Raw genomic sequence first — 57,671 nt, forward strand, 5'->3', positions numbered from 1 at the left:
TTCTGCCACTATTCAATAGTTCATGTGTTCTAGCAAAGTTGACATGCTCCCCTAAACAATTGATGATATTTCCGTAATCAACCTTCCCCAATGTTTCAAAAGCAGTGTTTTCGTGGTTAGTTACCTTTTTTAACACGCTTTGTTGAATTTCGCAGGACACTTCCTTTAAACGGTTGCCTCTATCGGCAAGTCTCCAAAAGTTCACATCCGTCATTTCAAGCACTTCGAGGATATAACTAACTTGGGCATTGCTGCAAGTCATCAGCAACTCACACTAACTTCTATTTACAGAGGTTCCATCTGTAGTATTGACTTTTTATAACTAATATCAATTCAGTGTCCGAGATTTTGTATGGATTACCAATCTTCCAAGTCAGAGATATTGTTGAATTATCATTTTTGGGAATTTGCACCAAAATGATACAGAATAGATGTTATTTTTGCTGAGATTCGACTGGTGATTTTTTGAAAAATCAAAAATTAATAAATAATTTAGAAAGTGCCTACCCTATAACAATAGTGTTATTGAGATTGGGGGGCACTGCAAAGGATGAAAAACTTTTAAATAATCCTATGCCTCAGCATTAATAGCACTCAACTGCATAGGCCCCAAATATTTGGTTAAATAAGGCGAAAAAACTTCATAAATTAATGTCAATGGTTGTCCATGATGCCAAAACAAGTAGTGGCGACCCCAAAAAGGCCCAGTTACACCAAAACCTGACTCTAGTGCCGATGAGTCACCATAGTAAATCCCTCGCACATCCCGATACAACTCTGTGCGAAGACGAGCTAAACTCGCCCAAATTGGTAATGAACGGTTTTGCAAATACTCATCTACATGACTGGCTTCCCACCACGAAGTAGCATAGGCTAATCGCTGACCAGAAGCAGTCCGCAGCCACACTTGTCGCCGTAGCCGTGGTTCAGGAACAGCTTGAATTAACTCAGGAGCACTATCCAAGTCGATGCCAATCAATGACATATCAATAACATCTACTTCTACAGGCTCACCTGTGAGCAATTCTAAGTGACGTGTTGGGGAGCCATCACCCAAGAGCATTAGCTGCCAAGCCGGTGCTAGTTGAGTATGAGGTAAACTTTGTTGAATTATTTCCTCTCCTCCTTGCCAAATCGGAGTGAGGCGATGCCAAGCTGGTGGCAGTGTTAGGTTGTTTGTCGGCGTAAAAGTAATAGTCAATGCTTTTTACAAAACTTCACCTATCTCTATAAAAGCATAAAAAACTAGTACTTTGGCAAGGCAACTTTGTCTAGTATGTAGTTAGCACTTCAGTGTTTCAAACAAGGACTAAAGTCCTCACTACAAACTTAATATTTAAGGGTCAATAGTCTAAGGTTTTTTGACCCGTGACTATTGACCCTATGCTTAAACAAGCAAAAATGCGGATGGCGAGACTCGAACTCGCAAGGCAAAGCCACACGCACCTCAAGCGTGCGCGTATACCAATTCCGCCACATCCGCATGGTTTGTCTAAACATAGACTATAGCATAAGAAAATAATTATAGTAAGGTGATATCTAAATTCAGTTGCTCAAAAATATAAATTTTCTCAAGGCGGTATCAGACTGACAGAAATTTAGCAGATGTACAAGTGATATTGAAAAGGTTAGAGCTACTGTGTTCGGCGGGATGCGATGGCCTATCTGCCTGCTGTAGGCGATGTCTACAACGGGCTACACCTACGCAAAAGCCCAACTTGCTAGGCTAGCCAAGACTTACAGCAGCAATGTTGTTAGTGTAGTAAGACCCGTAGAGGCAGCAAGCCTGCAATATGCAATGTTTGCTTAGAATCAGGGTGGCGAATCTCCTGTGATAATTTGAAAGGATGCAGAAGCGTTGTTTCAAGTTGGATCAGAGAAAATGTCAATCTACTGGTAATGATATCGAAACTAAAAAATGAAGTTTGACAAAATATTAATTGCCAATCGGGGAGAAATCGCCCTTCGCATTCTCCGCGCCTGTGAAGAAATGGGAATTGCCACAGTTGCGGTTCACTCCACCGTTGACCGTAATGCTCTCCATGTTCAACTTGCTGATGAAGCGGTTTGCATTGGCGAACCTGCTAGCAGTAAAAGTTATTTGAATATTCCCAATATTATTGCTGCTGCACTGACGCGCAATGCTACTGCCATTCATCCAGGCTATGGTTTTTTGGCAGAAAATGCCCGGTTTGCAGAAATCTGTGCCGACCATCATATTGCTTTTATTGGCCCAACTCCAGAAGCTATAAAGCTCATGGGGGATAAAGCCACTGCCAAAGAAACCATGCAAAAAGCTGGAGTCCCGACAGTACCAGGTAGTGAGGGGTTGGTAGAATCCGAGCAAGAAGGATTAGAATTTGCCAAAGATATCGGCTATCCAGTAATGATCAAAGCCACAGCGGGTGGCGGTGGCCGGGGTATGCGCCTAGTGCGTTCTGAAGACGAATTTGTTAAACTTTTTCTCGCAGCTCAAGGCGAAGCAGGAGCAGCTTTTGGAAATTCTGGCGTTTACATAGAAAAATTTATTGAACGTCCCCGCCACATCGAATTTCAAATTTTGGCGGATAACTACGGTAATGTTATCCACTTGGGTGAACGCGATTGCTCTATTCAACGCCGGAATCAAAAGCTGTTAGAAGAAGCTCCTAGTCCGGCTCTCGATCAAGACCTGCGTGAGAAAATGGGACATGCTGCTGTCAAAGCTGCCCAATTTATTAATTACAGTGGGGCGGGCACTATCGAGTTTCTCTTAGATAGATCCGGTAAATTCTACTTTATGGAAATGAACACCCGGATTCAAGTAGAACATCCTGTAACAGAGATGATTACTGGGATAGACTTGGTTGCTGAACAAATCCGCATTGCCCAAGGAGAAAGACTCAAGCTTACGCAAGAGCAAGTAGTATTACGAGGTCATTCGATTGAATGCCGGATCAACGCCGAAGATCCAGATCATGACTTTCGCCCTTCTCCCGGACGGATTAGCGGCTATCTTCCCCCTGGAGGCCCTGGTGTTCGGATTGATTCCCACGTTTACACAGATTACCAAATCCCGCCCTACTACGATTCCTTGATTGGCAAGTTAATTGTTTGGGCACCAGACCGACCCACTGCTATTAACCGGATGAAACGCGCACTGCGGGAATGTGCCATTACGGGACTACCTACTACCATTGGATTTCATCAAAAAATTATGGAAACTCCACAGTTTTTGCAGGGTAATGTCTATACAAATTTTGTGCAGGAAATGAACGGATAGGGGACTGGGGACTGGGGACTTGGGACTAGGGAAATGAGGAAGTTGTAGTGTAATCTATGCCCAATGCCCAATGCCCCATCCCTAATTCACACGATATAGCATAGTCAGCAATCCTTGCTGACCTAGCAGGATTTCTCGCAACAGGCTGAAGATGCCAACCCAAATAATAGGTGTAATGTCTACCCCGCCTATAGGTTGTACCAGTTTTCGCAACGGGATTAAAAATGGTTCAGTGGGCCAGGCTATTAAATTAAAGGGCAAACGATTCAGATCCACTTGCGGATACCAAGTGAGAATGATGCGAAATATAAATAAGAATGTCATCAGCCCTAACACAGGGCCAAGAATCCAAGCAGTCAGGTTAACACCAGTCATTGGTTTAAGCTACTATCTATCTGTAAAGAAAGAAAAAAGCTAGGCAACGGCAAGCCACGCTTTGCGTAGGCGTAGCCCGTCGTAGACATCGCTAAAAAATTTGAAGCTTTGTAAAGCACTCTCATCATCATTTTAACCAAATGCTGTCACTTCCTTCTGAAATACAAAAGTAAACATACTCACGCGGTTAACTCAATCACTTGTGAGAATGTTTGCTAAGTTTGGCAGTTCACGCCCAGAGGCTTCTCAAGAAAGTAATACACTATTAAAATTAGGATGAAGTGTGTAAAAAAAGGTTGAGAAGTATGACGCCTTCTTTAGCAAATTTTCTTTGGAGTTTGGCTTGGGGTGCTGCAATTGTGGTAATACCCGTTACTGTTGGTCTAGTTTTCATTAGCCAAAAAGATAAAATTCAGCGTTCATAATGCTTATGAGAGTTAATTCAACTCTCATAATCGATTGTCTGTCAGCTATCGACTTAATTGCACTAAAAGCAGCAGTTTCTGCGGGTGATGGCAGTTGTAGATGATAGACATAGGTGTTTTTACTTTTCGGTGAATAGCTTCAGAGCTTCTTTGCCAGAGGCTTTGAAGCTTCAATATATTGTCTCTAATTAGAGTAGTGATTTTAATTGTGACTCGCTAACATAGATTTGATATTGGGAAAACAGCAATGATAAATTTTGGGCTGAACTCAGCCAGTTTTCTGGCTCAGGTAAATTTTGGAGCAAACTCAGCCAGTATTCTAGGAATTTTCCTGGCTGTGGCTGGGGCAGCACTGTATTTTCTCCGCACTGTGCGTCCAGAATTGTCACGGGATCAAGATATCTTTTTTGCCGCAGTCGGCTTGCTTTGCGGCTTCATTCTCGTCTTTCAAGGATGGCGGCTAGACCCGATTCTCCAATTTGGTCAATTGCTTTTAGTCGGTACAACTGTGTTTTTTGCAGTTGAAAGTATTCGTCTGCGGAGTATAGCTACTCAGCAAGCAAAGCGCAACACTCCTATTGTGGACGAAGACCGACCCGTTAGCGATCGCTATTCGTACAACGATCGCAGAAAGTATCAAGCTGAGATGGAGGCAGACTTAGATCCATTGCCTTATGAAGACGAGGAAGAACGCCCTGTGCGTGCCCGAATTCGCGGTAGCAGGGATGAGATTTCAACTCGTGATGACTACTACCAGGAGCAACCCCCCCGTCGTACAGAACGCCGTAACGGCAGCAGTAGTGAAAGACAGGCTCCAGCGGATAGAACACGGCGGCGTACTTCTGGGCGTCCTGTGAATCGCCCTTCTGAAAGCTCTGAAGAAGAAAATTGGGGTTCTTCATCTAGGCAAGTTGATGATTGGGAAACTTCGGGTGGGGAAGTCAGAAAACCTTCTCGCCGCACTAATAACGGGCCCCAGCGTCCCGAAAGTCGTGAAGATGATGTTGCTCCGAGACAAAGAAGGCGTCGTCCGACTACTGACTTAACTCCTCGAAGACCGCGCGAAGATGATGATGCGATCCCAACTGATTATGTGCCATACAACCCGATTGAAAAGCCAAATGAGGGGCCAGATAATTCGACCGATTTTGATGACGATATTTAAAACAGTTGGCGTGGAAGCAGGTTTAGAGGCGACGGAAAACAATTGAGGTGGAAAAATTTACGCCTACATTTTGGCTCCAAAGACCAATTCATTGGAGCCTAGTTTTTGGTTTAACAAGTTTGCTTGTATCTTGTGGTTCTAACGATATTCCCATAGGGCCTACTTCTCTCAACAGTCGCTACACCGAGGAGCAACCTGCTTTGAGCGGAAATGGGCGATTTTTAGCGTTTGTATCTAATCGGAATGGTAATCAGCAGCTACTAGTGTACGATTTGGAGAGGCAACTGTTTATTAGCACACCGGGGATAAATCGACAAGAGACAATTGCTGAAAGTCCTAGTTTGAGCTACACCGGGCGTTATATTTCTTATCTTACTAGTGACCAAGGTAGACCAGTGGTGGCGCTTTACGATCGCGCTACGCAACAATCGCAAATCGTCACACCAATTTATCGCGGCTGGGTCAGAAAACCAAATATTAGCCCAGATGGACGTTATGTTGTCTTTGAAACCGCCACTCGTGGTCAGTGGGATATTGAAGTCCTAGACCGGGGGCCAAATATTGAGTTAGATATTCCCAATGGTGCAACTGTAGGTTCACCCCCGTAGGAGTTAGCAGTTAGGGTCATTCAATTTTGGATTTTGGATTGAAGGAAAAATCTAAAATCTAAAATTGGCGTAGTTAGTAGTTGTGAGACTATTGACTAATGATTAATGACTAAGTTATATGAAACGTGTCTTTTTTATACCTGTATTTTTCTGTTTAAGTTTATTGACTGGGTGTTTTGGCTACCCTCGCCTTTTGAGTTATCCCTTTGATCCGGGGGGTCGGAGTCTCAATAGTTTAGCGTCAGAATTAAACCCCCAAATTTCTGGGAGATACATTGTTTTTATTACTGACCGACGCGGTAGCCAAGATGTTTATATGTTTGATACGGTAACTCGTGATTTGGTTGATTTGCCAGGTTTAAACTCCTTTGATGCGATCGCAAATCATCCTAGTGTTTCACAAGATGGTCGTTATGTTGTGTTTGCGGCTAGTCGTCAGGGGCGATCGGCTATTTTTCTCTACGATCGAGAAACACGCCAATCACGGAATTTAACTAATAACCTGCAAGCAGAAGTCCGCAACCCTACAATTAGCGCTGATGGTAGTAGGATTGCTTTTGAGTCCAGTAACAATGGGCAGTGGGATGTTTTAGTATATGACCGTTATGGACAGCCGTTGAATATACCTCAAGAACCGCGTTGAAGAATGGGGAATGGGGAATGGGAAAGAATTCTTTTAATCCCCATACCTACCTAACACCTCATAACCTAATACCCAATCCCTAATCCCTAGTCCCCAGTCCCTCTTGTTGTTGCACAGATTCAATGAGCGATCGCACTTGTTCTGTACCCTCAGAAGCTTCAAATGATAGGGGAAACTTACCCCGAAGGATCATCCGCAAACCGAGAGGTGCAAGACTGAGTAATCCTTTTAAATCCCGAAAATAGTTACCGACAACTTGTAAACCAAATTGACGTTCATCAATCCAACCACCTTCTTTAACTAAATCTACCAATACTTTCCGGTGACGAATGGAGCGACTATCGCTGGCTTGTTTTTGGGTGAGAATTTCTTGTTTAACTTTGGTGATTTGTTCTAATGGTGCAACTTCCATTGGACAAACTGAATCGCAGTACAAACAACGGGTGCAACCCCATACGCCTTTAGTACCTTCGTTGTAACTTTCTAAACGATTTTCGGTATCGCTATCGCGGGAGTCTGCTACCATGCGGTAAGCTTTGGCCAGGGCATGGGGGCCAACAAAGTCTGGATTAACTTCACGAGCGTTGCATTCAGAGTAACAAGCACCGCACATAATACAGTTACCAGTTTGATCGAGGCGTGATCGCTCTTGTGGTGTTTGCAAAAACTCTCTTTCTGGTACTTGTCGTGCCGCCGTACTCACATAAGGAGCAACTGCCTCTAGATTATTCCAGAAACTACTCATATCTACAACCAAATCTTTAATCACGGGCATATTGCCGAGAGGGGCGATCGTGATTTCGCCAATGGCATTTACTTTACTTTCTGATGATGGTATTTGTTGTAATCTGGCAAGTTCACTGCCAACATTTTCCTTACAAGCTAAAGCCGAACGCCCATTAATTCGTATTGCACAGCTACCACAAATGGTATTGCGGCAATTTTTGCGAAATGCTAAAGTTCCATCTTGCTCCCACTTAATATGATTGAGGCAATCCAAGATTGTATTACCTGGTTCTGCCTCTACAAGGTAGCTTTGCACAACAGGGGAGGAATTTTGTTGCTGTCGAATGACCTTAAAAATAACTTTCATTACCACTAACCAAAATTTTAAAATTGCTTCACCAGCCTCAAAAATCATCAGTCAAGGTAGGTAGTTGCCAAAAGTGAGCTATAACTCTTTTTGCCCTTAATTCAAACCCTGGTGTTAATAGGCTGACGATTAAAGAGTGACTGATTCTAGTTTAAGGATAACCATTAAAATTTTAGTTATATCAGTGCTGTAGACAAGATTTGTGTCAAATTCTGAGATAAAACGCCAAAAATGTAATTGCAGCTTTCCATTGAATTTACCTGTTTGGGAATGTAAAGGAAAGAGGATTTGCGGGTAGAGCGACTTAGGTTCATCTTTGAACTAGCAATCATATCCAAATTAAATCCATATCAGGTTAGCAACACGTCTTGATGTCAACTTGAGTCCAGCAGTCCTGGTTAGAAAATTCTGGCTTCGCTAACGCTTGACGCAATTTTTTGATTATATAGAAGTGTAAAAGCCCATGTTTAACATATAGTAGTGGCAATCAAGCGCTAGACATATGTTAAGAGATTTATTCTTCCCATAGACAGACGTGCAGAATCCTCTAACCGCTTTTGACCTTAGGATAATAATCCAAGGAAAAATCCTCACCACTTTCAAAGAAAAGTTAGAGCATCGGGAAACCCGGACGTACCAGACTTTTAGCTTTTTTGCTGACTCTCAATCAAGAAAATCTTGAATTGAACTCATAGGTCAAAACTGCTCGTCTCAATTACATAAATTTTTATAAAAGCCAGATGGCAATACTCACGCTTGCAATAAAGGGTTAAGAAAATCGTCACTGCTTTTTTCTTCTTTAAGTCCAGGAATTTAAATAAAAATTTACCAGCAACTTTAATTCAAAATTAAACAACTATTTTGCTATTATTAGTCCATGCTAGTATTTAATATAAAATTACGAAGTGACAAAACCAGAATTAATAGCCGTATCAGCGCGGCTACTACTGCTTTGTTAATTCGTAATGTAGAGACAAGAAAATTCGCGTCTCTACTGGCAGGACAAAAGGGCTTATGCCCGTAGGACTCTATTGAAATACTATGCTGTCCAAAGCTTGAGAGGACGAGTAGAGAAAACTCTACTTGCTCATTGGCAAGAAAGACAAGCACTGAAAGTGAAAAACCTGCAATTTCTTAGGTCTACGACTTATTTGCAGTAGAACCTACCCAATTTGTAAAGGTGGCTGAAAGTTACACCGCTACAGTAGCGCCAAAGGAGAAAATAGTTTTCTTTCTGATGGCGAATAATGGTTAAAAGTGCCGTAACATCACCAAAATAAATGTCTGTGGCAACTATGGCCTCTAGTTGGTTGTGGACAACCATAATAGAAGTGCTTTTGGCTCCTATCGGCAGGAATTCACCCGTTACACTAGGGTCTTAAGTAGCTCTATGCAAATGCTAAAAAGTCAAATGCTGGCATAAGACTACATCGTTTATCAGTTTGGAGAGAGTAAGGAAAATTTGAGCATAATGACTGAAACTGCAACCGCGCCATTAACCGGAAAAACACTACTTGCTAAAGTAAAAGAACTTTCCACCTTACCACGCCGAGAAAGAGCTAAACAGTGCGGCTATTACACTGTTACTAAGAATAACCAGGTTCGTGTCAATCTCACCGATTTTTATGACGCTTTGCTCTCTGCTAGAGGAATTCCTCTAAGTCCAGAAGCACCTAAAGATGGTCGTGGTCGTGAACCGACATATCGGGTTAGTGTCCATCAAAATGGTCAGATTGTGATTGGTGCTACATATACCAAAGCAATGGGTTTAAAGCCTGGAGATGAGTTTGAAATTAGACTGGGATACAAACATATTCACTTAATTCAACTTGGTGAAACTGATAAAAAACTGACCTCACAAGATATAGACTCTGACGAATCAGACGAAGATTTAGAAGACGAAGAGTAAATTTGCTGATGGTAGGGATAAGTTTCAGGTGATGATAACTTCTCCTTATCCGAATAGCAAACTGGTAGCTCTGTTGAGAAAATTTTGTCCCAGGTAAAAAATACGATTAGACCCCTTGCAGAAGTCACCAAGTTTAGTAGAGTCTTGATTAATCAACAAGAAATCTATAATGCAAGGAGTCTATCGTGTTTTTTTGTTTATTTTGATAACTTTCTTTGAGCCTTCGGTCAACGCCTTGCTGACATTTATGGAAAATGCACCAGCACTAGTTATAGTGATGGAATTTTTTATTTGCTGGATAGTTTGCTGGTTACCAGTAGCAGCAGTATCAGCAATATTGCTTAATTGGCAACCTCCTAAACCTTTGCAGCCAGAGCAAAAGATGCCGTTATTGGTGTCACTTTATCTATTAGCTCCTCTGACTCTTTGGGGAGTAATTTGGCTGACTAATAAATCCTTTTCAGATTACGGTTTTGTTAGCAATCTTTCAAGTTTTACTTCTTTAGCAATAGGTTTCGGTTTGGGAGTGGTGAGCCTAGCTATTGTATTTAGTGGGCAATTATGGTTAGGTTGGTGTTCTGTTGAAAAGACGAATTTCAAGTTACTACTACCCATCTTGCTACCGATTTTCTTGATAGCGTTGTTAGTCGGTGGGATAGAAGAGTTAGTTTTTCGCGGTTTCCTGTTCACTGAATTAGCGCAGGATTACCCAATTTGGGTAGCAGCAGTAATTTCTAGCTTGGTTTTTGCCTTGCTACACCTGGTTTGGGAGCAACGTGAAACTGCACCCCAACTCCCTGGATTGTGGCTGATGGGAATGGTGCTGGTATTGGCACGTTTTGCCGATCATGGTAACTTGGGTTTAGCTTGGGGATTGCACGCAGGATGGGTATGGGCGATCGCTACCATAGATACAGCAGAACTAATTACTTACACAGGTAAAGTCTCTGACTGGTTCACAGGTAAGAATAAAAAACCCCTAGCCGGCTTGGCGGGAATTATTTGTGTACTGGGAACTGGAGTAATTATCTGGTTCTTCTCTAAGTATTTTAATTTTCCATAGAAAATTTACGTTAACTACCCAGATCCCCGACTTCTCAAAGAAGTCGGGGATATAAATCCACCTTTAGTACTAAAAACTACTCATTCCTTCTAATTCTGTCAATTTCTCGTTGTAATTCTTCAATTTGACGGCGCAAACTTTCTGTTTGATTTTCGGAAGATTCTGCTGAAACATTTACCGATCCGGAAGCAGGCGATCGCTGATAATTTCCTCGGCGAATTTGCTGGTATTCTTCGGATACTGCCCACGCCCGTAAGTAATGTAAGCGTTCAACAGGAAAAGGATGGCTCAACATACTACCTTGAGCGCCATTGTAGATCAAGAATTTATATATCTGATTCAGTCCATCTTCATCAAGTGCCTGATAATTTTCTGACTGCTTGATAAACTCTTGTAAACTACACTCATTGGCATATTTGTTACTACCGCCAGAAAGTTTCATCATCGTTGACATCACGGGATTCAAGTCATCCATCACTAGTAGTGCGGCGCGATCTGAAGATAACTCGGCTTTACGCCGCCACTCAAAAAAGGCGTAAATCAAGCCTTGTGTTACAAGATTACCGATGCCGAAGGTCAATTCTCCCAAGGCAGAAGCAGCACTCATCGCCCACATCGCCATTTGAATTAAAATAGTATGACCACATTTAATATGCCCCAGTTCATGGGCTAGCACTACCCGAATCTCGGCTTCGTCTAGTAAGTCTAGTATCCCTGTATTTATGACTATGTAAGGATTCTCTTGCCCCAGCGCATAGCTATTTGCTTGGGGATTTTGCGAGACAAACAGTGTAGGTTCTGGGTAAATGTCCAAATCTCGGAGGCATTCCCGAAACATCTGGTAAATAGTGGAATATTGACGCGGCCCGACTTGGATGGTGTTACCCATTAGATAGACTAATTGAGGGCGTTCGTAGATAAATTCCACAAATTTACGAGCGATTAAATCAAATCCCGGTAAATTTCGTAAAGCTTGCTCGGCTTGGCGATCTAGTGGATGCCTGAAGGCTTCGCTGGAAATTCCTGTGTAAGTTGGCATAATTCAGGGTGTTAGATCAGTGAACAATTATCAGTTAACAGTTATCAGTCAACAGTCTAGTAACTGGTAACTGTTAACTGATAACTGAATAATAGAAATGGGGCTTTGTTAGTAAAAGTCACTTTGTATGGAATTAAAAGCGTGTGATTGAGGCAGAAGTTCATTTGTCACTACATAACTTTTTGCGATCGCAAGCGGGGTTCCCTTCCTGGCCCCATCATTTGACGATGGCACGGTTGGTAGCACGCGCCTTGCGCCTGGGACGTAGCGCCCTAATTCAAGTAGGGGCAGTTTGTGGCTATCAAGGGCGGTATCGTACTAGTTTCGTAGCATCAGCCCTGATGTGGCATGGCCCTGTAATTATTGTTGCTCAAGAAGCGGTGCAGCAACTTCTGCTGCGAGTGGAAATTCCCCGGCTACAGCACTGGCTAGCAGCCAATAAATCGATTAGAACAGGTGACGCTTGGCCTGATGCTGAGTTCCAAGGGCTACTGTTGATCTCCCCAGAAGCTTGGTTAACAGGGCAATTGGCTGGTGGCGATCGCTTTCCCCAAGGCATTCCCACAATTATTGATGGGGTAGATGATCTCGAAGATTGGGTTCGTGACCAACTTACCCAAGATATTCAACCCCATGATTGGGATCAACTCATGCTGGCTTGCCCAAACCAAGCTGAGGCAATTCGCGAAGCACGGATACAACTGACACACGAACTTTTCCAGCATCCTGCTAATCCCTATGAGTGTTATCTAATTTCCCAGCCAGAAATAGAAATTTTGAGTCGCCTGTATTTGGCTTTAGATCGAGCAAACCTCCCAGATAAGTGGAAAAATTTCTGGCAAAAATTCCAACCCCTTGATGAAAATCTTTCCCCCCCTGTTTCCCCTCCTCTCTTCTGGGCGACTATTGCCCATAGACAAGGTTTATTTTCTTTGCACTACGCCCCAATGGAATTAGGGGAAATACTCTCGCCTATTTGGCAGCGACAGCCAGTAGTTTTAATTGGCAGCGCTATAGAACCGGAAACTGAGGCCCCTCTTTTCCGACAGCGCCTTGGTTTGGACGATTTAACTTGCCTGAAGTTCTCTTCGGAGAGTCAAGCAGAAGCAATTCAACTGTATGTACCCTATAAGTTGCCTCTACCCAACACGCCAGAATTTCAAGCGGCATTTATTCATAAAGTCCGCACACTGGTTTGTCTAAGTGCGACAGCACCAGGATTAACGGTTGTCTTGGTGGGGGATGTGCCACTCAAGGCTCAAGTTGCGACAATTCTGGCTTCAGAGTTTGGTTCGCGGGTGCAAGTAGAAAAAACTTGTTTGGATGAAAATGGTATTTTAATTAGCGGTTGGGAATTTTGGCGAGAACATCAACGAGTCTTGCCAGCACCCCATCTGTTAATCATTGCTACTTTGCCACTACCGTCTTTGGAAAACCCCCTGGTAGCTGGTAGGGTAGCTCTTTATAAGCGATCGCATCAAGATTGGTTTCGTTTATATTTGTTGCCAGCTGCTTTAAATGAATTACAAAGGGCGATCGCTCCAGTTCGAGAAAGTCAAGGGATCGTAGCTTTACTTGATAGTCGTGTTGTTAACCGCAGCTACGGCGCTCAAATTCTCGCAGCTTTAAGTCCTCTGGCACGCATTAACTATCTCGATCCCAGCCTGTTTTCCAATACCGATGAGGAAAATTCTGCTTAAAATTCAGTCACCAGTGCCCCATCCCCAATTTAAATTTTGTCAACCAAAGCGCGATCGTCTAAAAGCAAGCACTATTATCAGCTTATAGAAGGTGATGCGATTCATCGCCTCTCTGTAGCCATGATTCCTGGAAAGATAAATTTAGAACCTAAGTAAAATTTGAGTTGCTGATTATGGGTGAAGCAAAGCGTCGTAAAAACATACTAGGGGAAACATATAGTCAAGAGACTCGCATCTTGTCTTGGGTTCCCATCACAAAAACTCAAGCCGAACTATTTGTCAGTTGGACTACTCGTGGTGCCTGGATAGGCATTGGTCTTATGGTTATAGGATGGGCAACGATCCGTTTTATTGGCCCAGCTTTTGGTTGGTGGCAAGTAGTTTCCTAATACTCTCACCCCTTGAAGGGGTGGGATTCTTAACTCATTGGGAGTGCAACCGCTTTCCCTTTGGTAATGTCATAGAGTTTTAAATAATGCATATAGCTTGCTTCCCCGTAGAGTTAGGGGTGCGCCGACTCGCTAACGTCATTCGTAGTTAAATTAGTTGGGGTTTAAATCTCTAACTTTCTTCTAGACCACCAAGAAAGACAATTACGCGCAAGTGTTTCGCCAATAATTACGAATTACGAATTAGTTAACCGAGTGATTAATAAAAAATAATTACTCATTTTAAATAAATAATCGAAATATATTATATATGCATTGAGTTTGGCAAAACCAAACTACGATAAAACTCTTTCCAAATTACCGTGCTTTGGTTTGTACAACTTTTGGAGGATAATCCCAAGATAGCTGAAAATACTGCCTAAATGGCAACATTCATCTCCTGAGTTTAGGTATTGTCAGTGTTGAGTTGCCCCATTGTGGAGTCTACATTCCCACTTTTCTACTAATTATGTAAAGTTTGTATAAAGGATTACAGATAACCCGCCTTTAGTACTGAATCTAAAATTTGCACTGTCATTTGCTCAACTTTATATACAGGAAGAACGAATTTGGTATACCTAATCATTTGTCTATACCAAAATCTACGTTATAAAGAGAACAGATCAAATATCTAAGCAAGAGATACTATAACGGTGCAAAACTACGCTATAGCCTCTAATGAAAGGGATATTGGCTGCACGTAGTCAATAAAAACGAAATATGTAGCTTTTCGGTAGTTGACTAGTGCTAGATTTAAGTTACTCTTAAGGCGGATCGCTTCCTGTAAGAATCTACCCTGACAGAAGTGTATAAAGATATAGTTAAATTTAGCAATTCTGTCCGAGATTTTGGATTTCCAAACTGAATAGTTTGATACGGCGCTCAAAACCCCGATACACTACCCTAAACAAGGTAGTCAATTAACGACTCAATATCATTTGTCTGGTAATTGTAATGAATAGTTTACAATACCAGTGGATGAGAAAATCTAAAGAAAATATAAAAGAGACTCAAACGACTGTGGTGTCTGGAGGACAAAAGTGTTTCTGAGACTAGCACATCAACATAGACAATTCGTTCAAGACTTGGTAATGAACCTACAAGCCTTGGCGGTTGTACTAGAGCGGCGCGGATATCCTGCGTCCTGTTACACGTGTGGCGACCAAATGAATAGTGCATCATTTATGGTTAGCTTGGGTGATAACCATCTGATTCGATTTTTAGTGTCTGATTACGGGATTACTTGGACGGAAATGCGGGATGACCGCGAATTAATGAAACTAGAAGGTGCGGAGGCAATTAGTCAGCTAGACGAATTGGCTAATCTTGTCAAGCAATCTATGCAAACTGATACAGGCTCTAAAACTCTTGCCAAGAAGTATTAAGGTTCCAAAGGTCGATGGCAAATTAGAAATTGATTATCGGTAGCTGGTAATCGGTAATAGTCGCTTAATTAGCGATCGCTCTTACCTATTCTCCATTACCATTAAGTGATTGGCTCGTCGCTAGCCCATCGCATATTTTTTTGTACCTGCCAAAACCTCACGAGCCGGATTTATTAAGCCTTTCGCTGGAAGGTGTTAAAACACACAAAATTCAGAAATTGGGTAGTTGAGCGCTCCTCTTTTTCCAAAATCTCATGAAAACGCGATAACTTCTCTACGAGACGCTGCGCGTAGCTTGCTTTACTGTAGGGGTACGTTAAGCTCCGCTAATGCAGTTTTCGTTAATTATGTCTAAAATTTTTGCAGATGCGATCGCCATGACCTGATTTTCCAATTGAGACATCAGTCACAAGCTTGCAAAAGTCATCTCGTAACAGAGGATCAACACTTAAAGTCCATTGCCAATCAAAATAAAGGGCGCCCAATAGTATGGATGACTAAAGTCACTAACTGCGGTCACGGGTGCATTGTGACTTATTTTCTTCCAATCTCCAGTAATTAATGAGACTTGAGCTTGTCGTAAAGCTTCAGTTTTAGTCAACTTATCAGTAGAGAGAATAGCATAAAAAGCACTCATGAGTGCTTGTGTACCGCCATCGTCTACAGACCACAAAGAGGCGATCGCGGCTCTAGCGCCGGTTTGTTGCATCTGATAGCCAAAGCCCAAAATTTCCTCACCGTTACCTAACTTGCCTCCCAAGCCGGTTTCACAGGCGCTCAACACTACCAAATCGACATTAGGGAGTGACCAAGTGGCGACATTTCTAAAATTGACGCGATCGCCATTCCCGAATAAAATAAACGAATCTTCTGGTTTACCAACCATAAAGGCTGCATGAGTCGCTAAATGGACAATTGTATAGTCATCCATTTGGGGTACAGCGACTTTAGGTGTAAAGGCATCGTCTAAAAGCTTCGTAGTTTCAGGAACCGCAGCTGCTAGACTTTCTACCTCCCGCGTTGCAAAGGGTAAGCCAGCAAAAGCAACCTGTCGATTCCCAACTTTGATTTGATAATTACCTTTAGTAAAAGCACCCGCTAAAACCCGCAAAGTAGATTGTTTTGGGGTGTTTAAGTTAGTCAGACTAGCAGATGTAATGTGATTCACGCTGAAGCGCTGCACTAGCCATTGTTTGCCATCATATAAAGCAGTTAAAGGAATGTAGCGTAACTGGTCATCTGGAGCGTAAATCAGAGTTTGTGTACCTGATAACTTCAGGTCTTTCTCTATCGGTTTAATTAGCCAGTCATATAATTGGCGTGCAGGTGCTTTGATATTTCGACTGGGATTGATTAAAGCTTGGCGGAAAGCATCAATTGTTTGATAGAGGTTTTCGCGCTTTACAGCAACGGTGCGATGAATTGGTGGAGATTCAGGAGTTACCAACACCAATTCCAAACTATCTTTTAAAATCAATGGGTAGAGTAATGCCGATTTTTGAGGTAATCGCGCCAAATTATCTCGAAGTTCGTTGAGACTCTCCAAATCCAAATTTTGCCGCCTAGCTGTACGGCTAATTTGCTCTACCTGTGCTTTCACTGACGGACTATTAATAAATTCGTTAAATTCATCCAGGAGTTGCTGTTGATCTAAGACTAATTGCTCGATGCGTTGTTTTTGTTCGAGCGATCGCTCTTTGGGGGAAATTTTCCGTAGTGTTGTTAATTCTTTACCCAACACAACAGCATTATCCACACTTTGATCCAACTTTTGTTTTATTGGTTTTTCTGTTGCCGCTATATTAATACCTTTGACAGTACGTTGATTACCTGGCACAGTTTGGAGATATTCCTCTAGTTCTTCAACTTTGAGTAAATCCATTGTCCTTTGCGCTTCAGCAACACGTTCCTGTTTCAGCAATTGTTCACCCAAAATACGATATGTCTGGCTAACAGTTATGCTGTAAGCATTTGGTTGCGGCGCACTAAGTGCTGATGGATTCAAGCGAGCTTTCTCACGATTAATCAAGCAATGCTTGTAGAAAAAAATTGCTAACTCTGGTTTGTTTTGGATATCGAATAAGTAACCTATGTTACTGTAGGTTTTGCCAAGTCGAACTAGATCCCCAAGTTCTTTGTTAATTAATAGGGCTTGCTGATAAGATTGAAGTGCTTCAGGATACTTCTTTTGACTTTGGTAGATTCTGCCGATGTTGTTAAATGTTACTGCTTCCCAAGAGCGCTCTCCAAGTTCTCTGCTGATGGCTAATGCTTTCTGTAATCTCTGCAACGCTTCTGTCAATTGACCTTGCCGAGATTCTTTGTTAGCTTCTTCGTTGAGGATTTCAATTTCTGAGAACTGATTATTCTTGGGTAAGGCTTGAGCTTTTTCTCCAGAATCGTACCTCAACCTTGTATTTGTGTTTACCTGATTATTGTCTGGGTGTGCCATCCCAAAACCTAGTAAACTAAGTAAAGTCAAAGTAACAACACTAACATACCGGAGATGAGGCTGCATAACAAAACACTCCCTATACTCGGAAGTGTAAATATTAAATCAAGAAGTTAGGCAACGCAATTAATTTTTATGCTGTTGAATAATTTGAAAAGTTTATAAATACTGAGAAAATTGAAAATGTCAGAAGAAAAACCCAGCCAACCAAAACTACCACCAACCAGCGCTCTTGACAATCCATCCAGTCACGAGTTTGGGAATTGGTTTGAATATCCTGTCAGAGTGCAACCCCACCACACTGACTATGCCGGTCTTGTCTGGCACGGTTCCTATATAGCTTGGATGGAAGAAGCGCGGATTGAATGCTTGCGATCTATAGGGATTGAATTTGCTGATTTAGTCGCGATAGGCTGCGATTTACCAGTTGTAGAACTGTCAGTGCGCTATCACCGTTCAATTCAATTGGGTATGCCAGTGCTGGTAAAAACGCGCATGGCTGAGGTGACTGGTGTGCGAATCAATTGGGATTACGCCATTGTCTCAACTGATGGACAACAATTATACGTCACTGCCAAGGTGACATTAGTGGCTTTAGATCGCGAAAGAGGCAAGATTATGCGTCAGTTGCCGCCGAGTTTTAAGGATGCCTTAGCCAAGATTTCAGCATTAAATAACAATTAACCAAAAAATGAATTCTAAATTCTGCATTCATAATTCATTTTTTACTTGCTGATTTGGATCTGCGACAGATTTTGAGCAAACTGCGTTACGTAATGCCAAATATCTTGTGGGGTAATGCCAAAGCTAATATTTAATAAAATAAGGATTGCCGCAAGAGTTAATGCAGTACTCACGGTTGCTTTTAACAACTTCCACAATATTATGAAGACTATCCAAGCTACAATCAACGTAACAATCATATATTAATTCCTTAATAATTGCCCTTGTCTGAGAGTGGGTTGATTCAAAAAGGGTAAGCTTTTATTTTGGTAATAATCACTGGTATAAAAGATGCTAAATCCAGGTTTTAATATTTACTAAAATGGGACTTTTTGTGATAATTAGCCTGGAGATATTTTACCTAAAAACGAGATAATTATTTATGTGATATGCTGGTTTTCTTTGCAAAGTTTTTGTAAAGCTTTTTATTTTTTTGTAGATAAATTATAGATATACATAGAACTGACGACTGATCCGGAAGCCAAAAGTTATCTTCAATAAAGTTTCATTTGTTAACTTTTTTGTAGTTCTGCGAGTAGATATTTGCCATCAAGTGAAATGATTTCCATATTAATTAGATTAGAGCCTGGGGAGGGGACTAGGCATCAATTTTTAATCCCCAATCCCATCTAAACGGAAGGTTTTTATCGCAGAGAAATTATCCGCGAGTGAGTTTCTAACTTTTCAGTCGCTGTTAAAACTTCTTGTCTTGCCCATTTATCTGCTGCCAAAATGTCATCTAAAGAGGGATTTGCCCGGTTATCATTTTGATGGCGATCGCACACCGATTCGATACACCGGGGAATATCTAAAAACCGAATTTTTTCATCTAAAAATAAAGCTACAGCTTGCTCATTTGCGGCATTTAACACCGCTGGCATCGAACCACCAGCTTTACCCACAGCATAAGCCAACTGCATACAAGGATACTTCTGGTGATCTGGTTCCCGGAAGGTTAAATTTCCAGCTTTGACTAAATCTAGTCGTTCCCAGTTGGTGTAGATGCGATCGGGCCAAGATAGGGCATACAGCAAGGGTAAGCGCATATCTGGCCAACCGAGTTGAGCTAAAACTGAAGTATCTTGCAGTTCAATCAGCGAGTGAATAATGCTCTGGGGATGAATGACAATTTCGATATCGTCATAATCCAACCCAAACAGGAAGTGAGCCTCAATTACTTCCAGTCCTTTATTCATCAAAGTAGCAGAGTCTACTGTGATTTTCCGTCCCATCGACCAATTAGGATGCTTCAAGGCATCAGCAACAGTTACATCTGCTAACTTTTCTACATCCCAGTCCCGGAAAGCTCCACCAGATGCAGTCAGCAAAATTTTCCGTAAGCCATCTTTGGGCACACCTTGGAGACATTGAAAGATTGCAGAATGTTCAGAATCGGCTGGGAGTAATTTTACACCGTGTTTTTCAACTAGGGGTAGAACCACAGGGGCCCCAGCAATCAGGGTTTCTTTGTTGGCTAATGCAATATCTTTACCAGCTTCAATAGCTGCGATCGTGGGTAGCAAACCAGCACAACCAACAATACCAGTAACAACGGTTTGGGCATCGCCGTAACGGGCGACTTCTATCACTCCGGCGTCACCTGCCAGTAGAATCGGTTGGGGATCGAGGTCAATGATTGCTTCTTTGAGCGCTGGTAATTTCTCTTCTGAGCAAATTGCTGCTATTTCCGGCCGAAACTGCCGAATTTGAGCAGCCAACATTTCAACATTGCTCCCAGCTGCCAATCCCACAATCCGAAATTGATCTGGGTACTGAGTAACAATATCTAAAGTCTGAGTCCCAATAGAACCAGTAGAACCAACGAGAGTAATCGCTTTCACAATTGCTTAAGGATTTACAGACAACTCTCACTATAAATTGCTTGGGACTCTTTAATCACAGCAATCGCTATAATCGATACACTGATGCAAAGAAGCAAGGACGCAAAGAAATTTCCCCATATCCACGTCCCTGCACCAGCCTCAATCTGTTAATTTCAACTCGATAGACTATTAGCGATAAGTAGGTAGACATAATTAAATTTAAGATAAAACTTTTGTTCGTAGTGAGCGATAAATTTGCTCTATGTAAGATTCTCAAGGACTAAAGTCGCTTACTACTAGCTTTAATTTAATCAAGCCGTTCTACTTAAAATTACTAAAGTTGCTCATTTTTCATATATAGCAATTCTCATTTGAATCAGGTACAGGGGTAGGGCGCACACCTAGTTCTGCGCTCCTGCGTGGTTAATTTTTTCTTTCTGTACCTTTCTCCCTGCGGTAACTGCTGTAACTAGACAAAAATTGCATTTATAAATACTATATTTTAAAAGATAAATTCCGAGAAAATTGGCAAAAGTAACCAAATAGGAAATAATTTCAATTAATTGCTAATTTATCCAGTTTGTTAATTATGTTGGTGGAGGATTTAATATGCAAAATATTACTCATAAATTGCTGGGTTACAGCCATAGGTAAAAGAATGCAGAAAGGAGTTTGTTGAAGCACTCAACCCTATGGTCAAAGTTCAGATAGTTATAAAAAAAGTTTTATGGAAAAATGATTTCCTGTTTCCAGCAGCAATATGGTTTGCCAGCCGAATATTTATCTGGACAGCTATGTTGCTGGTTGCGCCAAAGCTACCGTTTCCAACAGAGGAATTTTTGCCTCGTTTTGGCTGGGGGGTTTTTGATGCCTGGGATAGTATCCATTATCGAGCGATCGCAACTTCAGGCTATGAATTTGTGAATGACGGCAAACAACATAATCTGGCCTTCTTTCCCCTGTTTCCCTTAAGCATCTGGGTTTTGATGAAGTTGGGCCTACCGTTTGAATTAGCAGGCACGTTAGTCAACAACTTGGCATTTTTTGCAGCGCTTTACTGTTTGTACTTTTGGGTTAGAGATCATTATGCCATTAATGCAGCGCAGTGGGTGACTGCTGTGGTTTCTTTGTATCCATCGTCCATGTTTACAGGGGTGATTTACACAGAAGGGCTATATTTGTTTTTGAGTACAGCAGCTTTGCGGGCGTTTGATCAAAAGCAGTATGGCTGGACAGCCCTTTGGGGCGCGATGGCGACAGCAACGCGTCCTACAGGTATGGCACTAATTCCAGCATTTGCGATCGCAGCGTGGAAAGAACGCCGACCACCCATTGCCTATATAGCTGGTTTGACTACCACTATTGGCATACTTCTATTCAGTTTGTATTGTGCGATTTATTTTGGTGACCCTTTAGCTTTTATCGAAGCACAGCGGGGATGGCGACCAACTCTAGGGTTTGATTGGCAGGGTTGGTTAAATATGATCATGCAAATTGCAGTTGGGAGAAAAAATTGGCAATATGGTTGGGTTCAAAACTCCTCTGGTGGGATTCAAGACCCCTGGTATCTCCTGTTGTTTGGCGTGATTGTTGCCAGTGGCTATCTTTTATGGCGTTTCCGTCAACGTTTTAGTTCTATAAGATTATTTTATGGCTTTTATGGTTTAGTCTTATTTTTGTTGATTCTAGCAAGCGAACAGTGGATCAATAACTTGCTTAACTTGTTCATGGTTTTAGGTGGTGGCTATGTGTTGTGGCGTTTACACACGCAACTGACCCCAGTTACAGTTATTTATGGCTTTTGTGGTATTGGTTTGCTGCTAGCATCTGGAGGCACTATCTCCTTAAGCCGTCTTGCCTACGGTATTGTGCCTTTGAACATAGCAATTGGTGTGCTGCTATCTCACAATCCTCGCCAAGGATATTTAATATTGGGCGCTTTTGTGACACTACTAGCCAAAATAGCTGTAGGATTTGCCCAAGAGCACTGGGTTGGTTAGAAGGTTTGATCCATATATTTGTATTTGGTTCTTTCTTGGTAAGAAGTTGAATTTAAATTTCCTAATGAATCTATCCAATCAAACGAAGATAGCTCTTGCTTCATTATTTGTAGGTGTCGGTGCCATATCTTTTGGCTCTATTTTCGTAAGATTGAGCGAAACTGAACTCAGTCCCAATGCCACTGTATTTAATCGCCTTTGGCTTGGTAGTGTGATCTTCTTGCTCTGGAATGGATACAAGGCGATTCGTCAGCGACTTTCCTTAGACAAACCTGTAGAACAGCAGCCCTACATCAGTCACGATCTGTGGCTATTGCTTGGTGCAGGGATGTTTTGGGCTGCTACTTTAGTCTTCTTGGCTTGGTCGCTGACTCAAACTAGCGTTGCGATCTCTAGTGTCTTACATAATCTCGCCCCCATATTTACTAGTTTAGGGGTGTGGCTGTTATTTCGTAAGGGTTTTGAGAAGCAATTCCTGATTGGGATGGTCATCGCCCTTGGCGGAGCGATCGCTATTGAATTTGAGGAGTTGCAAATCGCTACAGACGAAGTTCAAGGAGGATTTGCTGCGATCGTTTCGGCGATTTTTTTGAGTGCATATCTGCTGATCGTAGAAAAATTACGAACCAAATTTTCTCCAGCCACAATCCAGTTGTTGATTTGTGCGATCGCATCTCTAATCATCTTCCCCATACTTTTGTTCACTCAAGATCAGCTTTTCCCTTCTACAGTCAGTGGATGGCTTTGGGTAATTTCCCTAGCCCTGATCTGTCAAGTTTTAGGTCATGGGCTTTTGACCTATAGCCTTGCCAGGTTTTCCTCTGTGGTTGTCTCCTTGGTGCATTTGTTAGAGCCAGTATTTAGCGGCATTTTTGCTCTTGTAATATTTTCGGAAAAATTAACTTTCTCAAATTGGGTAGGTTTCGCTGTAGTTTTAATCGGTTTATACTTAGCCGTATCTAGCCAAGCTGCTATTAATTACCCGTTCCAGGAATCAATCAAAAGTATAGTTAACACTTTCGTTAAAAGTATGACGAGCAAACTGTCATTACTAAAGCAACAATTCTCCGAAACACCAGCTTTGTTGGGAACGGCCTCATTATTCTTTGCCCTAATTCCCATATCTTTAGCACCATCTCTGACCAAATTGTGTCAACAAGAAATTGGTGCAAATGCTGTAGTATTTCATCGTAGTTGGATTGCAACAGTTGTCTTTGGGCTATGGAATGGACTTGAGGCTTTCCGCTACCAACAGTCCGTTGAAGGAGGCAAGAGACAGGAGGCAGATAGCGCAGCGTTAGCGAGTCCGCAAGTGTCAGACAGTATTACTCCTGCCTTGCTTGATAACCAATCTATAGAACAGAAGCCTTTTACAAGTCAAGAAGTGTGGCTATTGTTGGCAATGGGAACCTCTGCTGGAACCTACCTTCTATTGTGGGCTTGGTCGCTGAGTCAAACTAGTGTTGCCAATGTGGCTTTACTGTCTAATTTGAACTCCTTATTTGTTGCTTTGGCTGGATATCTGTTATTCGGTCGGCGTTTCAATAACAGATTTGTTATCGGTTTAGTCATAGCCTTAGGGGGAGCGATCGCCTTTGAACTCAATAAGGTACAATTTGCCACTGATCAAATATTGGGTGATGCATTGGCATTGCTAACTGCGGTTTTCATGGCTACGTGTATGCTGTTGATAGAACGACTCCGAACCCGATTTAGCACCGCAACTATCATGCTGTGGCGCTGTGGAGTCACAACAATGCTTCTACTACCCGTGCTCCCATTCCTCGAAGATAGACTATTTCCCTATTCCTGGGCAGGTTGGTTTTTCATCATTTTCCAAGCTCTCTTTTGCCAAGTGTTGGGTCAAGGACTTTTGGCTTATAGCCTCAGCAGAATCTCTTCAGGCATCGTCGCCGTCACGCTTCTCCTAGAACCAGTCCTAGCCTCCATTTTTGCTTGGTTCATTTTTTCAGAACAAGTAGGTTTGTTTGACTGGGCAACCTTTGCCGTAGTTTTAGCGGGTATCTATCTAGCCCAATCTAGTCAATCCACTGTTCAAATAACGAACGAAGGATCGTAGACCGTTTTTGAATTGGGGGCTGGGGATTGGGGATTGGAACCCCAACCAAATCTTACTGATTATTTTCTTCTATTCGTTGGTATCATTAATTTTTGGTAATCAGTGTAAATCCGTTAGCCGCTCCAAGAATTTTACTATCAGTTAAATTTATTTGCTGTAAAGCCGCATTGTCTAACAGCAAATAAGAGTTATTAGATAACATTTGTTGTAAAAGTGGCACAGTTGCAGCAGTTACTTTGCAATCGCTGTAAAAATCTAAACTCGGACGCCCATAAGCGAAAGAAGTATAAATTTGTGTTCCTGGTGAAACATTTGCCCGAATCAAGTCAGCTACTGGTTTAACTGGAAAAGCTTCATTTAACTCCCAAATCCAAGATTGCGAACTCATCAACAGGGTTAAAACTAAATACATCCCTGTAAATAACACTGGAATAAAGTTGCGATCGCGTTGTTTAATTAGCCATGCCGCAATCCCCATACTTATTGCCAAAACAATGCTCATGACGATTAAAATAGGCTCTTTATTTGCAAAAATAAAGTAAGCACAACCTCCTAAACCAGCAATAGCAATAATAGCCAGAAATATTGTCCAACTTCGCACCCTAAAATGACGGTATTGCCAAATTTCGCTAAGTTTAGCACCAATTGTCAAAGCTAAAAATGGATATACAGGCATAACATACCACGGGAGCTTAGTTCTCATTAAAGAGATACTTACTAAGTAAACAATTGTACCAATAATAATTAGGCGACCCCAGGTAGTATGACGTTTTTTCCAAGCTAGATAAAAACCTTCAGGTAAAAATAATAGCCAAGGAAAACTATACTTAATTAACTCAATTAAATAGTACCAAGGAGGGCCACTATGACCTTCAAGAGATTGTGTAAGGCGATCAAAACTTTGTGCTTGAAAATTCACTTGGAAGAAATTTTCGCCATAATGTTGCCATTGAGCCGCAAACCAAGCGGTCGCTGGTGCATTTCCTAAAAATATTCCCACTAATAAATAGGGGCTTGTTAACAAAGCAAACTGCCGATCTGCAATCAGGAATAAACAAGCGATCGCTCCTAGCAGCAAAACTATCATCCCTTTAGTTAGAGTGATTAACCCTAGACAAAATCCTACACCTAGAGCATAGCGACGATTCTGACGTGCTTTTAGCAAACAAAACAACAACAGCAAAAAAAAAGTAATAGTTGTACCATCTAGCATTGCTAGCCGTCCGTGACGCAGCACAGGTAACATCGTCAGGTAAACTAAAGCGGCAAATAGAGCTGGTAAACTTTGGTTAAAAAGCAAACATCCCACCAAGTAAAGCAAAGGCACTCCCAAGGCAGTTAACACTGCACCCGGTAGACGTGTTGTCCACTCATTCACGCCTCCAATGGAGTAAGTCCAAGCAATTAGCAAGTGCATCAGGGGTGGCTTATTATAATAAGGTTCACCTCCCAAGGTGGGGTAAAGCCAACGCATTGAACCAAGTGGGGCACGCCAAATTTCACGTGCAACCTGTGCCACAGTACCTTCATCCCAATCTCGTAAAGGGGAGTTTCCCAAAAATATCAGCCAGAGAACTAGAGATATTACCAGTAGACTAAATAGCCATTCTTTTTGTCGGAATAGACGCATATCTAAAATTTAGATTCAAGAATCTCAATGTCTTTAGACTTGAGAGTGTCAAATTCCTAACTTTTCCTCCGCCAAGCTGGTTTCACCACCTGACGACAACGGGCAATTACCAAAGAATTATCAGGCACATCTTCTGTGACTGTAGAACCAGCTGCTACATAGACATCATCACCCAAGGTGAGTGGAGCCACTAAAACGCTATTGGCACCAGTTTTTGTCCGATCGCCTATTTTAGTAGGATGTTTCTGCACGCCGTCATAATTGGCAGTAATTGTACCACCACCAATATTCACCTGATTACCGACAACGCTATCACCTAGATACGACAAATGTGCAGCATTCGTGCGATCGCCTAATTGAGTATTTTTCAATTCCACAAAATTCCCCACACGGCAACCAACACCCACCTCTACCTGACCGCGCAAATGAGCATATGGGCCAATTCGACTTCCTGCTTTTATAGTGCTATTTATTACTACTGAATACTGAACTGTGACATTTTCAGCTAATTGACTATTTTCAATTAAACTCCCCGGCCCAATGTGACTTCCTGTTTGAATCACCGTATTTCCTCGCAGGTGCGTTTGGGGTTCAATAATTACATCCGGCTGTAATTCTACTGTTTCATCAATAGTGATGCTTGTGGGGTCGATGAGGGTGACACCGGCTAGCATCCATTTTTCCTTGACTCGTTTTTGCAAAATTTCAGATGCTGTTGCTAGTTGCAGGCGATCGTTGATGCCGAGAATTTCTTGGTAATCTTCTACATCCACTGCCATCACTTGTCCGACTTGAGTCACGGCATCAGTGAGATAGTATTCTTTTTGGGCATTGTTTGCCTGTAGGTGGGGCAGCACCTTTGCCAAATCTGGCCAGCGGAAGCAGTAAACTCCAGCATTAATCCGCTGATTTTGTTTTTGGGCAGCAGTACAATCCTTATGTTCGACCATTTGCTGCACAATATTTTCATCGTTACAAAAAACGCGCCCGTAGCCCGTGGGGTCGGGTAGGTGCGAGGTAAGAATGGTGGCAGCGTTTTGATTTCGGGCGTGAGTTTGTAACATCTGCTTAAGGGTTTCGCTGCGGATCAACGGTAAATCGCCGTTAAGTATCAACAAATCCCCAGTGTAATCTTCCAAGTGGGGAAGTAATTGCTGGATGGCATGACCTGTACCCAATTGCACAGTCTGTTCGACAAACTCCAAATTGGGAATTGAATGCATGGCGGCTTGCACTTCCTCGGACTGATATCCCACAATCACGATTCGCCGTGAGGGCGAAAGTGGTTCTACACTTTCGAGAACTCTCTCCACTAGCGATCGCCCACCCAAAGAATGTAAAACCTTGGGTAAGCGTGATTTCATCCGTGTGCCGCGTCCCGCCGCTAGAATTGCTACAACTACCATAATTAGCTATCAGCTATCAGTAAAATTATGATTAATGCTGTTGGTACTTTAAAATGTAGGCTCAAATCATACCAGCTAATCATAGAAGACTGAAATATACAATGAGTCAGGAGAACTACTTTCTTAAAAAGCCGAGGTTATAATCCCAATTCGCGCTGATTACAGCAGCTAAAAATTATTATCCCCTACCCTCTGACTACTCTTTTTCCTGACAGGAGCAAATAAACTCTGCAAACTGCTGCATTAGTTTGGGATTACGCCAACCAGAATCAGTTTCTTGTTGCATCACTGAAAGTGCTTCTGCTGAAGGAAAAGCTCTTTTGTAGGGTCGTTCGCTAGTTAGGGCATCGTAAATATCAATTAACTGAAATACTTGCGCCAGGTAGGGAATCTCATCCCCCTTGAGTCTATCAGGGTAGCCTGAGCCATCCCAGCGTTCGTGGTGATGACGAATAATGGGAATTACACCCCGCATACTGCGTAGTGGCTGGCAGATTTTTTCTCCAATCAAAACGTGCTGCTGCATGATCTGCCAATCTTCGGGAGTGAGTTGGCCTTTTTTCAGTAGCACTGCATCGGGAATACCGACCTTACCAATATCGTGCAGATAACCACCCCACCTCAAATCTCGAATTTGGTAGCGTGAGAGGTTGAGATATTCACCAAAAAATTGTCCCAGTTTTACCAGGCGTTCACAATGGTTACCCGTATTGGGATCGCGACTTTCAATGGACATGGCAATGGAAAATAGTACTTGTTCGGCATGGTCTAAATCTTCGTTCAGACGCTTCTGCCGCACCAAGGACTTTACACGCGCCGCTAATTCCACACGATCGAAGGGTTTAGTGAGAAAATCATCTGCCCCAACTTCAATTCCCCGAATGCGCGATCGCCTGTCATTTAAGGCCGTAATAAATATCACTGGGATTAGCCTAGTCTGCTCATCCTGTTTGAGCAATTGGCACACTTCAAATCCATCCATTCCTGGCATCATCACATCCAGCAAAATCAAGTCTGGTTGTTTATGAGTGACCAATCCTACAACAATAGAACCACTGTCCGCCTCAATCACTTCGTATCCTTCCATCCCCAAGAGGGCAACGGCAGTCATGCGACTGGCGGCATGATCGTCAACTACTAAAACCTTCGGCGGATCTAAATCAAACCCATTCACTTTAGAACCTTTGGCTTGTAGTGTTCTAGAGACCAATGAATCATTACTACAATTAACATCAGCTTTTATCCAAGAAGATACTTCTTGGCTATCTTCAAGCATAAGCTTTTCTTGAGATAAGCCTAGAGAATAACCCTCCGCATTTTGCGATCCTACGGCGTGATTTGAACCGATACTCTTCACTGTGCTAATGGGGTTTGACCCACTAACAATTTTTTCTGTAAAGTCGGTATGGTTGGATTTCCATTGAATCACAAAGGCACTCCAAGTTTTTGCACAAGTTAACAGTGTCAGATTTCAACAATAAATTTAATGAGACTGTATCTGAGCCTGAGTTTCCATAGGGATTATGCATGATATCAAGCTGCCTATCTAAGTTTTTCGCAGCATATATTTTATTATTCTGTTACGAACAAGGTGTATCTGATTGTCACATTTTTTGCTTCTAATTCCAGTATGATGAATCGGCACAAATGTTAAATCAGGTTTTTTACGGAGATTTTTTAACCTAGCGGCGTCATAAAGCGTTATAATTGCTTGCCTTGTTCGAGATATCGGGTTTGGAATTTCAAATTTTTATGGTAATCATTAGGTATATATGTTTTTACTTACTCAGTTATAGCAATACTCAAGTACTGCTAAGTGGCATGTGATATTAAATACTAACATATAATTAATCTATTTGGCTATAATCAAGCTATTTGGCTCGTAAAAACTCGTTGCCTGAGTATAGGGTAGTGAGTGCTGTTAGCGGTAGAGAGCGTTTAGCCCGTGCTGAGTAGTTTTCAACTTAGCACTCTCAGAATGTGCTGTCACAGTACCAGGCGATCGCCTGACCACAGGCGGAGTAGAATATATCACCAAGCCAGCAGACAAAAGGGCTGTGCGTACAGCAGCATAAAAAAAGGATTCACCAAACTATTGAGAGACAAAGCTGAAAGAATCATCTGCTGTTAGCTTAGGTGTAAAATTCTCTAAGTCTGACATCTTAATAAAAAACTAAATAATGACCAATGCCCTTCAGGAGTACTGAATGTTGAGTAGAAAATCTAACTGACAGTAGAATTCAATAGTCAGAATTCAGAAGTAAAACAGGCTTTTTATCTGGCTTTTAGACTTAGCTTGTGTACTTCATCAACTTGAAATCCGCTGTATTTACTCAGAACTCAGAAAAGAGGAACTGTTTTACCCAATGCCCTATACCCTATGCCCAATTCTCAATTTGTTGTTTCGCCAACTTGGCTATTTGAACATATAGAAGATCCGCAAGTCGTTATTGTGGATTGTCGCTTTTCTCTAGGCGATCCACAATTAGGACAACAACAATACCAAACAAGTCATATAAAAGGCTCATATTACTTAGATTTGAATCAGGATCTTTCCAGTCCAGTGGGTAAGTATGGCGGGAGACATCCTTTACCTGACCCTAATGATATAGGTAACAAATTGGCAGCCATTGGGGTAAATTACCAAAAAAGTTTAGTTGTTGCTTATGATGATTCGCGCTTTGCCTTTGCGGCTCGTCTATGGTGGCTGTTGCGGTATCTAGGACATGAGCAAGTAGTAGTACTGGATGGAGGCTTTACCGGATGGCAAAAAGCTGGGTATCCAGTTACAGATGTCGTTCCTCCCGCCAAAATGAGTACATTTGTAGCTCAAGTACAAACAGAAAAGGTGGTAGATATTACAGCAGTGAAAAGCCGAAAAGAGAGGCACGATGTAGTATTGGTAGATTCAAGAGAAAGCGATCGCTACCGAGGTGAACGAGAGCCAATTGATAAAATTGCTGGACATATTCCCGGTGCAGTCAACTATCCCTGGCAAGAAGTTACAGACTCTTCCGGCTACTTAATCCCTCAGGGGGAACAACGCCGTCGGTGGGAAAACCTTGAAACAGCGGAAGAAATCTTGGTATATTGCGGTTCTGGCGTTACTGCTTGTGTGAATTTACTTTCTTTAGAATTAGCTGGCATTAACAAGGGTAAACTTTATCCTGGTAGCTGGAGTGATTGGATTTCTTATTTATAGTCATTGGTCTTTGACAATTGGACTTTGGACAAATTTCAAAACTGACCTAATTGCAAAGTGTAATTAATAGTGAAAAACCAGCCATCAAAATCAATGTTTTCGACGGTTGAGCTACCTAAACTTACTCCAGCCTGCACATTCATATTAGTGGTATCGGATATTCGGTAATTTAATTGCCCGAATAGCCGATGAAATTGGTCTTCTCGATCGCGCTGTGTAAAATCCGTGAAGTTCCCCTGGTAGTTAATACTAACCTGGAGAGGCTTTTGCAAGTAGTAATTCAGAGACACCCAAAAGGAATTGATTATCCGATTACGACTTAGGGGGTCACTAAAATTTACACTCAATTCATAAAAGCTATCTAGCGTTAATCTTGAAGTTAAGGGATCTCGCCGTGCCAAAGACAGTTGTAGGGAATTTTCATTTAAAAAGCGATCGCCTGCTTTAAAGCTATCTAGGCGATCGCTGCTGTTGGCAAAAAATAACTGTTGATTGCTCCAACTGATTTCTCCATACATTCGCTGCGATAGCTGCTGGTAAATACTGAGATTAAATCTCACCTGGTTGTAATGATATTGTGACTGATTTATATAACGAATGAGATTGCCATCAATTGAGCCGTTTAAATAAGTTTTAGATCCCAAAGGGAAATATGCAGAGGCTAACGTCAGTCCAGAAATAATTAAACCATCTTCTATGGGACTATCATTTGAGGAAAAAATATTACTCGTCTGGAAGTAGCCTACACGGGCCCGTAGATAACCTATAGGTTTAAACTTAGGTACTATAGGTTGTTCTATCTGTGGTAGCTGCTGTTCTAGGGGTCGTAACCGCACCCGCAATTCCAATTCGCGATCACTATCTGACTCAGGTGGCTGTTTTGGCGATCGCAGCAGTTCCATTAGCCTCTCTAGCCTTTGAGAATAATTTATTTCAGGTGCATTCAACAGTTGTTCATTTGAGTTTGAAGGAGATGTAGGTAAATTACTTGGCTGCAATTCTAGCTGTGGTGTGTCATTTTGCTTTTGAGTATCTTCAGGTTCTTCGGTTTGGTCTGGGGTTTGAGTAGTTTCTGGTGCTTTCTGTACCAGATTTAACGGCATCCGAGAGTCTAAAAGATGTGACTCACTCGACTGCTTGCACAAAGAGTTAATTGCCTTTTGCTCTAACTTCTGACATAACTGCTGATAATTTACTTGTGTGCTTACTAAACTGTTAGGACGCCAAATATCTGTATTTGCAGATTTTGCTGCATCTACTCTAATGCAACACAAGCTTCCACCACTGGACGCTAACAAAATACAAAAAAACAAATTCTTCCAGTTTTTGAGTCGCATCTGGTTAGATCGCGTTGATCGCATGTGGCAAATGTAGACCTACAAGCTGTATGGAAAGTTCCGACTTAGAATATACAATTGAGTACATCTATTTTAGCTTTGTAGGTATATACTGAAACTACAAACTAAAATTGCTGCTTTTCGGATTTTTTCCCAGATTTTTTTGCAAAACTGAGATGCTCCGATAAAACTTTTGCTCAAATTTAGTGAAATACAGTCAGTGAGTAATTTCACAACAGATTTTTATTAACTTCTTGTACTGCATAATCGATTACCCTGTGGCTAATATGATTAGAAAGTATTATCTGTAAGGTAATCCGCATTGAATTATTTATATCAAATAATAACTTTTAAATCTTCCACAGACTTTATTACAAACAATGTCACTTTTATAATAAAAACTAAAATCAACTAAACAAACAATCTATTTTATGCATTAATATGTAAACGAAAATTTCCACTATTTTATCTAGAAAATCTCTTTAATAATTAGCTTGTATTTTAATAATTTAATTTTTTTGTATTAGTTAAAATTCACAAATTCTCAAACTATGTTTCATAAATCGTTTCCACTGTTAGTGATTGGTTTATGGGGAGTTATAATACTGCCTTTGCCAAATCGGGTAAGTGCCATAACTCCTCTGACACGAGCGGAGATTCAGAACCTCCGCAACATAGTGCAACTAATACCCAGAGATAACCTGAAGAGGCGTCCAGCACGGAAATTAGATGCAATGACTCCTGGGGACGGGTTGTCAACTGGTCGAGCTTCCCTAGCAGATTTGCGTTTCAATGATGGCTCTTTGGCACGAGTTGGAGAACAGGCGCTATTTCAATTTTTGCCGAAGACTCGCAACTTTAAACTGTTAAACGGGACTGTGTTGCTGCTCATTCCACCAGGAAAGGGGCAAACACACATACAAACACCAAATGCAGCAGCAGCAATTCGTGGTTCAGCATTATTTGTGCGCTACGACCAAAAAACAGACACCACGATTGTGGGTGCACTTACAAATAGTGGCATTGAAGTTTCTAACAAGGAAGCTTCTCAAACTCAGGTGCTAGAAGCAGGGCAAATGGTGATTATAGTTGAAGGGAAATTTCAGAACTTATATGATTTTGATCTGAGAAATTTTTATGAAACGAGCCAACTGGTTCGAGAACTTGATTTGAACAGGCAAAGTCCTGTGCCTACACGTGATCCTGCAATCATCAGTGTTCAAGCCGAAACTGCTGCGGCCTTGCAAGCACAGCCACCAATAAAAGGCGAGGGAGTAATTGAAAACCCCTCTTTTGTGCAGCTAACTCCACCAGTCAGTCCAACTGGGACAACACCTGTTACCTCAACTGGGACAACACCCAACACCCCAACTAGGACAACACCTGTTACCTCAACTGGGACAACACCCAACACCCCAACTGGGACAACACCTGTTACCTCAACTGAGAAATTACCCAACACCTCAACCCAGACAACACCTAACACCTCAACTGAGAAATTACCCAACACCTCAACCCAGACAACACCTAACACCTCAACTGAGAAATTACCCAACACCTCAACCCAGACAACACCTAACACCTCAACTGAGAAATTACCCAACACCTCAACCCAGACAACACCTAACACCTCAACTGAGAAATTACCCAACACCTCAACCCAGACAACACCTAACACCTCAACTGAGAAATTACCCAACACCTCAACTCAGACAACACCTGTTACCCCAACTCAGACAACACCTGTTACCCCAACTCAGACAACACCTGTTACCCCAACTCAGACAACACCTGTTACCCCAACTCAGACAACACCTGTTACCCCAACTCAGACAACACCTGTTACCCCAACTCAGACAACACCTGTTATCCCAACTCAGACCACACCTGTTACTCCAACTGAGCCTATACCCGTAACTCCAACTCAGACAACACCTGTTACCCCAACTGAGCCTATACCCGTAACTCCAACTCAGACAACACCTGTTACCCCAACTGAGCCTATACCCGTAACTCCAACTCAGACAACACCTGTTACCCCAACTGAGCCTATACCCGTAACTCCAACTCAGACAACACCTGTTACCCCAACTGAGCCTATACCCGTAACTCCAACTCAGACAACACCTGTTACCCCAACTGAGCCTATACCCGTAACTCCAACTCAGACAACACCTGTTACTCCAACTCAGACCACACCCGTAACCCCAACTCAGACAACACCTGTTACTCCAACTGAGTCTCCGAACAGATAAAACTACTAATGGGGGTACGAGACACTCTGCGAATGCCGAACATGGTTCGTTTTGTCATAATTTTGTGTAAGTCCTGTAAGATTTAGTTGCTCCAACCCATTAGCACAGACTTATGCCCGACACTAGAAACAGAAACTATAACAAACAATTTTAGTTACTCCCTCTATAGCTACCAAAGCAAAAAGTGATATTCCCTACGACCAGATAGCATCTGCTAACGCTAGATTAAATCAAGGAAAGGACTTACACAGGGTTCACTGGATATCCTTATATAGTTCAATTACATTCTGTGTGTAAGTTCCTAGGAAGTAACTTGTTGCTAGAGAGAACATAAATTTATGACTTTTGATTACGACCTGTTTGTAATTGGTGCGGGTTCTGGAGGTTTGGCGGCTTCTAAACGAGCAGCTAGCTACGGCGCAAAAGTGGCGATCGCTGAATATGATTTAGTTGGTGGCACTTGTGTGATTCGCGGTTGCGTTCCTAAAAAACTCATGGTCTATGGCTCTCACTTTCCCGAACTGTTCAGTGACGCTTCAGGCTATGGCTGGAAAGTGGGTAATGTGGAGTTTGACTGGGAATATTTCATTACATCTATAGATAAGGAAGTTCGGCGACTGTCGCAACTACACATCAGCTTCTTAGAAAAAGCTGGAGTAGAACTATTTTCCGGTCGCGCCACATTGGTAGACGCCCACACAGTAGAAGTTGATGGACGCAAAGTTACGGCAGACAAAATTTTAATTGCTGTTGGTGGGCGTCCCGTCAAGCCAGATTTACCAGGGATGGAACATGGCATTACCTCTAACGAAATCTTTCATCTAAAAGAACAACCAAAACACATCGTCATTATTGGCGCTGGTTATATTGGCACGGAATTTGCTTGTATTATGCGCGGTTTGGGTTCTGAGGTGACACAAATTACTAGAGGTGAAAAGATTTTGAATGGGTTTGATGAAGATGTCCGCATAGAAATTGAAGAGGGTATGACGAACCACGGAATTCGCTTGATTAAGAATAATGTGGTGAAAGCAATTGAACGTGTCCCAGAAGGGTTGAAACTGACTTTATCAGGGAATGACCAAGAACCAATAATTGCTGATGTGTTTTTAGTAGCGACCGGTCGAACCCCTAATATAGATGGATTAGGTTTAGAAAATGCTGGAGTTGATGTTGTCGCTAGTTCTGTAGAAGGGCCTGGATACCCTACCACAAATGCGATCGCAGTCAATGAATATAGTCAAACTAGCCAACCGAATATCTTTGCTGTTGGCGATGTCACTGACCGAATCAATTTAACTCCCGTGGCCATTGGTGAAGGTCGCGCCTTTGCCGATAGTGAATTTGGAGATAATCGCCGTGAATTCAGTCACGAAACTGTTCCCACAGCCATATTTTCTAACCCAGAAGCTGCGACAGTCGGCTGGACAGAAGCTCAAGCACGGGAAAAACTCGGTGATGCCGTCAAAATTTTTCGCACTCGCTTTCGCCCCATGTACCATAGTTTGACTGGTAAGCAAGAGAAGACAATGATGAAGTTGGTGGTTGATAGTAACACCGACAAAGTTCTAGGCGCTCACATGGTAGGTGAAAGTGCAGCTGAGATCATCCAAGGTGTAGCGATCGCTGTGAAGATGGGCGCAACTAAAAAAGACTTTGATGCTACTGTCGGTGTCCATCCCTCAGCCGCAGAGGAATTTGTCACAATGCGGTAATAAGAGTTATGGGTTATGAGTTGTGAGTTATCAGTTGAAGAAAGAAACTCATAACTTAAAACTTGCAATTCCTAACTCTTCACTCCTAACTCCTAACTATTTACAGTCTTGCACTATATATATCTTCACGGATTTGCTTCTAGCCCTAATTCTGCCAAAGCGCGGGATATAGGCGATCGCTTTACCCAAATTCAGACAAAGCTGAAAATTCCCGATCTCAATGCTGGCGATTTTTCCCAATTGACTATCACTCGTCAGGTCGCTCAAGTTGCCGCAGAATTCAGCAATGATTCTACACCAGTAACGCTAATTGGCTCAAGTTTGGGTGGTTTGACTGCTGCCCACTTGGGACAACAAAATTTACAAGTGCAACGCTTAGTTTTGCTAGCACCGGCTTTTGGGTTTTTATCCCATTGGTTGCCCAAGCTAGGAGATGAAGAAGTACAGCGTTGGCGGCAAGAAAAATATATCATGGTCTACCACTATGGAGAGCAGCGATCGCTTCCCTTAAGTTACGATTTCGTTACAGATGCTGCCCAATACCAAGAAAAGCTTTTGCAACGCCCTATCTCCACGCTAATTTTGCACGGAAAAAAGGATGAAGTCATTCCGATAGAAGCTAGTCGGGACTTTGCGCGCTCGCGTCCTTGGGTGGAGTTAGTTGAACTCGACAGTGACCACGCTTTGGGTAATGTTATGAAGGAAATTTGGCAGGCAATTCGCCTCTTTTGCCAATTACCTTGAAGTTGTAAAATATTAGACTCACACATAACTAATGTCCTTAGTCATTTGTCTTTTGTTAGTTACTAACGACCAATGACTAATGACCAATGACTAATGACTAAAATTATGCTTCCCTTCATCCGGTCAGATTTAGCCCAATTTACCGCTTATAAACCCCACCTCAGCAGCGATACAGCCAATCCTGTCCTCACACAGTTTGATCGGCTAGATACAAATGAAAGCCCCTACGATTTACCACCTGAATTAAAAGAGAAGCTGGCATGGACATATCAGCAAGTAATTGAAACAAATCGTTATCCTGATGGCGGACATGAAACGCTTAAGGATGCGATCGCCGAGTACGTCAATCAGTCAGCCACCCTTTCATCATCCTTATTTACTGCTGCCAATATTTCTGTTGGCAATGGTTCAGATGAACTAATCCGCTCTTTATTAATCGCCACCTGTCTGGGAGGAGAAGGGTCAATACTCGTTGCCAATCCCACTTTCTCTATGTATGGGATTTTGGCACAAACGTTGGGCATTCCTGTAGTGACAGTGGGTAGAAATGACACAAATTTTGAAATTGACATAAGCGCCGCCCAGTCCGCCATCGAACAAACTCAAAATCCCCCTATTCGGGTAGTTTTCGTAGTCCATCCCAATTCGCCGACTGCCAATTGCTTAACTGAGGCAGAGTTAGGGTGGTTGAGAAGTTTGAGTGAGCATATTTTGGTAGTAATTGATGAAGCTTACTTTGAATTCAGCCAAACTACTCTAGTGGGTAAATTAATAAAACATCCGAATTGGGTGATATTACGCACTTTCTCTAAAGCTTTCCGGTTGGCATCTCTCCGTGTAGGCTATTGCGTAGCTCATCCCGAAGCGATCGCCATTTTAGAAAAAGTTCGCTTACCCTACAATCTCCCCAGCTTTTCCATAGCAGCAGGATTAATTGCTTTACAAAACCGCACACTCTTGCTGGAGTCAATTTCCCAAACTCTGAGTGAACGAGCCAAACTCATCGAAATTTTGTCCCAGCAACCAGAACTACAAATTACCCCAAGTGCTGCCAACTTTATTTACCTGCGTCTTAAACCAAATGCTTCTGATGCACAAGATGCTGCTTTAAAGAGTTTCCATCAAAAACTTAGGACACTCGGCACTCTTGTCCGACACATTAGCGGAGGATTGCGAATTACTGTCGGGACGATAGAGGAAAACGCCCGCACTGTAAATCGAGTCCAAGCTACTTTGGCAAATTTGGAATCTTAGCAATTCCTCAGTAATTAAACCTGCTGTTCATCTCACTGCCCAAACGGCGTACTACTCCGACTGTTTGTGGTAGCACACCCACTAAAAGAGCAAAAGCAACATCCGGCAAAAGAGCCACTATTTCTGGTGGAAAGTATTGTTCAAATTGATCGAGTATTTTCTGAACTCGCTGCCCAGGCAGTGGGTTTTCTGTAATTTGTTTGATTAATCGAATCCACTGTCGCCTAATCAAGTAAGCCTTTTGGCGTTCTTCATTAGATTCAGGAGTTAATAAAAACTGATTAGACAGATTACCTATGGGCAGTGCCCTTTGGCAATCACAATCGTAATCCCCACCCACAGCAGCCCCAGGCCCAGCAAACTCTGCATGATAGCGTTTAAAGAGGATTAATCCGTTTCTTCTACGACTATTGACGATGAAAACTTCTCCACTGTGCAAACGTGTAAGGATATCAGAGCCTTGCGATTGCTCAGTTCCATCTGACATGACAAGAGAGTCAAGGAAACTAGTTTCTGGGTAATAAGTTGATACCATAGAGGTCTGATAGCGCCGATGCTGTTCGCTATCCATGTTTTTTAAACTTTTAACGAATGTGGTAGTAGTATGCACTTCAAAACGGAATTAGCTGTTATATCAAATCAAGTTTTTGAATTCTTTTATTATCAAGACTTTTCTGGTCAATCTAACTAAAATAGCAATAGATAGGTGTTGTTTTAGTAATTGAGTGATTATATTTTATGAGATATAACTAGATTTGTCTGTAAACTCTAGTAGTGTTTCCTTAAAGTTTTTATAAAGATGAATATATGAATTACAAAGTTATTATGAGGAAATGATAGTTTATTTCAAGGCAATTTTTGCGTATGTTGCCATTATAATCCATTTTTATCTATATCGAATGCTTTAAAAATTTTGTTGACGATAAATCCAAAAATGCAAAAATTAACATTTTTTAACATTAAAAATATTTACTAAAAAGATATTTTTTTTAATCCGATCAAGAGGATTTTTTACGAAAAATCTAAATCAAATATTCTTTTTAAAAATAATTATTAAAATCTACTTACTCGCTTGATAAATTCATCTGTTTTAGTTTTTATCTATAGGACTCCTATTTGATTTTTGAACAAACAAAACTCAATGTACCTTTGTTCTTTATTTACTGTTTCTACGAGTTATTCAGGAATCAAATCAGATTCCTAAATATGATTCGTATTTAATTGAGTGAAAAAACTCAGTACAATTCAAAGAGCCTTTTTTACCGTTGTTATTTGCCTACTAAGGCAAATAAGTTTTCAAAATAAAAGCGGATTCCTATAGATATTTAGTTAATATTGGCTAGATTTTTAATTAAACCTCGTCCATTTTACAACCTGGAATTATTCAGGAGAGTATATTATTAGGTCGTGACTTGAGTTCTGAGCTTTCTCTAATTCCACAAACTATGGTTTTTAAAATAGACGCGCTTTAGGTTAGTTTATGTTTTATTACCGCTATGACAAGTTTTATCGAACTTAATTGGAACACAAAACTTGACAATTGCCAACACAAAATTCAGATAATGGAATCAGCACTCAGGTGCTTGTGCAATAACATCTGATTTGAACGTCTCAGGAGAAATGTATTCCAATTCGATTCTACTTTATGCACCCGATATCCCAGCTTGAAATAAAGCTGTCTTGCTTGATGATTATTTTCTAAAACATGGAGATATAAGTCTTGAAATCCCCACTCGCGAGAGACTTTTTCACAGCTAGTAAGTAATCCTGAAGCCACGCCATGCCTACGGTATTTTGGGTGAACCGCTAAATTAGATAAGTAAGGAAAACCTACGCCAACCTGGCTCCATGAATCACTGTAACGTACACCCATCTCCACACTTCCCACTAAGTTATTAGCTTCACCAGTAGTAGCTTCAAGAGCAACTAAACAAAGATGACGGGGCGCAGGTGATGCCATCCGATGTCTTAAGTCTTCATAAATACCTAGACGTAGTAATGGGAAAGCCCATCCCCATATACCCTTGTGAGAGTGAAAGCTTTCAGTAATAATTTGGGCAACACCAATCAAATCAGCAGGTGTGGCCGTACGAATTTGAAATTGGCAGGAAGCTGGATCGATTGGCAATTGGTGGTATGGATGAAAAAACCGATATTTCAAGGCTAGTTTAGTATTGATTTTATTCAACGAAAATTTCTCAAATATCCTAAAACACCATTTTAACTAAATGAAAACTTAATAGCTGTCCAGAAAATTGAACTGACTGGATATTACTAATTCGTTTTTGCTTGTGGCTCAAACAAAGTTTTACACTTTAGTTTGGGGTTTTATAACCTGCGTTTTTGAAAGAGTCTTAGGAGTTACAGCTTCATAAAGCTATAACCTGAAATTCAGTAGATTCACTGCATCCTTTGTTTTAAGTAGAGAGAATATCAGACTAATTACCACAAAAACATCTGTAAAGTGGTACAGGTTTGGGTTAGTGGGCAGAAAAATAGCATAACTTGTCCGTAAGCAGCACCTATAAAATTGTTAAGTAAGTACACCATCGGCAAACTCTGGTTTCAAACTACCCTTGGTTGCAGTACTGGACTTGTTTTTGCAGTTGCCGCCACACTTAGACAAATTTGCTACTAAGTGATAAAAATAGGCTGTACAGCTACCAGGACAAGAATCTACAAGGTTCTCTCATCCTTAATCTCTAACTCTTCAACCAATACAACTTGTCTTAATGATAGTTCTGATTGCTAAATTAGAAAGAGGTATTTGTCTAATAGTATACTTTGGCTTTAAATCTTATTGTTTTAATTTTGTTGACTCTACCATGACTACCATAAATAAAATTTACCTGCAAGTGTTAGTACAACTGCTACAAAGGGAAAACTTAATATGCAGCTTCATCTGGATTTTTCAGCTAGCTATGAGCGCTGTATGTAGTATCAGACATTGCTCACAGGAGGTGAAGGAAGATTTGGCAAGCAAGCGTCGACTCTGTAACACTAAAACAGACTATGAAAGCAATTACACTGCACCAAAGCAAACGGTAATCGGCACAAGCCATTGAGACGAATTACTGTGAGTAAACGCTCCTACACTCAGCAGTCATGTAGCCAAACAGCCTTATTGGTCGAAATGCTCTGCTCTCAACTGACTCAGAAAAATCCTTACCTGATCAGATTATTCTTTATCCGACTGCCGTTGCAGCAGGAAAGCGGTGCATGAAATCCCAAGCAAACAGTAAGCCTAAAATTTTGGTTGTCGATGATGAACCAGACAACCTTGACTTGCTTTACCGTACTTTCTATCGCGACTATAAGGTGCTAAGGGCAACCTCTGGCCCTGCGGCCCTCGATCTGCTGGCTCAAGAGGGAGAGGTCGCAGTGATCATCTCCGATCAGCGGATGCCGATGATGAGCGGTACAGAATTTTTGAGCCTGACAGCAACTCAATATCCAGATATTATCCGGATTATTCTAACTGGCTACACCGATGTCGAAGACCTGGTGGAAGCAATCAACGCTGGTAAGGTATTCAAATATGTCACCAAACCGTGGGAAGCTGAGGAACTCAAAGCGGTGGTACGCCAAGCTTTGGATACCCACAATGTCCTCAGAGCCAGAACCCGCGAACTTACCCGCACACTCCGTCAAGAATCGCTACTGAATAGCGTTACAAATACTATTCGCAGTGCTTTAGACTACAGACAAATTTTGCAGGCAATTGTAGACACAGTAGGTCATATGTTGGAGGTGGATGTCTGTCTGTTGCGTCCCTTCCAAGATGAGCAGTTAGCAGATAAAGGATTCATTTATCAGAAGGCTCTTTCTGAAGAAGCTCTTGAGCAGGGAAGCATAGGGGAAGTTGCACTAAGTCTTTCCCCTTTGCCCTCCATCCCTTCTGCTCCCCATCCTCTTGTTTCTCCTCTGCCTATTTTGGCTCAGACGGTATGGGAAACCCGCGAAGTCCAGGTGATTCACGATGTGATTGATGATCAGCGCATTCACGGTGATACTCCTGAACTGCGCGAACGTGGGGCCGCTTTTGCTGCCGCGAACATTTGTTCTAGTTTAGTTGTGCCATTAATCTGCCAACAAGAACTGATGGCAGTGCTAGCACTGCACCAGTGTTCTCTGCCTCGCTTTTGGGGGGAAGAAGAGGTGCAGTTAGTATTGATGGTAGCGGATCAAGCAGCCTTAGCTTTGTCTCAGGCTTATGCTTACGAACAAGTACGTGCCCTTGCCAAGCGAGAAGCCCTAATTAATACGATTACTAGCGCGATTCGTTCTAGCCTAGATCCTCAAGATATCTTTGCGGCGATCACTCAGCAATTGGGACAAGCTTTACAAGTTGATGGCTGTGTCCTGTCTTTGTGGACAGAGGAAGACGAGTTTGTCGAGTGTGTGGGCTTGTATGACAGTTTTCAACATCCAGAAAATTTACAATCGCCAGCCCCAGTCCATAACTCAAGTAGTAATAATCACCTACCAACCCAGAGATTACCCTATTCTCAAGCATCTATACAAGAGAATCCCATCCTCCAACAGATGCTACAGACACATGAACCCGTAGTAATTGGTAATGTAAGCCATTCTCCCTCTGATGTGCGGGGTTTTGATTTGCCTTTAAAAACGCCTGCGCGATCACTAATGTTTGTGCCATTGTTGGCTGACGGTAAATGCATCGGTAGTATTACGTTACATGAAGGTAAAAAAGTACGTCAGTGGCTACCGTCTGATATCGATTTGGCCAAAGCAGTAGCAGCGCAAGCAGCGATCGCTGTCCAACAGTCACACTTGTATGAAAAAACTCGCCAACAAGCTGAACGCTTACTGGAATTAGACAAACAAAAAACCGAATTTTTCCAAAATATTTCCCATGAGTTTCGCACACCGATTACCTTGATTCAAGGGCCTTTAGAGTCGGCGGTGGCGGCTGGTGAGGGATTATCTTACTCTCAAAGTGCGATCGCCCTGCGTAACTCCCGCCGCCTCCTGCGACTGGTAAATCAACTCCTGGATTTACAACGCCTGAATGCGGGGAGAATGCAGCCAAATTTCCATCCCTGCGATTTAGTCGAATTTGTCAGCCAAATTGTAGAGTCTTTTCGCCCTTACTGTGAGAAAAAAGGACTACATCTCACTACCCAGTTAGATCAATGTTCTACGGTGTACTTGGATATGGAAAAATTTGACAAGGTGGTTTATAACCTCCTGTCAAATGCTATGAAGTTTACTCCTGAAGGTGGCACGATCAGTATCAGATTAAAATCTGAGCGCGATCGCTGCATATTGCAAGTACAAGATACTGGAATTGGGATTGTTAAGGAACAAATTCCCCACTTATTTGAGCGCTTCCGTCAAGCTGAAGGTTCCGCAAACCGGTCCTATGAAGGCAGTGGTTTGGGTTTAGCTTTAGTTAAAGAATTGGTCGAATTACACGGTGGTCAAGTCACTGTAGAATCAGTTTACGGTCAAGGCACTACCTTTAGTTTATGGCTTGTGACTGGAAATGCTCATTTACCCGCACGGCAAGTATTAGAAACGCCTACTGAACTCAACACGAACCGCGCTAGCGTAGAATTGGCTGATTTAGAACTGGTAGAGTCAACAACAGACAATATTGAAGATATTACAACAAACTTCTCCCCCAGTATTGATACTCAAGACTCAGCACTTAAGATTAAAACTCAGCACTCAATTTTAGTTGTAGATGACAACCCGGATTTGCGAACCTATGTATCTGAAATTTTCCGCCGCAACGGCTATCATGTGCAGACAGCTCGTAATGGTTATGAAGGGCACAGTATAGCTAAAGAGATTATACCCAGCTTGATTGTGACTGACTTAATGATGCCTTTGGTTAGCGGACTTGAGATGATTCGGATGATCCGCAATGAGGAGAAGTTGAAAGGAACACCAATCATTCTGCTGACAGCGAAAGTTGACGAGGAAACCCGCATCGAAGGTACAGAACATGGTGCGGATGCTTATTTAGCAAAACCATTCAACGATCGGGAACTTTTGGCGGAAGTTAGGAATCTTTTAGCGTTGAAAGAAAATGAACGGCGAATTGTGGAGTTAAACACTTATCTAACAGAATCGGTGCTAAAGCGCTTTTTGCCTGCTGTGTTGGTGCAAAAAGCCGCAACCGGAGATTTAACGTTAGATTTGCGCCCAGAACCACGCTTAATTACAGTTTTGTTTAGTGACATCGTGGGTTTTACACAGCTATCAAATACTCTCAGATCCCGACGAGTCGCAGAGTTGCTAAATGAATATTTAGAAGCTATGACCAAGGTTGTATTTGGTAATGGCGGCACTGTAGATAAATTTATGGGAGACGCTATCTTAGCTTTATACGGAGCGCCCGAAGAACTAACCCCCAATGAACAAGTGCGTCGTGCTATCAATACAGCAAGAGCAATGCACCGCTCACTGGCTGTATTAAACGAACGCTGGCGAGAGCAAGGTGTATTTGATGGCGACAGACTTACTAGCGTGCAGTTTCGGTGTGGTATCCACCAAGGTACTGCTGTTGTGGGCATGTTTGGTAGCGCGGAACGTGCCGATTATACTGCTATTGGCCCAAGTGTAAATATCGCTGCAAGGTTGCAAGCTGCCGCTGTTCCCGGTACGATCCTGGTTTCTGCTGCCGTCGCAGATTATTTGCAGGAAGAAGAAATTACTAAAGGTAGTCCCCTAGAACTTAAAGGAGTAGATGAAACAGTTTTGACTTTCGCTGTTTCACCAGAGGTAATGGTTAATCGCTAAAATTTAGACTGGTATTTTAAAGCATTACCAATGAGTAAGAGTGCCTAATCATATCCAGTTTATATAATATGACACCATCGGTTGCAGATAAAACACCAATTCCAGCCCAGGTCTGGAGACGACACACCGATCCACCAGGTTTGTGGATTTTTGTCGTTATCAGTTCAGTCTCTCTGCACTTGCTGGTGTTCTGGCTAATGCGCTCATCTAATGCATTTAGTCTGTGGTTTCCCCAGCAAAATCAATCTGCTGTTCCCATTGAATTGATAGACATTGCTCCTAAAACAAAATCAATAATCAAATCAAAATCAACAGCTAAAACAGTTTCGTCAAAGCCATTATCCTCAACTCAAAAGTCTGTACCAGCACGTTCATTACAAACAGCACAAACTACGCCTAGAAATCAAGATTTTGCTGCAATAAATTCTGCGGATAATCTTCAGCAGAAGAGGCGAACTTACGCCTCTAAATCTAATAACCAACCCTTTAGACAACAAAGAGTTCCAACGCCAACACCAACACTAACACCTAAACCGACACCGACAGCGACACCAACGCCAACACCAACACTAACACCTAAACCGACAGCAACACCAACACCTAAACCGATACCTAAACCGACAGCCACATTGACACCTACAGTTCCAGCCGGTAATTTACCTTGGAAGCGCCGTCAAGAAATCAAACTGGGAAAGGGAACGCCACTACCAACAGGTATTCCATCAAATCGACCAGTTTCAGAACCTGAAAACAGAACAACTCCAGCAACTCCGACTAGGGAAACTCTAGCAACCCCGACTAGAGAAACTCCAGCAACTCCGACTAGAGAAACTCCAGCAACTCCGACTGGGGGAGCATCGGTAGCAATAGTAGCTCCTTTGCTTAGAGATGAAGTAAGTAATCTGATACAATCAGGAAGATTACGACAAGATGCTTTACCCGACGTTATCGCTTTATATAGGGGAAGCAACACAAAACAATTAGACTCGAGTTTTCTTGTCCACAATTCTGGACTTGAGCCAGCACAGCTGTTGGCTAGCTTAATAATTGATAACAATGGCAACTTTCAACAGGCTGTAGTTCTAGAAATACAACCATCAACACTGCAAAGTGAAAAAAGCACATACGAGCAAGTCCTCAGCGAAGTTTTCAAAACAGAAAACTTTCTTGCTGCCCACAATAACGATGGCACAAAACCAGAATTGAGCAATCTGTATGTGAGGATTAAAATCCAACCCGCTAATTCTACTAACTAAATGCTTGAATTTTTACAGAACCTGTGTTAAGTTTATAGGGTTGGAAATTTGCGGGCGTAGTTTAGTGGTAAAACTATAGCCTTCCAAGCTATTAATGCGGGTTCGATTCCCGCCGCCCGCTTAGAGTAAAGTCTGAAATGCACTAGTGCAAGAAGTAAGTCTGGGATTAGTAAAATAACCAGTTAAACAGCAATTCTAAATTCAAAATTTGATAGTGTGCAGAAATAACTTGACACTGAGAGCAGCCAAATCCAGGACAGGTTGAGGAATCAAGAAGACTTTACTTCAACCACATCCCCAATCTGACTACCAACTTGTTCTTTGATAGTTGGTAGAACTCAATCGCGTTTATGATCTCGGAGTTAACATCCGAGAAATCGCCCAATACGTCTTGATTTTTTGAATTTAGAATTGCTGCTAATTGAGATTTTCTAGGCGAATGCGTGGATCGGCTGCTTTGAGCATCAAGTCGGCGATTAAATTGCCAACAATCAGCAGTACTGCGCCCATTATCAAGCTTGCCATTAATAAATATAAATCTTGAGCTTGTAAAGCCTGTAAAGCCAATCTCCCTAAACCGGGCCAGTTGAAGAAAAATTCGGCGATGAAGGCACCATTTAATAAACCAGCTAATTCAAAACCCAATAAGGTAATTAAGGGATTTATGGCGTTGCGGAGTGCATGAACGTAGATAACGCGGTTTTCTGGCAGACCTTTGGCACGAGCCGTTTGAATGTAATCTTGACGCAGGACATCCAATAATTCACCGCGAGTGATGCGTTGCAAACCAGCAAAACTAGTAATTGAGAGTGCAATGGTGGGTAAAATCATGTGCCAGCCGATATCTAAGATTCTGCCAAACCACGACAGTTCTGAGTGATTGATGCTAGTCATGCTACCTACGGGGAAAAACGGCGAGGTGATTTGGGCTAAAACTAGCAGCGCTAAGGCAGTGATGAAACTGGGAAAGCCTTGTCCAGCGTAACTAATCACCTGTAAAATCCGGTCTGCTGGCTTATTTTGTTTGACAGCGGCAAAGATCCCTAGAGGGATGGCGATCGCCCATGTGACAATTAGAGATGCGATCGCTAATAGCAAAGTCGCTGGTACCCTTTCCCACAAAAGCGATGCCACTGAACGTTGATAAATAAAACTCGTGCCAAAATCCCCCTTTGTCAAGATTCGCCATAGCCACAGCCCAAATTGCTCTGGCCAAGACTTATCCAGACCAAACTGCCGCTTGATTTCTTCAATTCTTTCTGGAGATATCTTCGGATTTTGCCGCAGCGTATCTACATAATCACCGGGAGCGAGTTGAATGATGAAAAAGGACAACGCTGACGCTAACAACAAAGTCAGCAGTGCCTGCAATAGCCGCTTTCCCACATAAACAAAAGTTTCGCTCGTGACTAGCCTGATTAGCCAATCCCGACCTGTCTCCAAGGAAATTTTCGTAGATGTCATTTGTCTTTTGTCCTTTGTCTTTTGTCATTTGTCCTTTGTCTAATGACTAATGACCCATGACTAATATTCAATTAAAGAGATAATCGGTACGTCCGGCAAATATGTACGCCCTTGTAAATCCCGTAGCTCGATAATAAACCCAAAACCTACTAGTTCGCAGCCAATTTTCTGCACTAACTTTGCTGTCGCACTTGCAGTTCCACCCGTGGCAATCAAATCGTCCACAATCAAAACTCGGCTACCTTGGTGTAAAGCGTCTTGATGCACTTCTAGGCAGTCTGTACCATACTCTAGTTCATATTCAATTGAGTGAACCGTTGCTGGTAACTTACCTCTTTTGCGGACGGGAATAAACCCAGCTCCTAATTTATAAGCCAGAGGTGAGGCAAAAATGAATCCCCTCGACTCCATACCAATGACATAATCAGCCGTTATTCCAGCTTCTTTGCATTTTTGTGTTAAAAAGTCAATAGTGTAGCGCAGTCCCTCTGGATCACGCAGTAGCGTAGTAATATCCCGAAATAAAATTCCGGGTTTCGGGAAATCTGGGATGTCACGAACGAGAGACTTTAAATCCATAAAATGGGGAATGAGGAGTGGGGAATGGGGAATGGGGCATGGGGAATGAGGGAGATAAATTAATAAGCAATACCCAATGCCCAATGCCCAATTTCAGATACCTGAAAAATCGTACACTATAATGTCATACGCTGGGGGTCAAGTGGAGGTCAAGGCTGAAACTTCGCCTTTCATTGACGATAATTAGAATTTAAACCAAGCTAGAAAAGGTATTGCACTAAGAAATGAGGTGAATTAACTTATGTTTTAAAACTTTGATTTCAATATAGGGAAAACTTTGAGTAGAAAGAGTTAAGTAATGTATATATCAGGTAGTCATGCTACTGCCACAAGTCTAACGCTCAAGTCTTGACTACCGATCTTAAATTTGTTTTATCTAGTCTGTTGGAACCGCACAAGGTATTTATAGAATGAATGTCTCAGCAAGTTTAACGCCGTTCAACAGTTCAACCCAAGACTCACTGCCGATGATTCTGGACACTTTACCAGATCCTGCCATCGCTTCCAAAACGTGTCCTCGGAGAACCAGGCTGCAAATTGACCTGATTTTACTGGCAATTGAAGCTTTAGAGCTTGGTGGTTCGGAAGCAATCCTGGCTTTCGCTCAAGAGTTGGATCTGAAAGGGATTGTTAAAGACAGGGTGAATTTATGGCGGATGCGTAGCTCTAACCCGCTACGAAGAGCGCACATGCGCCGTCCTTTAACTATTATGGAAGCAAAAGCTCTGGTGGTTATTGCTTGCTACATAGCACGGCGTTTAACTGTTGTCATCCGCCAGTTACTAATGATATGTGAACAAATGGAAGAAAAGCAGATTCCATTAGAACAGAATTTGCGGCTATCTAACTATCTAGAGCGGTTTAGAGCGCATTTTAAGAGCCGGATGAATGCTCGACGTTCTGGTGTACTAGCATTAACTTCTGATGAAAAATTAGACGCGCTAGCGATAAATTTGTTAGGACAATTACTATTTTGTACTGGTACAGCTGGAATGCAGCGGTTCTGGATTAGTCTTTTTGACGGTGAAGTGGAATGAATATTCAACGTAAGTACAGTCTACCTAATTGTACACTGCTTTTAGAAGGTTTAAGTGATGTCACTAGGGCTGCACACTTCCAGGAAATGCGCCCGGAATTATCAATATTGGTAAATGCAGAATGCTATTTATCTGGTTATAACCAACCCCTAACGGGAGGGCGGGAATTTTTTGAAAGTTTGGTGAGGGCTGTTAGTGGCTATGCCCAAGAATTTTTAAGTAGTGTACCCAACCCGCAAGCGCACAACCAGGAATCGGAGCTAGTAGAGTTTCAGAAAATTGGCAGCAACCGACACAGGTTAATCATACATTCAGAAGGTGCTCCAGAAGGGTTCGAGTCTCACTCTAACAATTCCAAACGTCCGCCTATTGAAATAGATTTAAATACGGTGCAGTTGTTTGATTTAGTGGAAGCAGTGGATCAGTTTTTTGCTGATACCCAGACTTTACCAGAATTATCCCTAGAATTACAACCAGTTACCAGACGCTATGGCGGTGCTAGTCAAGCCTTAATTAGGCAGGCTGTTCCTGCTGCTGTGGGAGTATCAAGTTTAGCAGTAGCAGCGATCGCATTTAACTTGATTCCACCTCCCCAAATGCGTCCACCACAGCCTAAGCCAGATGAGCAAACTAGCTCTACAACAAAGAGCATCACTCCTCCAGCATCAGCGGCTGCAACACCTATTGTGGCTGCAACGCCCACACCAACACCCACAGCTAATGCAAAGCCAGTAGTTAAAGATTTAGAAGCACTTTTAAATACAGTTCCAGAAATTACTGATCCATCTCAGTTGCGTGCATTGAATCGTCAAGTGTATAACCAAATTCATCCAGCTTGGACTAATCGCTCAGGATTGCCACAGGATTTGATCTATCGTTTAGGTGTAGCTGCCGATGGAGCGATCGTTGGTTATAAAGCAGTGAATAAAGAGGCGAATCAAGGAGTCGGGCAAACTCCTTTACCTAACTTACTTTATAATCCTGCTAACCGCGCTCCCATTTCCAATGAACCGATCGCCCAATTCCGAATAGTGTTTACTACACAAGGTGTGCTGCAAGTTAGCCCTTGGCGGGGATATGCTAGGACACCAGAGGTAGTGGGTGCAAAAATTACTGACTCTAATATAACTAAAGGTTTAAATCAAAAGCTTTATAATACAGTTCGCCAATCTTGGACTGGTACCCCCACCTTTACGCGAGATTTAAAATATCGGGTAGCGGTCAATAAAGATGGTGTAATTGCTGACTATGAACCACTAAACCAAGTTGCTTTTGACTATTTTCGGGAAACTCCCCTTCCCAAGATGTTCAACGCTATCTACGGTTCTAATGTAGCTGCTCCCAATGACAAAGAACCTCTCGCCCATTTCCAAGTGATATTCAAGCCTAACGGTAAACTGGAAGTCACTCCTTGGCAGGGATATCAGTAATTGGGCATTGGGCATTGGGAAGAGAATTAAGCTGCTATTCCCTATTCCCTATGGATTTTAGATAATCATTTAGCTCGGGTAATAGTTCATCAAGAATTGGTTTAAATCTGCTTACCTGTTCATTTGTCAATAACTGTCTGGCGTAGGCTAACCTCAACCAACTGATTGTTTCATACAAAGACCCTCTCGCAATCTTGACAAAACGTCGATTGTCTTGGTCTTTGTACCTATCTCTACCTTCTGCGATATTGGCACAAACACTATCAGCAGACCGAACAATTTGCTTACCCAGTGTATCTTTAGTGAAATTGTCCCATCCTTTAACAATATGCCAAATTTCATTAGCTAGCTTCTCAGCAAATTGATAAACTTCTAAGTACTCAAAATCAGGTCTTCTCACAAAAGTCCATTGATCATTTATTGATCAATAGTTCCCAATGCCCAATGCCCAATTTACCTTGTAATTCTCCGCATATAATTCCCCCACAATTGAGCTGCTTGAGCGCTGCTACCAGATGTCGGGGAATTATTGTCGTTTCCCAGCCAAACGCCAGTTACAAGTCGCTGACTAGGGATAAAACCAATAAACCACAAGTCAACGTTTTTATCAGTCGTGCCAGTTTTACCAGCTTCACCTAATCCAATAGCAGCACTACGACCAGTACCTCTTGCGATTACACCACGCATCAAACTAGTCATCTCATCGGCGACATTATTTGTCAACACTCGTTTGTTGGCACCTGGATCTTGGTCGAAGGAGTAGATTACCCGACAGGTTTTGATATCATTGCGATCGCGGCAATCACCACTGTCTAAAATTCGGCTAATGGCATGGGGAGGATTCGACACACCCCGATTGCCAATAGCGCCAAAAGCACCAGTCATTTCCAAAACATTGACTACACTTTGACCCAGTACCAAGCCAGGAACCGGATCGAGGTTTGATTTTATCCCCAAACGCTGCGCCATTGCCACAACTTTATCCAGCCCAACTTCTCTGGCAACTCGCAAGGCGATCGGATTTTCTGAAAGCGCTAGCCCGGTGGCAATATCGAAGCTAGTGTCAGCACCTGCACGACAGGGTTTATAAGTAAAGCCTTGCCAAGTTAAAGGGGCACAGGAATAACTTTTTGATTCTGGAATTCCCTGTTGAATAGCAGCGGTGTAAGCAAAGATTTTGAAGGTAGAACCTGGTTGTCTTTTGGCTTGAACAGCACGATTGAACTGACTTTTTTTATAATCAGTCCCGCCTACCATCGCCAGGATATTGCCTGTACTAGAGTCAAGAGTGACTACTGCTCCTTGAGAAAAATTAAAATTTCTACCAGAGTTGTTCACTGAATTACTCAACGCTGCTTCAGCTTGTCTCTGTATCGCTGGATCGAGCTTGGTTTCAATAATATAGTTTCCTTCTCTTGCTGCTCCTTCCCCCAAGATTGATTCGAGTTCAGAGAAGACGTAACTGTAAAAATAAGGTGCGATGGTTTTGGCTTGCTGTTCGCAGACTTTAGGACTAACCTGGACGGTGGAACGTCTGGCTCGGTTTGCATCCTCAGGTTTAATTTTGCCCATCTCCAGCAATCGCTTAATTACGCGATTCCGGTATTCAGCTGCTTCTAACTTATTTGGCCCATCCCCACAAAAATCGAAAGCGTTGGGGGCTGGTAAAATTCCTACCAATGTTGCTGCTTCTGCCAAAGTTAATTCTTTAGCCGACTTTTCAAAGTAATATCGGGCTGCATCCTCAAAGCCAGAGGTATCTCCCCCCAAAAAAACCCGATTTAAGTACATCAGCAAAATATCATCTTTGCTGTAAAAGGTTTCGAGTTTCAGAGCGACAATTGCCTCTCGCAATTTGCGTCCAAGGGTATCCTGTCTACCTACATACTCGCGGAATAAACTGCGGGCAACTTGCTGGGTAACAGTGCTGGCTCCTTGTTGCACATCTCCGCTGCGGCTATTGATCAACACAGCTCGTAAAATCCCCAGAGGGTCAACCCCAAAGTGCCAGTAATAACGAGTATCCTCTGAAGCCACAACCGCCGCAGGCAAATAAGGGCCAAATTCCTCTAAACGCTTCATGTCTACATGAGAGGTAGTTCGAGGCTCTCTCAGCGGGGTAGCTCCATCACGGGCGTAAACAACTACTGGGGCGCGTGTCGCTGTAGGTAGAGGTTTAACTGAAAATTTTAGCCATTCGACGCCAATCACTAACGTTAACAGGGCACTGACACCACCGACACCATAAGCTGTCCAAGTTGCAGCTTTGACATACCAGGCTGGTGGATCGACGTATTGCAATCGCACAGAAGCGGCGAGTTCTGGGGGGCCTAGAGTCAGAATATCGCCGTGACGCAGTTCTAGGGAACTCACACGACGCTTGCCACGATAAATACCATTGGTGGAGTTTTCGTCTTTGATCACGAAAACTGGTGTGCGCTGAGTAGAATTGCGCGATAGTGACAGGTGAATTTGGCTGACAACAGGGTTACGGATGACGATATCGCTGGATTTGGAGCTACGACCGAGAATATAGCGATCGCCCAACAGTGGATATACTTCTGCCTTATCCGCCCCCGCATCCTGCACCCAAAGTTCCGGTACTTTGGCATTAGGCTTGAGCGCCAATTTAGAAAAATCGACCCTAGCTTGAATCGTATGTACTGCTTGAGTCAGTTGACCTAGTAACGTTTGTGGCTTGTGAGGCGGTTGGGGAGAACTCATCGGCTATTCACATCACACTTTTTAGTGAAGAATCAGGCGAATTACAATTTTAGATGTTAGTCTTTCATCATTTTACTCATAAGCCAAAGCATAAATTCGCTATACGGTAATTTTTGATCTAATTTATACTTTAACTTAGCTTTTTATCAATAATTATTTGTAATTTTTGTCACTTCTTTACAAAATCACAATTTTTTCCCCCATTCTCAAAGGCTTATTTAATCTACGATTACTAGTGCAATAACTACAAGAATATTATTATTACCTGTATTTTTAAGCACTAACTATCAAGAAACAACAGATTTAATTTTTACCAATTTTACATATCCACCTATTCTGAAACAAGCCTAAATCTCTTCATTTAGGAAGATTTTCTAAATCCTATTGTCTGTTTTAATGGGCCGAGTGTTCCGTTGAGGTTAATTTCAGAATGATGGGAAAATCTCTGACCCTGATTGGTACAGCTTTATCTTTGGCACTTACCACTAATATTGCTGTAGCCGAATCCAGTAAATCCCCCATAGCCCAATCTAGTAGCGACTCTACTAGCGCACCAACGGAAATCAAGATGTCGCCAGAAGGTATGAAAATTCTGTGCGAGTATTTTCCGCTCAACTCTCGCTGTCCCAACGGTACAGCAGCCACCCCTAGCGCTCCTAGTAGCACTACAGTACCAGCAGAAACCACGCCTGATAGCACAACTGCACCAGGAAGCATGACACCACCTGGAGAAAGCACACCAGCACCAGGAACTATCACTCCACCTGGAGAAAGCACACCAGCACCAGGAGGCATAACCCCACCCGCACCTGGCGCTCCTAGCAACTTAACTCCAGCACCAGGAAGTGTGACCCCACCTGCACCTGGCGCTCCTAGCAACTTAACTCCAGCACCAGGAAGCGTTACTCCTCCTGAACCTGGCGCTCCTAGTAACTTAACTCCAGCACCAGGAAGTGTGACCCCACCTGAAGGCGCTCCTGGCAGCACTACCGAACCAGGTAGCGTGACCCCACCTGCACCTGGCACTCCTGGCAGCACTACCGAACCAGGTAGCTCTCCCAGTACTCCTGGCTCTAGTTTGCCAAAAACTCCTACCACAGGTAATTAAATTAAAAGCTGAGGCATAATCTAAATCTAAATACTGATTTGCCATCAGCGATCGTCGGTGCATCTTATTTGACCTCTTGCACCAGTTATGCAAGCTGGTGTAGGATGATAAATAAAAATAGCTAGAACCTTTATAGAGCAAGTCTTCGCATATAAGACTGAGCAAGGGTTTCAGTAATCAAGAGCCTGGGATTAATCATCCCAGGCTTAATGATTTAATGCGACCTGCCAGTTGAAGTCGGTGTTTTTTGCAAGGAAGCAATTAACAGGCAAACAATACCGATACTAATAAATGAATCTGCCACATTAAATACAGCAAAGTTGATCAGGCGAAAATCAAGAAAATCAACAACGTAGCCTAAAACAAAGCGATCAATACCGTTGCCCATAGCTCCACCTAAAATCAAGCCATAGCCTAACTGATCCCACAAATTTAACGTTGGGCCAAACAAGGCCAACGCTATCAATACTAAACTCACTCCTAAAGATAGCCAGCGCAACCACTCTACTTTCCCACTTAATAGACTAAAAGCTGCACCAGTATTAGTGACATAGGTGAAGTGAAATATCCCAGGTAAGAGTGGTAGTGTCTGCCCCAAGCTAAAGCTTTGTACCACCCAGTATTTTGTTATTTGGTCTAAGAAAAAAGCTATGAAGGCAGCAATCCAGAAAAGACGATTTTTTAAACGCATGGCGAATTAGTTATTGATCATTGGTCATTGGTCATTGGTCATTAGTCATTGGTCATGAGCTTTTGACAAATGACAAAGGACGAAGGACAATAAACTAATAAAACATTAAGTGACGCAATACATATGCTATTACAGTAACGGCACAGACCACAGTTAGTTGACCTGGTAGTGCAAACCAGGAGTATCTGAGGATTGCTTGCATCAAGGGTAGATTTTCTGTGCCTTTCCACTGAAAAAGATAGCTAATAATCAAATAAGTAATACCGCATAGGTGGAGAGTTAACAAGCCACAGACGCAACTAAAGGCAAGAGTTTCTAGTCGAGGTCTAGCTTTAAAGGCAACTAAGCCACAAATCCAAGCTCCAGGAATAAACCCTAGTAGATAGCCAAACTGAGATAGCTTGACATAACCAATACCACCCCCATCGGCAAATACTGGTAATAAGGTTAACCCCATGACTAGATATGCAATTTGCGAGAGCGCACCGGCATTTTTGCCCCCTAAACAACCTACTAACAGTACTGCGCCAATTTGAAAAGTGACTCCTAAAGAAAAAGTCTGAATTCCGTGCTGACTCCAAGTCCAAGGTAAGGTGATGCCATAAGCTTCTAGAAAGGTGCCACCCATTGTTAGGAGTAAGCCAATCATAGACCATAGTAATTGATTAGAAGCAGCAAACATTTATCAGGCAACCAGGAAAAGGCAAAAGGGTAAATCAACAGCAACCAGTATATTCATTAATATTGAAATGAAATTTGTGCTGACATCTTAAGAACTAGCATATTTTCTTTTGCCTTTTCGCTATGTAATTTTTGAGTTCTACGAATTTTGGCTTAGGTGTCTATATCTGATTTTATTGAATGAGGCGTGTTCTGAATTCTGGTATTTGATCCAGAATATGGTAAAATAAACGTCATTTAAGTTAGTATTTATATTGAATTTTTCAGGACATTGCCTAAATTTGGCTACAAAGTGCTTATATTTGCATAACTTTTTACGACTTGACCAACGAAATTACACTACCAATAAAGTTTTGTAAATACGTGTAATTAGCTTACGGTAGTGCTATTTATATCTTAAAACTAAAGAGCAAGAGTATAAAATTTATCAAGTAAAATTATAAGTAAGGGTTTGATCTTCATCAAAAAAAACAAGTATTTTTTTGCTTTATTAACCTATCGTTAATCTTTATTGTTGTCCTTTAAGGGTATCTTAGAGACGCTCACCTGAAAAGTTACTAAAAAATTGATAGCGATGCTCTCACGTCTTAGTGCAATAAAAACTCATCGCCTCACAGGTTCAATTTCAGTGTTAGCACTGACAATCAGCCTAGCAGCTTGTGGCGGACAGCAAACCCCAGATACAGCCACTAATAAGGATACGCCTTCTGGCACTGCTACAGATACTACTGCCTCTAGCCCAGCTAAATTAGACCTTGGCGGAACCGTAAAGTTAAGCGGAGCTGGTGCGTCTTTTCCGGCACCACTTTACGATACCTGGTTCACAGATTTAAACAAAAAATATCCCAATCTGCAAGTTGACTATGCATCAGTTGGTAGCGGTTCTGGAGTTGAACAATTTATCAAAGGTACTGTAGACTTTGGTGCCAGCGATGTCGCAATGAAGGATGAAGAAATCCAGAAAGTACCAGCAGATAGAGGTGTTATTTTACTACCTGTGACTGCTGGTAGCATCGTGTTGGCTTACAACTTGCCTGATGTTCCAGAACTTAAACTGCCACGAGCCGTTTACGCCGATATTCTACTAGGCAAAATCACATCTTGGGATGATGCCCAAATTGCCAAGGCTAACCCAGGTGCAAAGCTTCCTAAAGAGGCAATAACGGTTGTTTATCGTTCTGATGGTAGTGGAACTACGGGTGTGTTCACAAAACACCTCAGCGCTATCAGCCCTGAGTGGAAGAGTAAAGTTGGTGAAGGCAAAACTGTCAACTGGCCTAAGGGAGTCGGTGCTAAGGGTAACGAGGGTGTTACTGCCCAAATCCAACAAACTCAAGGTTCTATTGGTTATGTCGAGTATGGCTATGCCAAACAAAATAGTCTCAAGTTTGCTGCTTTAGAAAACAAAGGCGGTAAGTTTGTTGTAGCTAGTGAAGAGTCAGCTTCTAAAACTCTCGAATCAGTACCTCTACCCGCAAATCTCCGCTCCTTTATTTCCGATCCCGAAGGGGCTGATTCCTATCCAATTGTCACTTATACCTGGATTTTGGCTTACAAGAAATATCCGAATGCAGCAAAAGCCAAGGCAATCGAAGCCACCATCGAATACGCTTTAACTGAGGGTCAGAAGCAGGCTACTGCACTAGGATATGTTCCTCTACCCCAAAGCGTCATCACAAAGGTGGCTGCTGCTGCTGACCAAATCAGTCCAGAGTATAAAATTTCTGTAGCTAGTGGGAGTAGCGCTAGCAAGTAAACAATCAAACACGGCTAATCAATAATAACTTGGAACACGGAGTTATTATTGTATCAGTTTAAATAGATGATGAGGCGAAAATTTTACTAATCTGATTGCCTCCTACATTCTTCTCTGATTTAATTTTAAAGTCGGTATTCATGACTACAAATTCTCAAAATCTGTCATCAGCGATAAAAAATCGCTCTGACGCAGAAAAGTCTCTAGATATCGGTTTTATCTGGCTGACTAAAATTTTTGCCTTTGGAGTTGCTGGCACTTTATTATGGATCGGTTCGCAGGTTGCAATTGGTGCTTGGCCTGCCATCCAACAGTTTGGTGTCAGCTTTTTAGCCAATACCACTTGGAATCCGGTTAATGATACCTATGGGGTTCTACCTCAAATTTATGGAACTCTCGTGAGTTCTTTTATTGGTCTGCTGATAGCAGTCCCAATTGGTGTTGGTACTGCGATTGTA

At 42.2% G+C, this 57,671-nt stretch carries 48 protein-coding genes and 2 tRNA genes (1 of these 50 running past the window's edge); 28 read left to right on the forward strand and 22 right to left on the reverse strand.

The window, feature by feature from the left end; all coding sequences use genetic code 11:
- The 3 genes from HWQ44_RS13090 to HWQ44_RS13100 all read right to left on the reverse strand — a co-directional run.
- A partial coding sequence (locus HWQ44_RS13090; RefSeq protein ID WP_292719110.1) for a hypothetical protein occupies window positions 1-262 on the reverse strand: 262 nt, incomplete at its 3' end.
- A gap of 309 nt (window positions 263-571) precedes the next feature.
- Window positions 572-1,201, reverse strand: a complete 630-nt coding sequence (locus HWQ44_RS13095) for a chorismate lyase (RefSeq protein ID WP_292719111.1) — start codon at window positions 1,199-1,201, stop codon at window positions 572-574.
- A gap of 201 nt (window positions 1,202-1,402) precedes the next feature.
- Window positions 1,403-1,483: transfer RNA gene (locus HWQ44_RS13100), tRNA-Leu, on the reverse strand.
- Window positions 1,484-1,681: 198 nt separating this feature from the next.
- On the opposite strand from HWQ44_RS13100, the gene HWQ44_RS13105 reads away from it, so the two are divergent.
- Window positions 1,682-1,810 (forward strand): hypothetical protein, encoded by a 129-nt coding sequence (locus tag HWQ44_RS13105; protein WP_292719113.1) that lies wholly within the window; start codon window positions 1,682-1,684, stop codon window positions 1,808-1,810.
- Window positions 1,811-1,918: 108 nt separating this feature from the next.
- A complete protein-coding gene (gene accC, locus HWQ44_RS13110) occupies window positions 1,919-3,262 on the forward strand; it encodes an acetyl-CoA carboxylase biotin carboxylase subunit (protein WP_292719115.1) in 1,344 nt (447 codons plus the stop codon).
- An 81-nt stretch (window positions 3,263-3,343) separates the two neighbouring features.
- Here accC and HWQ44_RS13115 read toward each other — a convergent pair whose 3' ends face one another.
- Window positions 3,344-3,637: a YggT family protein gene (locus HWQ44_RS13115; RefSeq protein WP_292719117.1), complete on the reverse strand. Its 294-nt coding sequence runs from the start codon at window positions 3,635-3,637 to the stop codon at window positions 3,344-3,346.
- 305 nt (window positions 3,638-3,942) lie between these two features.
- Here HWQ44_RS13115 and HWQ44_RS13120 point away from each other — a divergent pair, with 305 nt between their 5' ends.
- The 4 genes from HWQ44_RS13120 to HWQ44_RS13135 all read left to right on the forward strand — a co-directional run bounded on the left by HWQ44_RS13120 (window position 3,943) and on the right by HWQ44_RS13135 (window position 6,478).
- Entirely contained in the window at window positions 3,943-4,062 is a 120-nt protein-coding gene (locus HWQ44_RS13120; protein ID WP_292719119.1) for a photosystem II reaction center X protein, read from the forward strand.
- A 247-nt stretch (window positions 4,063-4,309) separates the two neighbouring features.
- Window positions 4,310-5,227, forward strand: a complete 918-nt coding sequence (locus tag HWQ44_RS13125) for a Ycf66 family protein (RefSeq protein WP_292719121.1) — start codon at window positions 4,310-4,312, stop codon at window positions 5,225-5,227.
- 47 nt (window positions 5,228-5,274) lie between these two features.
- Window positions 5,275-5,835, forward strand: a complete 561-nt coding sequence (locus HWQ44_RS13130; protein ID WP_292719123.1) for a hypothetical protein — start codon at window positions 5,275-5,277, stop codon at window positions 5,833-5,835.
- Window positions 5,836-5,953: 118 nt separating this feature from the next.
- Window positions 5,954-6,478 (forward strand): Tol biopolymer transporter periplasmic protein, encoded by a 525-nt coding sequence (locus HWQ44_RS13135; protein ID WP_292719125.1) that lies wholly within the window; start codon window positions 5,954-5,956, stop codon window positions 6,476-6,478.
- 79 nt (window positions 6,479-6,557) lie between these two features.
- On the opposite strand, the gene HWQ44_RS13140 is transcribed toward HWQ44_RS13135, so the two are convergent.
- Window positions 6,558-7,571 carry a succinate dehydrogenase/fumarate reductase iron-sulfur subunit gene (locus tag HWQ44_RS13140; protein WP_292719227.1) on the reverse strand — a complete coding sequence of 338 codons (1,014 nt, stop codon included), beginning with the start codon at window positions 7,569-7,571 and terminating at the stop codon, window positions 6,558-6,560.
- Window positions 7,572-9,042: 1,471 nt separating this feature from the next.
- Here HWQ44_RS13140 and HWQ44_RS13145 point away from each other — a divergent pair.
- Both HWQ44_RS13145 and HWQ44_RS13150 read left to right on the forward strand, forming a co-directional pair.
- Window positions 9,043-9,480: an AbrB family transcriptional regulator gene (locus HWQ44_RS13145; RefSeq protein ID WP_292719127.1), complete on the forward strand. Its 438-nt coding sequence runs from the start codon at window positions 9,043-9,045 to the stop codon at window positions 9,478-9,480.
- A gap of 169 nt (window positions 9,481-9,649) precedes the next feature.
- Window positions 9,650-10,543: a type II CAAX endopeptidase family protein gene (locus HWQ44_RS13150; protein ID WP_292719139.1), complete on the forward strand. Its 894-nt coding sequence runs from the start codon at window positions 9,650-9,652 to the stop codon at window positions 10,541-10,543.
- A gap of 76 nt (window positions 10,544-10,619) precedes the next feature.
- Here HWQ44_RS13150 and HWQ44_RS13155 read toward each other — a convergent pair whose 3' ends face one another.
- The gene (locus tag HWQ44_RS13155; protein ID WP_292719141.1) at window positions 10,620-11,582 is read right to left on the reverse strand and encodes a M48 family metallopeptidase; all 963 of its coding nucleotides are present in this window, start codon (window positions 11,580-11,582) and stop codon (window positions 10,620-10,622) included.
- 143 nt (window positions 11,583-11,725) lie between these two features.
- Between HWQ44_RS13155 and HWQ44_RS13160 the strand changes: the two genes are divergently transcribed.
- From HWQ44_RS13160 to HWQ44_RS13170, 3 genes are all read left to right on the forward strand, one after another.
- On the forward strand, window positions 11,726-13,282 hold the full coding sequence (locus tag HWQ44_RS13160; RefSeq protein ID WP_292719143.1) for an ATP-dependent DNA helicase: 1,557 nt from the start codon (window positions 11,726-11,728) through the stop codon (window positions 13,280-13,282).
- 173 nt (window positions 13,283-13,455) lie between these two features.
- Window positions 13,456-13,671, forward strand: coding sequence for a DUF2839 domain-containing protein (locus HWQ44_RS13165; protein ID WP_292719145.1), 216 nt, complete (start codon window positions 13,456-13,458; stop codon window positions 13,669-13,671).
- A 1,079-nt stretch (window positions 13,672-14,750) separates the two neighbouring features.
- On the forward strand, window positions 14,751-15,095 hold the full coding sequence (locus tag HWQ44_RS13170) for a DUF1815 family protein (protein ID WP_069074034.1): 345 nt from the start codon (window positions 14,751-14,753) through the stop codon (window positions 15,093-15,095).
- Between the two features lie 448 nt (window positions 15,096-15,543).
- Here HWQ44_RS13170 and HWQ44_RS13175 read toward each other — a convergent pair whose 3' ends face one another.
- On the reverse strand, window positions 15,544-17,613 hold the full coding sequence (locus HWQ44_RS13175) for a CHAT domain-containing protein (protein ID WP_292719148.1): 2,070 nt from the start codon (window positions 17,611-17,613) through the stop codon (window positions 15,544-15,546).
- A 117-nt stretch (window positions 17,614-17,730) separates the two neighbouring features.
- Between HWQ44_RS13175 and HWQ44_RS13180 the strand changes: the two genes are divergently transcribed.
- A complete protein-coding gene (locus tag HWQ44_RS13180) occupies window positions 17,731-18,231 on the forward strand; it encodes a thioesterase family protein (RefSeq protein WP_292719150.1) in 501 nt (166 codons plus the stop codon).
- Between the two features lie 41 nt (window positions 18,232-18,272).
- Here HWQ44_RS13180 and HWQ44_RS13185 read toward each other — a convergent pair whose 3' ends face one another.
- A complete protein-coding gene (locus tag HWQ44_RS13185) occupies window positions 18,273-18,470 on the reverse strand; it encodes a hypothetical protein (RefSeq protein WP_292719152.1) in 198 nt (65 codons plus the stop codon).
- Window positions 18,471-18,914: 444 nt separating this feature from the next.
- Window positions 18,915-20,111: a 1-deoxy-D-xylulose-5-phosphate reductoisomerase gene (dxr, locus tag HWQ44_RS13190; protein ID WP_292719154.1), complete on the reverse strand. Its 1,197-nt coding sequence runs from the start codon at window positions 20,109-20,111 to the stop codon at window positions 18,915-18,917.
- A gap of 674 nt (window positions 20,112-20,785) precedes the next feature.
- Here dxr and HWQ44_RS13195 point away from each other — a divergent pair.
- Window positions 20,786-22,093 carry a mannosyltransferase family protein gene (locus HWQ44_RS13195; protein ID WP_292719156.1) on the forward strand — a complete coding sequence of 436 codons (1,308 nt, stop codon included), beginning with the start codon at window positions 20,786-20,788 and terminating at the stop codon, window positions 22,091-22,093.
- A gap of 64 nt (window positions 22,094-22,157) precedes the next feature.
- The gene (locus HWQ44_RS13200; RefSeq protein WP_292719158.1) at window positions 22,158-24,173 is read left to right on the forward strand and encodes an EamA family transporter; all 2,016 of its coding nucleotides are present in this window, start codon (window positions 22,158-22,160) and stop codon (window positions 24,171-24,173) included.
- Between the two features lie 85 nt (window positions 24,174-24,258).
- Here HWQ44_RS13200 and HWQ44_RS13205 read toward each other — a convergent pair whose 3' ends face one another.
- The 4 genes from HWQ44_RS13205 to HWQ44_RS13220 form a co-directional block, all read right to left on the reverse strand.
- Window positions 24,259-25,803, reverse strand: a complete 1,545-nt coding sequence (locus tag HWQ44_RS13205; RefSeq protein ID WP_292719160.1) for a glycosyltransferase family 39 protein — start codon at window positions 25,801-25,803, stop codon at window positions 24,259-24,261.
- 56 nt (window positions 25,804-25,859) lie between these two features.
- Entirely contained in the window at window positions 25,860-27,209 is a 1,350-nt protein-coding gene (gene glmU / locus HWQ44_RS13210; protein WP_292719162.1) for a bifunctional UDP-N-acetylglucosamine diphosphorylase/glucosamine-1-phosphate N-acetyltransferase GlmU, read from the reverse strand.
- A 196-nt stretch (window positions 27,210-27,405) separates the two neighbouring features.
- Complete coding sequence (locus tag HWQ44_RS13215) at window positions 27,406-28,638, reverse strand: two-component system response regulator (protein WP_292719164.1); 1,233 nt, start codon at window positions 28,636-28,638, stop codon at window positions 27,406-27,408.
- 492 nt (window positions 28,639-29,130) lie between these two features.
- Entirely contained in the window at window positions 29,131-29,259 is a 129-nt protein-coding gene (locus tag HWQ44_RS13220) for a hypothetical protein (protein ID WP_292719166.1), read from the reverse strand.
- A 330-nt stretch (window positions 29,260-29,589) separates the two neighbouring features.
- Here HWQ44_RS13220 and HWQ44_RS13225 point away from each other — a divergent pair, with 330 nt between their 5' ends.
- Window positions 29,590-30,411 (forward strand): sulfurtransferase, encoded by an 822-nt coding sequence (locus tag HWQ44_RS13225; protein WP_292719168.1) that lies wholly within the window; start codon window positions 29,590-29,592, stop codon window positions 30,409-30,411.
- A gap of 35 nt (window positions 30,412-30,446) precedes the next feature.
- Here the strand turns inward: HWQ44_RS13225 and HWQ44_RS13230 are convergent, their stop codons facing one another.
- A complete protein-coding gene (locus HWQ44_RS13230) occupies window positions 30,447-31,748 on the reverse strand; it encodes a hypothetical protein (protein WP_292719170.1) in 1,302 nt (433 codons plus the stop codon).
- A 551-nt stretch (window positions 31,749-32,299) separates the two neighbouring features.
- Between HWQ44_RS13230 and HWQ44_RS13235 the strand changes: the two genes are divergently transcribed.
- The 4 genes from HWQ44_RS13235 (at window position 32,300) to HWQ44_RS13250 (ending at window position 37,716) form a co-directional block, all read left to right on the forward strand.
- Complete coding sequence (locus tag HWQ44_RS13235) at window positions 32,300-34,003, forward strand: FecR domain-containing protein (protein WP_292719171.1); 1,704 nt, start codon at window positions 32,300-32,302, stop codon at window positions 34,001-34,003.
- 338 nt (window positions 34,004-34,341) lie between these two features.
- Window positions 34,342-35,718: a glutathione-disulfide reductase gene (gene gor, locus HWQ44_RS13240; protein WP_292719173.1), complete on the forward strand. Its 1,377-nt coding sequence runs from the start codon at window positions 34,342-34,344 to the stop codon at window positions 35,716-35,718.
- Window positions 35,719-35,826: 108 nt separating this feature from the next.
- Window positions 35,827-36,462, forward strand: a complete 636-nt coding sequence (locus HWQ44_RS13245; RefSeq protein WP_292719175.1) for a YqiA/YcfP family alpha/beta fold hydrolase — start codon at window positions 35,827-35,829, stop codon at window positions 36,460-36,462.
- 105 nt (window positions 36,463-36,567) lie between these two features.
- Window positions 36,568-37,716: a histidinol-phosphate transaminase gene (locus HWQ44_RS13250; protein ID WP_292719229.1), complete on the forward strand. Its 1,149-nt coding sequence runs from the start codon at window positions 36,568-36,570 to the stop codon at window positions 37,714-37,716.
- A gap of 7 nt (window positions 37,717-37,723) precedes the next feature.
- Here HWQ44_RS13250 and HWQ44_RS13255 read toward each other — a convergent pair whose 3' ends face one another.
- Complete coding sequence (locus HWQ44_RS13255) at window positions 37,724-38,287, reverse strand: hypothetical protein (RefSeq protein ID WP_292719177.1); 564 nt, start codon at window positions 38,285-38,287, stop codon at window positions 37,724-37,726.
- Window positions 38,288-39,271: 984 nt separating this feature from the next.
- Window positions 39,272-39,877, reverse strand: coding sequence for a GNAT family N-acetyltransferase (locus tag HWQ44_RS13260; protein ID WP_292719231.1), 606 nt, complete (start codon window positions 39,875-39,877; stop codon window positions 39,272-39,274).
- A gap of 915 nt (window positions 39,878-40,792) precedes the next feature.
- Between HWQ44_RS13260 and HWQ44_RS13265 the strand changes: the two genes are divergently transcribed.
- From HWQ44_RS13265 to HWQ44_RS13280, 4 genes are all read left to right on the forward strand, one after another.
- Window positions 40,793-40,939 carry a hypothetical protein gene (locus HWQ44_RS13265; protein WP_292719179.1) on the forward strand — a complete coding sequence of 49 codons (147 nt, stop codon included), beginning with the start codon at window positions 40,793-40,795 and terminating at the stop codon, window positions 40,937-40,939.
- Window positions 40,936-44,487 (forward strand): response regulator, encoded by a 3,552-nt coding sequence (locus HWQ44_RS13270; RefSeq protein ID WP_292719181.1) that lies wholly within the window; start codon window positions 40,936-40,938, stop codon window positions 44,485-44,487. Before HWQ44_RS13265 ends, HWQ44_RS13270 begins: the two co-directional genes overlap by 4 nt.
- Before the next feature lie 68 nt (window positions 44,488-44,555).
- On the forward strand, window positions 44,556-45,743 hold the full coding sequence (locus HWQ44_RS13275) for a hypothetical protein (protein WP_292719183.1): 1,188 nt from the start codon (window positions 44,556-44,558) through the stop codon (window positions 45,741-45,743).
- Between the two features lie 50 nt (window positions 45,744-45,793).
- Window positions 45,794-45,864 (forward strand) — tRNA-Gly (locus HWQ44_RS13280).
- Window positions 45,865-46,160: 296 nt separating this feature from the next.
- Here HWQ44_RS13280 and HWQ44_RS13285 read toward each other — a convergent pair.
- Both HWQ44_RS13285 and HWQ44_RS13290 read right to left on the reverse strand, forming a co-directional pair.
- Window positions 46,161-47,207, reverse strand: a complete 1,047-nt coding sequence (locus HWQ44_RS13285; protein WP_292719185.1) for an ABC transporter permease — start codon at window positions 47,205-47,207, stop codon at window positions 46,161-46,163.
- Window positions 47,208-47,267: 60 nt separating this feature from the next.
- Complete coding sequence (locus HWQ44_RS13290) at window positions 47,268-47,786, reverse strand: adenine phosphoribosyltransferase (protein WP_292719187.1); 519 nt, start codon at window positions 47,784-47,786, stop codon at window positions 47,268-47,270.
- A gap of 410 nt (window positions 47,787-48,196) precedes the next feature.
- On the opposite strand from HWQ44_RS13290, the gene HWQ44_RS13295 reads away from it, so the two are divergent.
- Together HWQ44_RS13295 and HWQ44_RS13300 are read left to right on the forward strand one after the other, a co-directional pair.
- A complete protein-coding gene (locus tag HWQ44_RS13295; RefSeq protein ID WP_292719188.1) occupies window positions 48,197-48,823 on the forward strand; it encodes a DUF3038 domain-containing protein in 627 nt (208 codons plus the stop codon).
- Window positions 48,820-50,253 carry a DUF4335 domain-containing protein gene (locus tag HWQ44_RS13300; protein WP_292719190.1) on the forward strand — a complete coding sequence of 478 codons (1,434 nt, stop codon included), beginning with the start codon at window positions 48,820-48,822 and terminating at the stop codon, window positions 50,251-50,253. The genes HWQ44_RS13295 and HWQ44_RS13300 overlap by 4 nt, the downstream gene beginning before the upstream one ends.
- A 34-nt stretch (window positions 50,254-50,287) precedes the next feature.
- Here the strand turns inward: HWQ44_RS13300 and HWQ44_RS13305 are convergent, their stop codons facing one another.
- Both HWQ44_RS13305 and HWQ44_RS13310 read right to left on the reverse strand, forming a co-directional pair.
- Complete coding sequence (locus HWQ44_RS13305) at window positions 50,288-50,653, reverse strand: four helix bundle protein (RefSeq protein WP_292719192.1); 366 nt, start codon at window positions 50,651-50,653, stop codon at window positions 50,288-50,290.
- 53 nt (window positions 50,654-50,706) lie between these two features.
- Window positions 50,707-52,977 carry a transglycosylase domain-containing protein gene (locus HWQ44_RS13310; RefSeq protein ID WP_292719194.1) on the reverse strand — a complete coding sequence of 757 codons (2,271 nt, stop codon included), beginning with the start codon at window positions 52,975-52,977 and terminating at the stop codon, window positions 50,707-50,709.
- A gap of 430 nt (window positions 52,978-53,407) precedes the next feature.
- On the opposite strand from HWQ44_RS13310, the gene HWQ44_RS13315 reads away from it, so the two are divergent.
- Window positions 53,408-54,085 carry a hypothetical protein gene (locus HWQ44_RS13315; protein WP_292719196.1) on the forward strand — a complete coding sequence of 226 codons (678 nt, stop codon included), beginning with the start codon at window positions 53,408-53,410 and terminating at the stop codon, window positions 54,083-54,085.
- A gap of 214 nt (window positions 54,086-54,299) precedes the next feature.
- On the opposite strand, the gene lspA is transcribed toward HWQ44_RS13315, so the two are convergent.
- Together lspA and HWQ44_RS13325 are read right to left on the reverse strand one after the other, a co-directional pair.
- Window positions 54,300-54,776, reverse strand: a complete 477-nt coding sequence (lspA, locus tag HWQ44_RS13320; RefSeq protein ID WP_292719198.1) for a signal peptidase II — start codon at window positions 54,774-54,776, stop codon at window positions 54,300-54,302.
- 94 nt (window positions 54,777-54,870) lie between these two features.
- Window positions 54,871-55,458 carry a biotin transporter BioY gene (locus tag HWQ44_RS13325; protein WP_292719200.1) on the reverse strand — a complete coding sequence of 196 codons (588 nt, stop codon included), beginning with the start codon at window positions 55,456-55,458 and terminating at the stop codon, window positions 54,871-54,873.
- 573 nt (window positions 55,459-56,031) lie between these two features.
- Here HWQ44_RS13325 and pstS point away from each other — a divergent pair.
- Together pstS and pstC are read left to right on the forward strand one after the other, a co-directional pair.
- Window positions 56,032-57,213, forward strand: coding sequence for a phosphate ABC transporter substrate-binding protein PstS (gene pstS / locus HWQ44_RS13330; RefSeq protein WP_292719202.1), 1,182 nt, complete (start codon window positions 56,032-56,034; stop codon window positions 57,211-57,213).
- Window positions 57,214-57,353: 140 nt separating this feature from the next.
- Window positions 57,354-57,671, forward strand: the start of a protein-coding gene (gene pstC / locus HWQ44_RS13335) for a phosphate ABC transporter permease subunit PstC (RefSeq protein ID WP_292719204.1). It continues 633 nt past the right edge of the window; the window shows 318 of its 951 coding nt (coding positions 1-318); it begins with the start codon at window positions 57,354-57,356; its stop codon lies beyond the right edge, outside the window.

This window comes from Nostoc sp. JL34 (assembly GCF_017114945.1).
In the GTDB taxonomy this organism is placed as follows: Bacteria; Cyanobacteriota; Cyanobacteriia; order Cyanobacteriales; family Nostocaceae; genus Nostoc.

Excerpts from the sequence above, each read along its gene's own strand:
- HWQ44_RS13285 (WP_292719185.1), bottom strand. The coding sequence starts at position 47,207 with ATGACATCTACGAAAATTTCCTTGGAGACAGGTCGGGATTGGCTAATC.
- gor (WP_292719173.1), top strand. The coding sequence starts at position 34,342 with ATGACTTTTGATTACGACCTGTTTGTAATTGGTGCGGGTTCTGGAGGT.
- HWQ44_RS13270 (WP_292719181.1), top strand. The coding sequence starts at position 40,936 with ATGAAATCCCAAGCAAACAGTAAGCCTAAAATTTTGGTTGTCGATGAT.
- HWQ44_RS13135 (WP_292719125.1), top strand. The coding sequence starts at position 5,954 with ATGAAACGTGTCTTTTTTATACCTGTATTTTTCTGTTTAAGTTTATTG.
- accC (WP_292719115.1), top strand. The coding sequence starts at position 1,919 with ATGAAGTTTGACAAAATATTAATTGCCAATCGGGGAGAAATCGCCCTT.
- HWQ44_RS13315 (WP_292719196.1), top strand. The coding sequence starts at position 53,408 with ATGATGGGAAAATCTCTGACCCTGATTGGTACAGCTTTATCTTTGGCA.
- HWQ44_RS13150 (WP_292719139.1), top strand. The coding sequence starts at position 9,650 with ATGCAAGGAGTCTATCGTGTTTTTTTGTTTATTTTGATAACTTTCTTT.
- lspA (WP_292719198.1), bottom strand. The coding sequence starts at position 54,776 with ATGCGTTTAAAAAATCGTCTTTTCTGGATTGCTGCCTTCATAGCTTTT.
- HWQ44_RS13255 (WP_292719177.1), bottom strand. The coding sequence starts at position 38,287 with ATGGATAGCGAACAGCATCGGCGCTATCAGACCTCTATGGTATCAACT.
- HWQ44_RS13105 (WP_292719113.1), top strand. The coding sequence starts at position 1,682 with ATGTCTACAACGGGCTACACCTACGCAAAAGCCCAACTTGCTAGGCTA.
- HWQ44_RS13225 (WP_292719168.1), top strand. The coding sequence starts at position 29,590 with ATGCCCAATTCTCAATTTGTTGTTTCGCCAACTTGGCTATTTGAACAT.
- HWQ44_RS13185 (WP_292719152.1), bottom strand. The coding sequence starts at position 18,470 with ATGATTGTTACGTTGATTGTAGCTTGGATAGTCTTCATAATATTGTGG.
- HWQ44_RS13325 (WP_292719200.1), bottom strand. The coding sequence starts at position 55,458 with ATGTTTGCTGCTTCTAATCAATTACTATGGTCTATGATTGGCTTACTC.
- HWQ44_RS13230 (WP_292719170.1), bottom strand. The coding sequence starts at position 31,748 with ATGCGACTCAAAAACTGGAAGAATTTGTTTTTTTGTATTTTGTTAGCG.
- HWQ44_RS13310 (WP_292719194.1), bottom strand. The coding sequence starts at position 52,977 with ATGAGTTCTCCCCAACCGCCTCACAAGCCACAAACGTTACTAGGTCAA.
- HWQ44_RS13140 (WP_292719227.1), bottom strand. The coding sequence starts at position 7,571 with ATGAAAGTTATTTTTAAGGTCATTCGACAGCAACAAAATTCCTCCCCT.
- HWQ44_RS13125 (WP_292719121.1), top strand. The coding sequence starts at position 4,310 with ATGATAAATTTTGGGCTGAACTCAGCCAGTTTTCTGGCTCAGGTAAAT.
- HWQ44_RS13155 (WP_292719141.1), bottom strand. The coding sequence starts at position 11,582 with ATGCCAACTTACACAGGAATTTCCAGCGAAGCCTTCAGGCATCCACTA.
- HWQ44_RS13115 (WP_292719117.1), bottom strand. The coding sequence starts at position 3,637 with ATGACTGGTGTTAACCTGACTGCTTGGATTCTTGGCCCTGTGTTAGGG.
- HWQ44_RS13300 (WP_292719190.1), top strand. The coding sequence starts at position 48,820 with ATGAATATTCAACGTAAGTACAGTCTACCTAATTGTACACTGCTTTTA.
- glmU (WP_292719162.1), bottom strand. The coding sequence starts at position 27,209 with ATGGTAGTTGTAGCAATTCTAGCGGCGGGACGCGGCACACGGATGAAA.
- HWQ44_RS13200 (WP_292719158.1), top strand. The coding sequence starts at position 22,158 with ATGAATCTATCCAATCAAACGAAGATAGCTCTTGCTTCATTATTTGTA.
- HWQ44_RS13275 (WP_292719183.1), top strand. The coding sequence starts at position 44,556 with ATGACACCATCGGTTGCAGATAAAACACCAATTCCAGCCCAGGTCTGG.
- HWQ44_RS13205 (WP_292719160.1), bottom strand. The coding sequence starts at position 25,803 with ATGCGTCTATTCCGACAAAAAGAATGGCTATTTAGTCTACTGGTAATA.
- HWQ44_RS13175 (WP_292719148.1), bottom strand. The coding sequence starts at position 17,613 with ATGCAGCCTCATCTCCGGTATGTTAGTGTTGTTACTTTGACTTTACTT.
- HWQ44_RS13180 (WP_292719150.1), top strand. The coding sequence starts at position 17,731 with ATGTCAGAAGAAAAACCCAGCCAACCAAAACTACCACCAACCAGCGCT.
- HWQ44_RS13145 (WP_292719127.1), top strand. The coding sequence starts at position 9,043 with ATGACTGAAACTGCAACCGCGCCATTAACCGGAAAAACACTACTTGCT.
- HWQ44_RS13120 (WP_292719119.1), top strand. The coding sequence starts at position 3,943 with ATGACGCCTTCTTTAGCAAATTTTCTTTGGAGTTTGGCTTGGGGTGCT.
- HWQ44_RS13250 (WP_292719229.1), top strand. The coding sequence starts at position 36,568 with ATGCTTCCCTTCATCCGGTCAGATTTAGCCCAATTTACCGCTTATAAA.
- HWQ44_RS13235 (WP_292719171.1), top strand. The coding sequence starts at position 32,300 with ATGTTTCATAAATCGTTTCCACTGTTAGTGATTGGTTTATGGGGAGTT.
- HWQ44_RS13165 (WP_292719145.1), top strand. The coding sequence starts at position 13,456 with ATGGGTGAAGCAAAGCGTCGTAAAAACATACTAGGGGAAACATATAGT.
- HWQ44_RS13290 (WP_292719187.1), bottom strand. The coding sequence starts at position 47,786 with ATGGATTTAAAGTCTCTCGTTCGTGACATCCCAGATTTCCCGAAACCC.
- HWQ44_RS13295 (WP_292719188.1), top strand. The coding sequence starts at position 48,197 with ATGAATGTCTCAGCAAGTTTAACGCCGTTCAACAGTTCAACCCAAGAC.
- HWQ44_RS13195 (WP_292719156.1), top strand. The coding sequence starts at position 20,786 with ATGGTCAAAGTTCAGATAGTTATAAAAAAAGTTTTATGGAAAAATGAT.
- pstS (WP_292719202.1), top strand. The coding sequence starts at position 56,032 with ATGCTCTCACGTCTTAGTGCAATAAAAACTCATCGCCTCACAGGTTCA.